This is a genomic window from Acinetobacter sp. ACNIH2 (assembly GCF_002934965.1).
Classification (GTDB): Bacteria; Pseudomonadota; Gammaproteobacteria; order Pseudomonadales; family Moraxellaceae; genus Acinetobacter; species Acinetobacter tandoii.
Map to the genome: position 1 here is coordinate 3,569,162 of NZ_CP026412.1, position 57,671 is coordinate 3,626,832.

General features: G+C 39.3%; 57 protein-coding genes and 1 riboswitch (2 of these 58 running past the window's edge). Of the genes, 30 read left to right on the plus strand and 27 right to left on the minus strand.

The window, feature by feature from the left end:
• The 4 genes from argC to rpiA all read right to left on the minus strand — a co-directional run.
• On the minus strand, positions 1-294 hold the 5' portion of the coding sequence (gene argC / locus C3F34_RS17025) for an N-acetyl-gamma-glutamyl-phosphate reductase (protein ID WP_044738476.1). Its footprint begins 756 nt before the window's first position; only the first 294 of its 1,050 coding nucleotides appear in the window; it begins with the start codon at positions 292-294; its stop codon lies off the left edge, out of view.
• A 113-nt stretch (positions 295-407) separates the two neighbouring features.
• Complete coding sequence (locus C3F34_RS17030) at positions 408-1,520, minus strand: GGDEF domain-containing protein (RefSeq protein ID WP_104442173.1); 1,113 nt, start codon at positions 1,518-1,520, stop codon at positions 408-410.
• Positions 1,521-1,683: 163 nt separating this feature from the next.
• Positions 1,684-2,364, minus strand: a complete 681-nt coding sequence (locus tag C3F34_RS17035; RefSeq protein WP_044738474.1) for a M48 family metallopeptidase — start codon at positions 2,362-2,364, stop codon at positions 1,684-1,686.
• A gap of 126 nt (positions 2,365-2,490) precedes the next feature.
• On the minus strand, positions 2,491-3,162 hold the full coding sequence (rpiA, locus tag C3F34_RS17040) for a ribose-5-phosphate isomerase RpiA (RefSeq protein WP_044738473.1): 672 nt from the start codon (positions 3,160-3,162) through the stop codon (positions 2,491-2,493).
• 105 nt (positions 3,163-3,267) lie between these two features.
• On the opposite strand from rpiA, the gene ilvA reads away from it, so the two are divergent.
• Positions 3,268-4,806 (plus strand): threonine ammonia-lyase, biosynthetic, encoded by a 1,539-nt coding sequence (gene ilvA, locus C3F34_RS17045; protein WP_016167804.1) that lies wholly within the window; start codon positions 3,268-3,270, stop codon positions 4,804-4,806.
• A 45-nt stretch (positions 4,807-4,851) separates the two neighbouring features.
• Here the strand turns inward: ilvA and C3F34_RS17050 are convergent, their stop codons facing one another.
• Positions 4,852-5,394, minus strand: coding sequence for a hypothetical protein (locus C3F34_RS17050; protein ID WP_044738472.1), 543 nt, complete (start codon positions 5,392-5,394; stop codon positions 4,852-4,854).
• Between the two features lie 153 nt (positions 5,395-5,547).
• Between C3F34_RS17050 and C3F34_RS17055 the strand changes: the two genes are divergently transcribed.
• Entirely contained in the window at positions 5,548-6,198 is a 651-nt protein-coding gene (locus C3F34_RS17055; protein WP_104442174.1) for a potassium channel family protein, read from the plus strand.
• 1 nt (position 6,199) lies between these two features.
• Positions 6,200-7,540: a TrkH family potassium uptake protein gene (locus tag C3F34_RS17060; protein WP_104442175.1), complete on the plus strand. Its 1,341-nt coding sequence runs from the start codon at positions 6,200-6,202 to the stop codon at positions 7,538-7,540.
• A 272-nt stretch (positions 7,541-7,812) separates the two neighbouring features.
• On the opposite strand, the gene C3F34_RS17065 is transcribed toward C3F34_RS17060, so the two are convergent.
• The 3 genes from C3F34_RS17065 to C3F34_RS17075 all read right to left on the minus strand — a co-directional run bounded on the left by C3F34_RS17065 (position 7,813) and on the right by C3F34_RS17075 (position 12,522).
• Complete coding sequence (locus C3F34_RS17065; RefSeq protein WP_044738469.1) at positions 7,813-8,952, minus strand: phospholipase A; 1,140 nt, start codon at positions 8,950-8,952, stop codon at positions 7,813-7,815.
• 24 nt (positions 8,953-8,976) lie between these two features.
• Positions 8,977-11,916, minus strand: coding sequence for an insulinase family protein (locus tag C3F34_RS17070; protein WP_044738468.1), 2,940 nt, complete (start codon positions 11,914-11,916; stop codon positions 8,977-8,979).
• Between the two features lie 156 nt (positions 11,917-12,072).
• Positions 12,073-12,522, minus strand: a complete 450-nt coding sequence (locus tag C3F34_RS17075; protein WP_104442176.1) for a GNAT family N-acetyltransferase — start codon at positions 12,520-12,522, stop codon at positions 12,073-12,075.
• Positions 12,523-12,669: 147 nt separating this feature from the next.
• Here C3F34_RS17075 and C3F34_RS17080 point away from each other — a divergent pair, with 147 nt between their 5' ends.
• The 3 genes from C3F34_RS17080 to C3F34_RS17090 are packed head-to-tail and all read left to right on the plus strand — an operon-like array spanning position 12,670 to position 14,633.
• On the plus strand, positions 12,670-13,677 hold the full coding sequence (locus C3F34_RS17080; protein ID WP_044738466.1) for an adenosine kinase: 1,008 nt from the start codon (positions 12,670-12,672) through the stop codon (positions 13,675-13,677).
• Positions 13,678-13,691: 14 nt separating this feature from the next.
• Positions 13,692-14,000: a Rieske (2Fe-2S) protein gene (locus tag C3F34_RS17085; RefSeq protein ID WP_165492958.1), complete on the plus strand. Its 309-nt coding sequence runs from the start codon at positions 13,692-13,694 to the stop codon at positions 13,998-14,000.
• Between the two features lie 15 nt (positions 14,001-14,015).
• The gene (locus C3F34_RS17090; RefSeq protein ID WP_016167795.1) at positions 14,016-14,633 is read left to right on the plus strand and encodes an OB-fold-containig protein; all 618 of its coding nucleotides are present in this window, start codon (positions 14,016-14,018) and stop codon (positions 14,631-14,633) included.
• Positions 14,634-14,716: 83 nt separating this feature from the next.
• Here C3F34_RS17090 and C3F34_RS17095 read toward each other — a convergent pair.
• Positions 14,717-15,807, minus strand: a protein-coding gene (locus C3F34_RS17095) for an IS4 family transposase (protein WP_104442269.1) whose coding sequence is annotated in 2 segments (ribosomal slippage) — positions 14,717-15,267 and positions 15,267-15,807 — 1,092 coding nt in all. Because the reading frame shifts where the segments join, the coding sequence is not laid out codon by codon here.
• 601 nt (positions 15,808-16,408) lie between these two features.
• Here C3F34_RS17095 and cydP point away from each other — a divergent pair.
• Genes cydP through C3F34_RS17120 form a run of 5 tightly spaced genes read left to right on the plus strand, consistent with a single transcriptional unit; the run spans position 16,409 to position 19,750 of the window.
• Positions 16,409-16,600, plus strand: coding sequence for a cytochrome oxidase putative small subunit CydP (gene cydP / locus C3F34_RS17100; RefSeq protein WP_016167794.1), 192 nt, complete (start codon positions 16,409-16,411; stop codon positions 16,598-16,600).
• A complete protein-coding gene (locus tag C3F34_RS17105; RefSeq protein WP_016167793.1) occupies positions 16,600-18,180 on the plus strand; it encodes a cytochrome ubiquinol oxidase subunit I in 1,581 nt (526 codons plus the stop codon). The genes cydP and C3F34_RS17105 overlap by 1 nt, the downstream gene beginning before the upstream one ends.
• Positions 18,177-19,322, plus strand: coding sequence for a cytochrome d ubiquinol oxidase subunit II (gene cydB / locus C3F34_RS17110; protein WP_016167792.1), 1,146 nt, complete (start codon positions 18,177-18,179; stop codon positions 19,320-19,322). The genes C3F34_RS17105 and cydB overlap by 4 nt, the downstream gene beginning before the upstream one ends.
• A 23-nt stretch (positions 19,323-19,345) precedes the next feature.
• Positions 19,346-19,447, plus strand: coding sequence for a cytochrome bd-I oxidase subunit CydX (gene cydX / locus C3F34_RS17115; RefSeq protein WP_002120988.1), 102 nt, complete (start codon positions 19,346-19,348; stop codon positions 19,445-19,447).
• Positions 19,448-19,450: 3 nt separating this feature from the next.
• Positions 19,451-19,750 (plus strand): cyd operon YbgE family protein, encoded by a 300-nt coding sequence (locus C3F34_RS17120; protein ID WP_016167791.1) that lies wholly within the window; start codon positions 19,451-19,453, stop codon positions 19,748-19,750.
• A gap of 46 nt (positions 19,751-19,796) precedes the next feature.
• Here C3F34_RS17120 and C3F34_RS17125 read toward each other — a convergent pair whose 3' ends face one another.
• The 3 genes from C3F34_RS17125 to prmB form a co-directional block, all read right to left on the minus strand.
• Positions 19,797-20,333, minus strand: a complete 537-nt coding sequence (locus C3F34_RS17125) for a GNAT family N-acetyltransferase (protein WP_044738465.1) — start codon at positions 20,331-20,333, stop codon at positions 19,797-19,799.
• Between the two features lie 151 nt (positions 20,334-20,484).
• The gene (gene aroC / locus C3F34_RS17130) at positions 20,485-21,579 is read right to left on the minus strand and encodes a chorismate synthase (RefSeq protein ID WP_044738464.1); all 1,095 of its coding nucleotides are present in this window, start codon (positions 21,577-21,579) and stop codon (positions 20,485-20,487) included.
• Positions 21,580-21,591: 12 nt separating this feature from the next.
• Entirely contained in the window at positions 21,592-22,602 is a 1,011-nt protein-coding gene (gene prmB / locus C3F34_RS17135; RefSeq protein ID WP_104442177.1) for a 50S ribosomal protein L3 N(5)-glutamine methyltransferase, read from the minus strand.
• 281 nt (positions 22,603-22,883) lie between these two features.
• Here prmB and C3F34_RS17140 point away from each other — a divergent pair, with 281 nt between their 5' ends.
• From C3F34_RS17140 to C3F34_RS17160, 5 genes are all read left to right on the plus strand, one after another.
• Complete coding sequence (locus C3F34_RS17140) at positions 22,884-23,186, plus strand: hypothetical protein (RefSeq protein WP_044738462.1); 303 nt, start codon at positions 22,884-22,886, stop codon at positions 23,184-23,186.
• 147 nt (positions 23,187-23,333) lie between these two features.
• A complete protein-coding gene (locus C3F34_RS17145; protein ID WP_044738461.1) occupies positions 23,334-24,707 on the plus strand; it encodes an ABC1 kinase family protein in 1,374 nt (457 codons plus the stop codon).
• A 233-nt stretch (positions 24,708-24,940) separates the two neighbouring features.
• Positions 24,941-26,227 (plus strand): acyl-CoA dehydrogenase family protein, encoded by a 1,287-nt coding sequence (locus C3F34_RS17150; RefSeq protein ID WP_171285015.1) that lies wholly within the window; start codon positions 24,941-24,943, stop codon positions 26,225-26,227.
• A 24-nt stretch (positions 26,228-26,251) separates the two neighbouring features.
• Complete coding sequence (locus tag C3F34_RS17155; RefSeq protein WP_104442179.1) at positions 26,252-27,451, plus strand: acyl-CoA dehydrogenase family protein; 1,200 nt, start codon at positions 26,252-26,254, stop codon at positions 27,449-27,451.
• 81 nt (positions 27,452-27,532) lie between these two features.
• Positions 27,533-28,018 (plus strand): GNAT family N-acetyltransferase, encoded by a 486-nt coding sequence (locus C3F34_RS17160; protein ID WP_104442180.1) that lies wholly within the window; start codon positions 27,533-27,535, stop codon positions 28,016-28,018.
• 74 nt (positions 28,019-28,092) lie between these two features.
• Here the strand turns inward: C3F34_RS17160 and C3F34_RS17165 are convergent, their stop codons facing one another.
• On the minus strand, positions 28,093-29,310 hold the full coding sequence (locus C3F34_RS17165; protein WP_104442181.1) for an alkane 1-monooxygenase: 1,218 nt from the start codon (positions 29,308-29,310) through the stop codon (positions 28,093-28,095).
• A 186-nt stretch (positions 29,311-29,496) separates the two neighbouring features.
• Here C3F34_RS17165 and C3F34_RS17170 point away from each other — a divergent pair, with 186 nt between their 5' ends.
• Positions 29,497-30,420, plus strand: a complete 924-nt coding sequence (locus tag C3F34_RS17170; RefSeq protein WP_104442182.1) for an AraC family transcriptional regulator — start codon at positions 29,497-29,499, stop codon at positions 30,418-30,420.
• A gap of 17 nt (positions 30,421-30,437) precedes the next feature.
• Here C3F34_RS17170 and lpxB read toward each other — a convergent pair whose 3' ends face one another.
• Positions 30,438-31,607, minus strand: a complete 1,170-nt coding sequence (gene lpxB, locus C3F34_RS17175; RefSeq protein WP_044738455.1) for a lipid-A-disaccharide synthase — start codon at positions 31,605-31,607, stop codon at positions 30,438-30,440.
• 221 nt (positions 31,608-31,828) lie between these two features.
• On the opposite strand from lpxB, the gene C3F34_RS17180 reads away from it, so the two are divergent.
• The 6 genes from C3F34_RS17180 (at position 31,829) to C3F34_RS17210 (ending at position 39,037) form a co-directional block, all read left to right on the plus strand.
• Positions 31,829-34,000, plus strand: a complete 2,172-nt coding sequence (locus tag C3F34_RS17180; protein WP_104442183.1) for a TonB-dependent siderophore receptor — start codon at positions 31,829-31,831, stop codon at positions 33,998-34,000.
• A 362-nt stretch (positions 34,001-34,362) separates the two neighbouring features.
• A complete protein-coding gene (locus tag C3F34_RS17190; protein WP_104442184.1) occupies positions 34,363-35,919 on the plus strand; it encodes a PepSY-associated TM helix domain-containing protein in 1,557 nt (518 codons plus the stop codon).
• Complete coding sequence (locus C3F34_RS17195) at positions 35,916-36,212, plus strand: DUF1634 domain-containing protein (RefSeq protein WP_322873839.1); 297 nt, start codon at positions 35,916-35,918, stop codon at positions 36,210-36,212. The genes C3F34_RS17190 and C3F34_RS17195 overlap by 4 nt, the downstream gene beginning before the upstream one ends.
• A gap of 132 nt (positions 36,213-36,344) precedes the next feature.
• Positions 36,345-37,235, plus strand: a complete 891-nt coding sequence (locus C3F34_RS17200; RefSeq protein WP_026441133.1) for a sulfite exporter TauE/SafE family protein — start codon at positions 36,345-36,347, stop codon at positions 37,233-37,235.
• A gap of 125 nt (positions 37,236-37,360) precedes the next feature.
• A complete protein-coding gene (locus C3F34_RS17205) occupies positions 37,361-38,452 on the plus strand; it encodes a 3-deoxy-7-phosphoheptulonate synthase (RefSeq protein WP_042069147.1) in 1,092 nt (363 codons plus the stop codon).
• Between the two features lie 60 nt (positions 38,453-38,512).
• Positions 38,513-39,037, plus strand: a complete 525-nt coding sequence (locus C3F34_RS17210) for a protein tyrosine phosphatase family protein (protein ID WP_104442185.1) — start codon at positions 38,513-38,515, stop codon at positions 39,035-39,037.
• Here C3F34_RS17210 and ispF read toward each other — a convergent pair.
• Positions 39,025-39,516 carry a 2-C-methyl-D-erythritol 2,4-cyclodiphosphate synthase gene (gene ispF, locus C3F34_RS17215; protein ID WP_104442186.1) on the minus strand — a complete coding sequence of 164 codons (492 nt, stop codon included), beginning with the start codon at positions 39,514-39,516 and terminating at the stop codon, positions 39,025-39,027. The two genes, C3F34_RS17210 and ispF, sit on opposite strands and share 13 nt — an antisense overlap.
• A 101-nt stretch (positions 39,517-39,617) precedes the next feature.
• Here ispF and C3F34_RS17220 point away from each other — a divergent pair, with 101 nt between their 5' ends.
• On the plus strand, positions 39,618-40,268 hold the full coding sequence (locus tag C3F34_RS17220; protein ID WP_104442187.1) for a hypothetical protein: 651 nt from the start codon (positions 39,618-39,620) through the stop codon (positions 40,266-40,268).
• A 61-nt stretch (positions 40,269-40,329) separates the two neighbouring features.
• Here the strand turns inward: C3F34_RS17220 and C3F34_RS17225 are convergent, their stop codons facing one another.
• The 7 genes from C3F34_RS17225 to C3F34_RS17255 all read right to left on the minus strand — a co-directional run bounded on the left by C3F34_RS17225 (position 40,330) and on the right by C3F34_RS17255 (position 48,243).
• A complete protein-coding gene (locus tag C3F34_RS17225) occupies positions 40,330-41,574 on the minus strand; it encodes a D-amino acid dehydrogenase (protein WP_104442188.1) in 1,245 nt (414 codons plus the stop codon).
• 142 nt (positions 41,575-41,716) lie between these two features.
• A riboswitch (glycine riboswitch) is annotated at positions 41,717-41,805 on the minus strand.
• 206 nt (positions 41,806-42,011) lie between these two features.
• Positions 42,012-43,148, minus strand: a complete 1,137-nt coding sequence (gene rodA / locus C3F34_RS17230) for a rod shape-determining protein RodA (RefSeq protein ID WP_104442189.1) — start codon at positions 43,146-43,148, stop codon at positions 42,012-42,014.
• 126 nt (positions 43,149-43,274) lie between these two features.
• Complete coding sequence (gene ispD, locus C3F34_RS17235; protein ID WP_104442190.1) at positions 43,275-43,991, minus strand: 2-C-methyl-D-erythritol 4-phosphate cytidylyltransferase; 717 nt, start codon at positions 43,989-43,991, stop codon at positions 43,275-43,277.
• Positions 43,957-44,358, minus strand: a complete 402-nt coding sequence (gene ftsB, locus C3F34_RS17240; RefSeq protein ID WP_044738446.1) for a cell division protein FtsB — start codon at positions 44,356-44,358, stop codon at positions 43,957-43,959. The genes ispD and ftsB overlap by 35 nt, the downstream gene beginning before the upstream one ends.
• 17 nt (positions 44,359-44,375) lie before the next feature.
• Entirely contained in the window at positions 44,376-45,665 is a 1,290-nt protein-coding gene (eno, locus tag C3F34_RS17245; protein ID WP_016167766.1) for a phosphopyruvate hydratase, read from the minus strand.
• Positions 45,666-45,709: 44 nt separating this feature from the next.
• Positions 45,710-46,567 carry a 3-deoxy-8-phosphooctulonate synthase gene (gene kdsA, locus C3F34_RS17250; RefSeq protein WP_016167765.1) on the minus strand — a complete coding sequence of 286 codons (858 nt, stop codon included), beginning with the start codon at positions 46,565-46,567 and terminating at the stop codon, positions 45,710-45,712.
• A 38-nt stretch (positions 46,568-46,605) separates the two neighbouring features.
• On the minus strand, positions 46,606-48,243 hold the full coding sequence (locus tag C3F34_RS17255; protein ID WP_016167764.1) for a CTP synthase: 1,638 nt from the start codon (positions 48,241-48,243) through the stop codon (positions 46,606-46,608).
• Positions 48,244-48,470: 227 nt separating this feature from the next.
• Between C3F34_RS17255 and C3F34_RS17260 the strand changes: the two genes are divergently transcribed.
• Complete coding sequence (locus C3F34_RS17260) at positions 48,471-48,878, plus strand: internalin (RefSeq protein WP_104442191.1); 408 nt, start codon at positions 48,471-48,473, stop codon at positions 48,876-48,878.
• Between the two features lie 75 nt (positions 48,879-48,953).
• On the opposite strand, the gene C3F34_RS17265 is transcribed toward C3F34_RS17260, so the two are convergent.
• From C3F34_RS17265 to C3F34_RS17280, 4 genes are read right to left on the minus strand one after another with little or no spacing between them, the layout of a single operon-like run.
• Entirely contained in the window at positions 48,954-50,048 is a 1,095-nt protein-coding gene (locus C3F34_RS17265; protein ID WP_104442192.1) for a YheT family hydrolase, read from the minus strand.
• A 12-nt stretch (positions 50,049-50,060) separates the two neighbouring features.
• Complete coding sequence (locus C3F34_RS17270; RefSeq protein WP_104442193.1) at positions 50,061-50,783, minus strand: SGNH/GDSL hydrolase family protein; 723 nt, start codon at positions 50,781-50,783, stop codon at positions 50,061-50,063.
• 36 nt (positions 50,784-50,819) lie between these two features.
• A complete protein-coding gene (locus C3F34_RS17275; RefSeq protein WP_104442194.1) occupies positions 50,820-51,227 on the minus strand; it encodes a nuclear transport factor 2 family protein in 408 nt (135 codons plus the stop codon).
• Between the two features lie 51 nt (positions 51,228-51,278).
• Positions 51,279-53,306: an NADPH-dependent 2,4-dienoyl-CoA reductase gene (locus tag C3F34_RS17280; protein WP_104442195.1), complete on the minus strand. Its 2,028-nt coding sequence runs from the start codon at positions 53,304-53,306 to the stop codon at positions 51,279-51,281.
• Positions 53,307-53,440: 134 nt separating this feature from the next.
• Here C3F34_RS17280 and C3F34_RS17285 point away from each other — a divergent pair, with 134 nt between their 5' ends.
• Both C3F34_RS17285 and C3F34_RS17290 read left to right on the plus strand, forming a co-directional pair.
• Positions 53,441-53,983 (plus strand): PadR family transcriptional regulator, encoded by a 543-nt coding sequence (locus C3F34_RS17285; protein ID WP_016167758.1) that lies wholly within the window; start codon positions 53,441-53,443, stop codon positions 53,981-53,983.
• A 17-nt stretch (positions 53,984-54,000) separates the two neighbouring features.
• Positions 54,001-54,912, plus strand: coding sequence for an alpha/beta fold hydrolase (locus C3F34_RS17290; RefSeq protein ID WP_104442196.1), 912 nt, complete (start codon positions 54,001-54,003; stop codon positions 54,910-54,912).
• A 16-nt stretch (positions 54,913-54,928) separates the two neighbouring features.
• On the opposite strand, the gene C3F34_RS17295 is transcribed toward C3F34_RS17290, so the two are convergent.
• Entirely contained in the window at positions 54,929-55,843 is a 915-nt protein-coding gene (locus tag C3F34_RS17295; protein WP_016167756.1) for a LysR family transcriptional regulator, read from the minus strand.
• Positions 55,844-55,958: 115 nt separating this feature from the next.
• Here C3F34_RS17295 and C3F34_RS17300 point away from each other — a divergent pair, with 115 nt between their 5' ends.
• The 3 genes from C3F34_RS17300 to catA form a co-directional block, all read left to right on the plus strand.
• Positions 55,959-57,068 (plus strand): muconate/chloromuconate family cycloisomerase, encoded by a 1,110-nt coding sequence (locus C3F34_RS17300; protein ID WP_104442197.1) that lies wholly within the window; start codon positions 55,959-55,961, stop codon positions 57,066-57,068.
• 15 nt (positions 57,069-57,083) lie between these two features.
• Complete coding sequence (gene catC, locus C3F34_RS17305; protein ID WP_044738437.1) at positions 57,084-57,374, plus strand: muconolactone Delta-isomerase; 291 nt, start codon at positions 57,084-57,086, stop codon at positions 57,372-57,374.
• 132 nt (positions 57,375-57,506) lie between these two features.
• Positions 57,507-57,671, plus strand: the beginning of a protein-coding gene (catA, locus tag C3F34_RS17310; RefSeq protein WP_016167753.1) for a catechol 1,2-dioxygenase. It continues 756 nt past the right edge of the window; 165 of the gene's 921 nt are visible here — the first part of the coding sequence; the start codon lies at positions 57,507-57,509; its stop codon lies off the right edge, out of view.

A 57,671-nucleotide genomic window follows, 5' to 3' on the forward strand; every position in this document is an offset into this window, starting at 1 on the left:
AGCTAAATCAATTACTTTCGTATTTGCTGCAACGAGTTCTTCCGCATGTTTCATCGCTACACCATGCGGTGTTGCAAAAAACACTACATCACACTGTTTTAATTCTTCGATATTTAAGTCTGAGTATTTAAGATCTGTATGTCCGCGTAAACTTGGGAACATATCATCGACACGGCGGCCATCTTCGGTACGTGATGTCAGTACATTTACTTGTACATTTGGATGTCGAAGCAATAGGCGCAATAATTCAACACCTGTATAACCTGTTCCACCAACAATACCTACTGAAATCACGCGCTTTACCCCTATTCAAAAGCAGCCATTTTGTAACTGCGTAGTATGACAGGAAGTTGAGGCTTTCTAAACTGTTTTGCTTGGATTTTATATGTTTTAGTGTTGTTAACACTTTAATTCAATGCAGTAGAAATCATCTGGGTACAATCCAAACCAATACAATTTCGTCCAGATTGCTTCGCAGAATACAGTAATTGATCAGCAGCACCAATCGCACGTATAAAATCTTGCTCAACGATCTGTGCTAAACCAAAACTGGCTGTGACCGATATTTTGCTCACTGACAACCGCTTAGTTTCTATAGCGATGCGAATACGTTCGGCAATTGCATAAGCCTGATATTGGTCTTTTACTTTTAGAAGTAAAATAAATTCTTCACCACCAAAACGCCCAACCAAATCTTGACCTCGAACACTTTCCCGAATAATTTCACCAACCTGTTGCAAAATGCTATCACCAATCAAATGACCATATTGATCATTGATTTGCTTAAAATGATCAATATCACACATCAGTAAAAAATGGGTGTCTTGAGATGTATATGAAAGTACTGACTTGGCTTTTTCATAAAAACCACGTCGGTTTAATAAATTGGTTAATGGGTCTTTCTGACGCTCATCATTCAACTTATGAATAATATCTCGCACCAAAGTCCCTAACAGAACAATCGCAAACCACATGCTTAAAAAAATACTTGCAGCAAGCATAATTAACCACCAAACGGAGGTGACCAGCATGTCAGCTTCAATATCACTCAAAAATAGATAAATAATTAAACTGCGTGTAAAAGTATAAATTACAATAAAAAAATAAGAAAAATCTACAATTTTATTAAATATATCAATGTTTTGATAGTTTTTAAATATCGAAAATAAAACCAATGACTCTACTGTTGCAATAGTGGAATTAAGAATCAACATCCTGATCCATAATTGATTATCTACGTATGAAAAATAGCCCAGCAACAATAGGGCTATCGCAATTAACCCCAAACACCAATAGGAATGCACATGGCCTTTTTTTCTTAATGCCATTGCATAGGCACTTGCCCAAGCGCCAAATAAATACATCCCTCCCAGTAAAGGTGCAGACAGAGCCAGCTCTGAATTAGACATAAAACTTTGTGCTGCCAATGAAAAAGAAGGCACGATATAACCTAGGCCTAGCCAAAATAAGTATTTTGGAGCCTGATAAAAATAATGGCATATTAGAAACAAGCTTCCCATTAAGATCAGGCAAGCTGGAACAATTAATATAAAATAATGGGTATCTGTAAAATTCACGCCCAAGACTAAAAGCTTGTACTAAAAGTAATCGCAGTGTAGATGATTTATTTACTCATTCAAACTCAAATCTATCAGATTAATCACATCATAAAATTTAGCTTTTTCAAGAAGAGAACCACCAAAACGGCAATGCTGTATTTTTTAATGTATGACGATGCGACTTAAAATTTGGATCGTATTCAGCTACTTTTGCCCAAAAATGTGCACCATGATCAAAGTAAACCGTATGTGCCAATTCATGCACACACACATAGCGCGTAATTTCCCTAGGAAACAATACTAAACCACTATTCAACATAATGTCATGCTTTGCACTACAACTCCCCCAACGAGTTTTTGCTTGTCGAATATTACAAGCCAAATACCCCAAACCAATCTCATCACTGACTTGTTTTAAAAAATGTGGTAAATGCTGCTTAGCATACGCAATCACAAATGCTTTGAGATATTGTTCTGGTTGTCGATCACTCACCCAAAGCTGATGATTTTGTTTATCAAAAATAAAAGATTGCTTTTGTGTTTTATAAATTACTGGTAAAGGTTGCTCTAGATTAAATAGGTTCAATTGTATCGGCAGGCTTCGGTCAAGCTGTCCTGATTTTTTTTGCTGTTTCTGCCAAGTCTCAATCATCCATTGCTCAGACTGCTGTAAAAAAGCCTGAATCTGTTTTTTTGTACAAACCTTTGGAACTGTTAAACGAATTTGTGTTGGCTCTACACGTAATCTTAAACGTGTTGCGCGTGCATGATGGGTGATCTGAATTTCTGGCAGTGTATGGGTCATTTATTTTGAAATTTTATTTAGATTATTCAGTCTTCACTTTAAGCTAAAAGTTAAAACATGACTTAAATTGTTAGCTCAAATAGAGAAACTACCCTCCTTTTTCAAAGGAGGGTCAGGGAGGATTTTTTAAACAGCAGTACGTTCTTCAATGCCGTTGTCTGTTGCAACGACAGCGATATCCGCTTTATTTAACGCAAAAATGCCGTTACACACCACACCCGGAATGTTATTGATAGTCTTTTCAAGTTCAAGCGCATTTAGAATATTCAAGTTATAAACATCTAAAATAACATTGCCGTTATCTGTCACTACACCTTCACGGTAAACTGGGTCACCGCCCAAGCTCACGATTTTACGTGCTACAGCCGAACGCGCCATTGGAATCACTTCTACAGGCAATGGGAACTCACGACCCAATTGTTCAACCCATTTCGAATCATCAACAATACACACAAATTTCTTTGCAATTGATGCCACAATCTTTTCACGAGTTAAAGCAGCACCGCCGCCTTTAATCATATGCATATGACGGTCAATTTCGTCTGCACCATCAACATAAGCATCCAAGCCACCGACATGATTCATATCAACCACTTCAATACCGAGTTTCTTTAGACGTTCTGCAGTTGCTTCTGAACTTGCTACTGCCGCTTCAAGTTGAAGCTCTGGTAAAAGTTCAATTAAAAAATTAACGGTACTGCCTGTACCCACCCCTAAGATGCCGCCTTTTGGTAAGTGTTTTAAAGCAGCTTTCGCTGCTGCTTGTTTTTTCTCATCTTGGGTTGCATATAGACTCATGACATCACTCAACTTTTTTTCACGTTTTGCGCAATTTTAAAACGCAAATGTGTAGGGGTTTGTTACAATAAGCGCCTATTTTAAACTGTTAGATGGAAAATTAACATGCTGTCTCGTTTGGTTCGACAAATTTTACAAGCAACGGTGTATGACGTTGCAATCGAAACCCCACTCGAAGCAGCGCCACGAATTAGTGAAAAGCTAAACAACAACATTCGCTTCAAACGCGAAGACTTACAACCTGTCTTTTCTTTCAAACTACGCGGTGCGTATAACCGTATTAGTCAATTACCGAAATCTCAGTTGGAACGTGGCGTTATTACTGCTTCAGCAGGTAACCATGCTCAAGGCGTGGCTTTATCTGGTCAAAAGTTAGGTATTCGCGCCATTATTGTCATGCCAAAAACGACACCTGACATTAAAGTACAAGCAGTCAAACGCTTGGGTGGTGAAGTCGTTCTACATGGTGATTCATTCGATGTTGCCAATAAATATGCGATTCAATGTGCCAAAGATGAAGGTATGACGTTTATTCCCCCTTATGACGATGAACTGGTCATGGCGGGTCAAGGCACCATTGCCAATGAAATTTTACGTCAATGGCGTGATGTTGAATATGTATTCGTTGCTGTTGGTGGTGGCGGTCTAATCGCAGGTATCGCAGCTTATTTAGGCGACGTTGCGCCACATGTCAAAATTATTCCTGTTGAATATGACGAATCGGCTTGTTTAAAAGCAGCATTTGAAGCCAATGAACGTGTGATTCTGCCTCAAGTTGGTCTATTTGCCGATGGTACAGCCGTTGCACAAATTGGTGAAAAGCCATTTGAAGTCTTACAATTGCAAAAATCAGATAACTCTGGACCTATTGTTGAACGTGAAGTTGTTCTGGTGAACACTGACGAAATTTGTGCAGCCATTAAAGATACTTATGACGAATGTCGTAGCATTGTCGAACCTTCTGGTGCGATGGCTTTAGCAGGTATTAAAAAATACGTTGAAGAGCACAATATTCACGGTAAAAACATGGTGTCAATTGTTTGCGGTGCAAACATGAACTTTGACCGCTTACGCTATATCGCAGAGCGCACCGAACTCGGTGAACACAAAGAAGCGATTTTTGCAGTAACGATTCCAGAAGAAAAAGGTTCTTTCCTCAAATTCTGCCGTGCACTACAAGGTCGTAACATCACCGAGTTTAACTATCGTGCAAGCAATGCATCTGCCGCACAAGTTTTTGTAGGCATTAGCCTAAAAAATGGTGAAAAAGAGCGTCATGACATTCATGAATTACTGAAGACTCAATATGATGTAGACGACCTTTCTGATGATGAAGTTGCAAAACTACACATTCGCTACTTGGTCGGTGGTCATGCAGACTTAGAAAACGAGCGTTTATTCCGTGTCGAGTTCCCAGAGCGTCCAGGTGCATTACTAACGTTCCTTGAGCGTTTAGGGCCAACTCATAACATTACCCTCTTCCACTATCGTAACCACGGTGCTGCCGAAGGTCGTGTTTTGGTCGGTTTAGAAGCCAGCGATGCCAAACAAAACCCAGATGGTTTAATTGAAACACTAGAAAGCATTACTTATCCATATGTGGAAATTACCAACAATCTGGGTTACCAGCGCTTCTTAAAATAATCAATCGCCCCATACAAACAGAGTCTTTATGGCTCTGTTTGTCATTCAAATAGACCAAGACATTTCTGAAGGTTGATATTTTTCTACTTTCAAACCCGCCTCATCGAATTGCCGATTAAATAACTCACAAAATACTTCAATTTTTTTGGGTTGATTCGGCACGGCCAACCAATAATGCTCTTTACCCCAAAGCAACAATAGTGCGAAATTCTGCAATTTTAGAAATTTATAAATTTCGTCCAAAATGATTTCTAAAATTTGATCTTGTACCCGATAAAAACGCCCAATCACATGCTCAAATTGCTCATAGTGTTTTAAAATTGGATCTGCACGTGATTGTATTTGTGCTTGTACCATTTCAATTTCAGTGGTCATGTGCTGAAAAAAAGGATGTTCTGCCAGTCCATTTTCCAAATATTGATGAATATTCAGTCCCATCATATATTCAACAGCTTGTTCACTCTCCTGAGAATTTAACCAAGTTAAAAAGTGCTCCGCTTTTGCACGATGCTTTTTTTTAGGCAATGGATTCTGCTTCAACTCAGGAAACCATTTTGTTAACTGCTTATAAATTTTCTTTTCATTCATGTTAAAACCCTAATTATTTTAGTCATTTTGCTTTTACTAAATGCACAGTCGATACAGCAAAACTTCATTTCAAGCATCAATTAACGCTATGATTAGACATTATGAAATTCAAATGTGTAAATAATAATACACCTAACAAGATAAGGACCTAACATGGCTCAATTTGCAGTGATTGGTTTAGGAAGTTTTGGTGCAACTGTTGCAACTGAATTGGTTGAGTTAAAGCATGATGTACTGGGTATCGACAGCAATAAAAAGTATGTAGAAAACATTTCTGATGTCCTCACTCATGCTGTAATTGCAGATGCAACCGATGAACACGTACTCAATGAATTAAACATTCAAAACTGTGATGCTGTTGTGGTAGCCATCGGTGAAGATATTGAAGCCAGTATTCTTTGTGTTTTACATCTCAAGAATCTGGGCATCGAAAAAATTTGGGTAAAAGCAAAATCAAAATCTCACCATATGATCCTGAGCCATTTAGGTATCGATAAAATTATTCATCCAGAAGAGGATATGGGCGTCCGTGTTGCACAGTCGCTCAGTTATCCAATGGTCAGTCGCTACATGTCTCTGGAAGATGATCGCTATATGGTAAAAATTGAAGTTAAAGACAATTTACATGGCACTCGTTTTCAGACAATTTGTGAATACAATCCTGAAGTTAATGTCATCTTACATAAGCGTGGCAAAGATCTTTTATATCAGGTAGACCCCAATTTGATATTACAGCGTGGCGATATTATTGTGGTTGAGGGTCATCTGGAACAATTACGAAAATTATCAAATCGTTTTAAATAATATGAAAACAATACGAAAAAAACCAAAAAATACGGTCAACTTAAGTCCTCCAAGCTTATTAGCACTTGGTTTTTTAAGTTTTATTCTGATGGGAACTTTACTACTCAAATTACCTATTGCCCATCATGGTGACTTGTCATGGATTCACGCGTTATTTACCGCAACTTCAGCAGTGACCATTACAGGTCTGTCTGCAGTGAATGTTGGTGAGGCTTATACGGTATTTGGCAAAGTCGTCATTATGCTATTACTGCAATGCGGTGGTTTAGGCTTTATGACTTTCGCTATTTTAGCCGTGATGAGCCTTTCAAATAAAATTGGATTAAAACAGCAAATTATGGCACAGGAGACTATTGGTCATACCAGCTTATCCAAAGTCTCTCATACAATTAAAGCTGTTTTGTTGTATTCATTATTTTTTGAAGCCATCGGCACATGTATTCTCACTATCGCTTGGATGCAAGAATATGATTTCTTAAAAGCTTTCTTTTATGCAGCTTTTTACAGTGTTTCCGCATTTAACAATGGTGGGTTTTCTTTATTTCCCAATAGTTTAATGGACTTTTCTAGCCAATATTTCATTACATTTACTATTAGCATGCTGTATATCATTGGTGGGATTGGTTTTTTGGTCTTAATGGACATTAAACAGCAAAGAAGCTGGAAAAAACTCAGCCCAAATAGCAAACTGATTTTATTAACAATCACTGGGCTGAATCTATTTGCCTTTATAGTATTTTGGCTATTAGAAGCCAATAATCCGCTTACACTTGCCCCTATGAGTACGATGGAACAAGCTGTTAATGCATGGTTTCATGCGACAGTCCCTCGCTCGTCTGGATTTAACAGTTTGAATGTGGGCGACATGACCGATGCATCCGCACTGGTCACTATGGTACTGATGTTTATTGGTGGAGGTTCTTTAAGTACGGCGGGCGGTATTAAAGTCGGCACCTTTATTGTCGTCACTTTAAGCGTAGTGAGCTTTTTACGCCGTGCCGATGAAATACGTATTTTTAATTTTTCGATACCGCAAAATACTTCATTTAAAGCAATGGCTGTAGTGTCTATTACTGCCATGTTGGTATTTATGGGTTTTTTGACCTTATTGCTCTTAGAGCCCAAACACCATTTTCTCGATTTACTCTTTGAGGCTGTATCAGCAGCCTGTACCGTTGGTCTATCACGTGGTATTACTTCCGACTTACAACCTGCCAGCCAAATAACCTTAATGCTCCTCATGTTTGCTGGCCGTCTTGGCCCACTTACTTTGGCGTATATGATTGCCACGCCAAAGAAAACACGTTTAAAACATCCACCTACGGATATTCAGATCGGTTGAAGGATTCAGGATGGATTGTTACTCAAAAGAGAAAATGTTTGAAAAATTAAGCGGCATTCAATTCTATTCTGTACGGATAAACCATGAGCGAAGCTCAAATAATGTCAAATTTAAAGTGAATACAAACTCTTTTTCAGTGAGTGAGTACGTGTAATTTACAACACAGAATACTGACAAATAAAGGACTCAAAACAGCAAAAAAATTAGAAATAATTCCAACTAAAAAAGCCTGAAATTAAAATTTCAGGCTTTTAAAACTTACTCAAAAAGTATCAGTACCAATTCAGTAACGATACCCCTAAACCAACATAGGTTGCTCGATGATTATAATCAATCAAACTTTCACCATAACCATCAAACAACTGGAATTGACCACGCAATTTGCCATGAATTGGAAAAGACCAATCAAATTGTACTGCACCGTGAGAATCATCTCCGCCTTTTAAAGAATGACGTAACATTAAAGAAAAATCATGATCATCTTTACGGTAGAATGCTGTGATGTCACCCCGTCCCACATAATCTTTGATATCTGGATTGTTATCATCTTTAGCATTTTCATCAAAACGGTACCAAGGACGAATCATCAAAGCAAAGTTGTCGCGCTCAAAGCCTAAATTCAAAATTGCTCTGTTCCAACTACGCGATAGAGGATCTGAACGACCATTAGACTGGTGGTTTAAGGTAATTCCCAATAACCGTGCATTTAAACCCAAAATTTCATAATTGGTGCGAAACATTAAACTCGCTTCAGGCTCATAATTGGTTTCACGAAATGGGCGCGACTCATCTTCGTTATAAACTTGCCAACGTGAAGACTGCGTGTATCCCACCCAAAGGTCACCATTATCACCAAATAAATTTTCTACAGCTTTGGTCTTGAGTGAAATTTGAAATTTCGCCTCAGTCGATTTTAAGTTTTGGTCTTCATCAACGGTATTACGCGGGTTTGGACTATCTGGAAATTCATTTTTCTTGCTTGACCAAAACACAGGCAGCAAATATACAGGCTTGTAAGCACGAATATTCCATGTACCTAATTTACTGTCCGGAGATAGTTCCCAGCGTTTATCTAGCAAAGATTGATTTGGGTCGATTTTAGGCCCTTCCAGTGCAAATAAATTGCTAAAACTGCCGCCTTGTTTTTCCGAGCTTTGTGGTTCCTGTTTCGCTGCAGCTTGCTTGACTAAAACAGGCTCCGCAACCTTTGGTTTTACTTCAGTTGCAGGCACCTTAAATACAGCATCATAACAAGCTAATCGATCTGCGTTAGACTCCAAACCTACACAAGCTTCTGGGCTCGCAGGTGAAATTTTTTCTACTGGATCTTGCGCATAGGCAGCAGTATATGCTGAGCTGAGCATAATAACACTCAGCGATAGCACACCACGTTCAAATGATTTGAACGCCATAAACACACCCCTTTTCTTATTGTATTAATTAACTTGATGAATTTGGAAGCCTAATGCTAACAATTCATCTTTTTTTGCCATCGGAGCCACAACAGCTTTATCGGCTTCTTGATTAAGCAAATATTGTTCCGCTACACGCTTCAAGTCATCTAATGTCACAGCCAATAAACGTTCACGTAATTGCTTACGGAATGCAGGTGTACGTGCATGTAATAATGAATAACACGCAGTAATAGCTTCACCCGCTGGTGAACCTGGCTTATCCATTGAAGCAATGAGACCTAAAATAGCCTCTTCCAACTGATGCGGTTGTTGCTCAGTATTCAACAACCAAGCCACACTGGCTTCAAAATCATTAAATGTTTCTGCTAAGCGTGGGTCACGGTAGCTATAGAAACGGAAGGAACAAGCGTTACCGTCATAACTTGCACCCCCACCGTAAGCTCCGCCTTTTTCACGGATTGCACTATGTAAGAAACCATTACGTAAATATGCTGCCAATACCATGAGTGGCGCTGCATCAGCGTGTGCAACATCTACCGCTGGGTATGCAGATGCACAGAACTGTACATTGGCTTGAATTAACCATGCTTCATTTGCATGGTTATTGACCTGTTCAACAGCTTTAAGCGCAACGCTATGCTGAGGAACATCTAACTTGTCCCAAACATTTTGCACTTCTTCAACCAAACGGTCTGACTGATGTTCTTCACAGACCAATAAGAACTGTTTTGGTGCTTGTAAAAGTTTCAAATGAATCGCTTTTAATTCATTGATTAAATCATCATAAGCTGCTGCATCTTTTTCAATTCGACCGACCAAATCGCCTAACCAATTTAATGCACCTAAGCCTGTATTATGATAGTCACGTTGCGCTAAAGCGCTGTGGTTACGTCCCGCAATTTGCATAGCATAACTATGCCCTGAACCCGAAAGACGCGATGCCCAACGCGTTTTACGTTGCTGTAATAACTCAATGATTCGATCTTTCTCATCAAAGCGGAGTTGTTCAAACGCCAACTTTAACAAAGCAATACTATCAAAATTACTCACCAACGATTTAGTGGTCAAAGTTAACCATGCACTAATCTTGTGTTTATCATCGACTTTAGAGCGTAAAGATGCCCCCATCCCCAAACCACCACTCACTGCAGTTTGCAGTTGTTGTAGTTGAAGATAGTCATACTGCCCCGCACCAACTTCACCCATCAAAATAGATAACAAGTTAAAGTATGGTGATTGCACTACATCTTGCGGAATTTCAATCAGCACCTGATTGTAGTAAATACCATTCGTACCCGCATGATAAAGATTTAACGGATAGTCAATACGGTTTGAGATAATCTCACGCAATTGCCCTTGTACAATTTGTAGTTCCGCAGGTACATCTTCTAAACCTACTTTTGGCAGAAGGTTAAGATCGTCTGGTGTATCTTGACGAACTTTCAATGCTTCAGTTTGCGCCTGAATTTCTGCTTTTTCAGCATCTGTCAGTTGGACGCCTATGGCTGCTAAACGTGCTTTTTCTGCCGCCGCTTCTACCGCAGATTTGTTTGCGTCAGGCACTAAAGTCATTTGCACACGATGCGGGTTATCAATCAAATGTGTTTTGATTAAATTTGATAACCACATTGGATCTTTCAATTCTTCTTTCACTGCAGCAATCGCTGAGTCTACATCCCACACTGTGATTGGATCACTGTGGTGAATAACACTACCTAAACCATTTAAAATGAGGCTTAGACCATACGGCATGCCATCACCATTGATTTCACGTTGATGTAATTCAATTTGATGTAAAATCGCATCGACCATGTTTTGATCGACAGGTTTCGAAGCCACATCTTCTAAAACTTTAAATACACCTGCTTTAAACTCTGCGGCATGCTCAGGGTTTGAACCTTGTACGCCACAGTAGAATGTCATTTCATAGTTAGAGTCATCTACACCCATAATTGGGCCTGTGGACTGTGCATAACCGCAAGTCTCTAAATAATGGCGTAGCGGAGAAGCCGAATCTTCCAACAATACACCTTCTACAAGGCGCATTCCTAAGCGCAGTTTGATCTCACTGGCTTTAGGCAATAACCACGAAATAATGTGGTAAGTCTTGTCTTTTAAATCTTCTGCGTCCACTGCATAGGTTTCAGTCACTTCAAGTGGTGCAGTCAAACGACGCTCTTCTTTAGAAAAGAGCGTTTCACCTTTTGAAAACTTCGCCAATGCCAGAGTTTCAAATTGTTCTTGTAAGTTGTAAGCAGATTCATTACCAAAGGTCATGAAAACGGCATTACTTGGATGGTAGTGTGACTTGTAGAAACTTACTAACTCATCGTAAGTTAAATCTGGAATATCTTTAGGGTCGCCACCTGAATTATAGTGATAGGTGGTTTCAGGGAATAAGTGATGTGCTAACTGATGATATAACTGATCTGAGGGTGAGCTCATAGCCCCTTTCATTTCATTAAAAACCACACCTTTATATACTGGCTCACCATTTTCAAGCTCAATACGAATACCTTCTTGCGCAAAATCTAATGGATTCAGATTGGCTGCAAATGCTGCATCTAAATACACTTCAAGCAAATTCTGGAAATCTTTTTTATTCTGTGTGGCAAATGGATATGCTGTCCAATCCGCAGCAGTAAAGGCATTCATAAAAGTATTTAATGAGCGACGAATCATTAAGAAAAATGGATCACGCACTGGGAATTTTTCTGAACCACACAATGCAGTATGCTCTAAAATATGCGCTTCACCTTTTGAATCCATGGGCTGAGTACGAAAAGCCACCAAGAACACATTTTCATCATGATTAGTCGCAAGATGATAATGTACCGCACCAGTCACTTTATGCTGGTATTCAGTCACTAAAATATCTAAGGCTTCAACATGGTGTTGACGAATCAACTGAAACGCTGGATGTACAGTTTGAGAAATAGTTTCAGTCACATCTACAGTCATGTGCGCTCCTAATAATCTTTTAAATAAAACTAATAAAATGATTATAGCTTTAGTTTGAGCCATAATTCACGTATAAACCCGAGTATTTTATTCAGGTCTAGAACCATACACAGTAACACACTACGCATCGTATCTATTCAAGTAAATAACTGAAAACTAAATTAAATATTTAAAATAATTATAGCTTGGATTATTTTCGACCCAAACATAGTTCTGTTTTTGATAGAAATCTGCTGCCAAACGTGTATCTGTTTGTAAGCAGAGCGCTGAAAAATTAGGCTTGGCTTTATTTTCTAAATACGCCAACAAGTCTTTTCCTACTCCATGACGTCTATATTTGGGATGTACGTAAAAACGTCGCACTCGTCCAATTCGACTTCTTTGTCCTTCTTCTTCGCGTTGCTGGTTTAAACCACCACAACCAATTAACTTATCACCATCGTATGCAATTAATAAAAACTCACCTTCGTCTTTAAACTGATTTTGGCCACTTGCATATTCGTCAATGAGACGCTGAACAACATTCACTCCTTCCTTATTTGCCAACTTGAGTAAAGTCTCAATTTGAGCAGGTAATTGTTCAGCTTCTTTAATGATGAGTTCCATTTTCTATCTATTACCTAACACTGGTTTTGCCTATTAAACAATAAAACACAATCAATTAGGTACAATCTTGAATTTTATTCACAAAACTTCTGCAATCCTGAGCATTGGTGTAAACTTAGTGTTTTATTTTAGATGTGATTGAACGACATGACCTCTGTTGATCTTTTTGCAATTGGTAATGCGCTGATTGACCAAGAATTTAAAGTTTCTGATGAATTTCTTACGCAACACAACCTGCAAAAAGGAACCATGCAACTCACGGATGGTGATCAACAAGCAAATTTATATACTCAACTTAAACAGTCCGAAGTATATAAAGGTCAGGCTTCAGGTGGTTCTGCTGCCAATACAACCGTAGCGTTTAGCGCACTTGGCGGTACAGCATTTTATGGTTGCCGCGTAGGTAATGATGAATTAGGTAAAATTTATTTAGACGGCCTAAATGAGGCTGGTATTCAAACAACGGCTAAATCAGTCAGTGAAGGTGTAACAGGAACTTGCATGGTCTTGGTCAGTCCTGACTCAGAACGTACTATGCAAACCTACCTAGGCATTACCGCAGAACTTTCTGCAGAACAAATTGATTTTGAGCCTTTAAAAACTGCACAGTGGCTCTATATCGAAGGTTATTTATCTACCAGCGCTACAGCACGTGCAGCAGTTAGACAAGCCCGTAAAATTGCACGTGCTCATGGAGTCAAAATTGCATTAACGCTGTCTGATCCAGCCATGGTGCAATATGCGCGTGAAGGTTTAAATGAATTGTTAGATGATGGCGTAGATTTACTCTTCTGTAATCAACAAGAAGCTATGATGTATACCGAAACCACCACAGTTGAAGATGCATTGGCTAAATTGAAGCTACATAGTAAATACGTTGTAATTACATTAAGCGCAGAAGGTGCGATTATTTCATCTGAACAAGAAACCATTCGTGTATCTGGTCGTGCTGTGACTGCGGTTGATGCCAATGGTGCTGGCGATGCATTCGCTGGTTCATTCCTATATGCGCTGAACACAGGTGATAATTTACAGACTGCGGCAGAACTTGCGATCTTGATTTCCAGTGAAGTGGTTTCACAGTTTGGTCCACGTCTAGCCAATCAAGACTATGCGCAATTGCTAACAAACTTTCAAAAGAAGGAATGTGCCTAATGCATAAACTTTGTGTGACCGAAGACATTCCAGAGCGTGAAGCACGTGCTTTTGAAACGCCAAATGGTGATACGATTTTTATTACACAGCGAGATGGCGCTTTTTTTGCCTATCAAAATGTTTGCCCGCACTTACAAGTAGAACTTGAATTTCTAGAAAATCAGTTCCTTGACCGTGACCAAGAATATATTGAATGCTCGACACATGGTGCTCTCTTTACCGTAGAAACTGGCGAATGTATATCTGGCCCTTGCTTGGGTCAGTCACTTGAAAAGGTCGAGATAACTGTGCATTCTGATGGCGGAATCTACTTACCTGAATAACCTATGGAATTTGCCATGCTTGAGTTAATACACGATATAAATTTAATGCCGTTTCATTTAAGTTTATTGGCCCTTGTATTACTCAGCTTGGTAGAAACCATTGGTTATTTTCTACATATCCGACCAAGCCAGTTTTTTAAGCGTGTTATCCCACAAAAACTCGCAGAAGCCCCCTTACTCAACGTAAAGTTTTCTAAAATCTTAATTTTAGTCTTTCTGTTAATGAATTTTAGCTTCTCAGGTTATTTCCTTCAGTTTAGTTATTTCGCACAGCAAGAGCATTTTTTACCCGCATATTATGTCATTCTCCCTGCATTAATTATTGCGATATTCTTTACTGTATTTATGATTCACTGTCTGGATCAGGTGATTAAACCTACGCAAATGCAACTCCAGTCTAATTTGTTAGGTAGACTCGCAACGATTTCAAGTGGTAATGCTCGCCCCGGTTTTTCCGCCCAAGCTCGCGTTAGAGATGAATATGGTCAATTACACTACATACAAGTAGAACCAGAATTTGGCGAGTTGGAATTTCAATCTCAAATTATTTTAATTCGCATTAAACACTCGCATTACATCGCCAAAAAAATTTCAAGATCAAATGAGCTTTTCTCAAATGAAATGCAGAAATAAATTTCGGAACTTTGATTCACTTCCAACCAATCTAAATGATATCGAGGGGTCAAATCGTCTTTATTCTCTGTACACGACAAATTTCATAGGGCCCTTGTCCTATCAGGCTTTTTCTTTCTTAAAATTGCTAGCACTTTCTTAAATTCTTCTTTTTTTCCAAAACCAATCAAACGTAGAATAGCCATCTGAACATAGTCCAAACCGTAGCGAAATAAACTTACTGAAAGTCGTCCATGCTTCTTTAGTTTTATCGCTTTTTTTCGATCATGTTGCCATTCACCTGTTAAATAGCACCAACAGAAACCGATCGCTAGCACTGCTATCAATTTCTTGACTCGTCTAGGGTCTGTTAAACGAGTATTTTCAAGATTGAATCCACGTCCTTTGAGACAACTAAATAAGGTTTCGATTTCCCAGCGTAATGCATAATCACCAATAGCAGAAGCATTAAACATAGGAGAAACAACAAGTAAAAGTTCTCCATCTTCTAATCGTAGCGCACTAATATACAGTTTCACTCGACCAACCCAAATACGTCGTTTACGACATTCTGTTTGACCAACTTGAAGATGACGAAATAAATCACTAATTTTATGATTCTTGGCTAAGTGATTGGTCACAATAAAGTTTTTTTAACACGTATACAGAAGTTAATGTCATTTTCAATTAACCATGTAAACCATTTCTCACCGATAAATTCTCTGTCTGCGAACACATTCACAATACGATCTTTACCAAAAATGGAGATAAAGCGTTGAATCAAAGCAATACGCTCTTTTGTATCTGAATTTCCACGTTTATTGAGCAATGTCCAAACAATAGGTATCGCTATTCCACGATAGACGATGGCTAACATCAAGATATTGATATCTCGTTTTCCCCATTTCCAGTTGGTTCTATCCAAAGTTAATTGGACTTTATCGAATGAAAATATATTGAAAATTAACTGAGAAATTTGACGATAATCGAAATACTGATCTGCAAAGAAGCGTTGTATACGTCGATAAAATGATTGTGGTAAGCACGTGATGGGTAAGGCTTTAGATGCAGAAGAAAGATTACATGTCTGTTTTACAATTAATGCCAGCATAATCAGTGTAAAACATTTTACACGTGACTTGTTCCACTTTAGATATTTGTTTAAGATGAGATGTAACTCATTGAAATGTGTCATCATATTCGTCGTCAGAAAACAAGTATTATGCCATTATTTCAATGAGTTGTCTTTTTTTGTCGTGTACAAAGGTCTTTATTGATAAATTCATCGCTGATTTCCTACAATGTAGTTTTGCTCACAATCCAATCCAATCCAATCCAATCCAATCCAATCCAATCCAATCCAACACTCTACGACATAGATACACCTGTATTTTCATTTTTTCAGAAAAATAAATAAACCTTCCTCATCCCACCCAATTGAGTGTATATTTATTGTTCAATTATCAATATCAATGAGAATTAGTTAATAAATCTAAAATTTAATCCAACTTATTTAGTACAGTTTAATAATTAATCCATTTTTAAATAGACCAAAATACTTTGTTTTAATATTTTTGAAATATAAGCATTTTAGTCAGATTTAATTTAATTAAATTACAACTGTTTTAGTCTGAAATAAACCATGTAAATTAGAATAAAAATAATACACTTTGATTCATAAAATATTGATTTATATTAAATTAATAATATATTTCTATTTTAATTGTATTTCCTATTTATTTTTTGTATGAAATTGTTTAATAATATTAATCATGTTTCAAAACAGGCTTATTCCCATGAGCTTAGTTCCAAAAGATTTTAATCAACGCCTAGTCCGTGAAATAACGATCATATTAATAATTAAGGTCGTTATCCTACTCACGATTAAACACATCTGGTTTGATGCACCGACTATTCCCAAAAACTTTGACAATCAAGTTGCTGAGCGTATTGCTGGCAGTCCATCCCAAATCAAGGAGACACGTTGATGATTTCTGAAAGCGTGGTCGATCTTTCGCGGTTTCAATTTGCAATGACCGCGATGTATCACTTTATTTTTGTTCCACTAACTCTTGGTTTAGCTTTTATTCTTGCCATTATGGAAACGACTTACGTCATTTCTGGTAAAGAAATCTATAAAGATATGACCAAATTCTGGGGGAAACTCTTCGGTATTAACTTTGCACTCGGGGTAACAACAGGGTTAACGATGGAATTCCAGTTTGGTACAAACTGGGCGTACTACTCACACTATGTAGGCGATATCTTTGGTGCACCACTGGCAATTGAAGGTCTCATGGCTTTCTTCTTAGAATCTACCTTTATTGGCTTATTCTTCTTTGGTTGGGATCGACTTTCCAAAGTTCAGCATTTAGGTGTGACGTGGTTGGTTGCTCTAGGTTCTAATATGTCAGCCCTGTGGATTCTTGTTGCTAACGGCTGGATGCAAAACCCTGTTGGTTCTAAGTTCAACTACGAAACCATGCGTATGGAATTGGTCGATTTTGGCGCACTCATTTTCAACCCAGTTGCACAGGTTAAGTTTGTACACACCGTTTCAGCAGGTTATGTAACTGGCGCTATCTTTGTATTGGCAATTTCAAGTTATTACCTACTTAAAAAGCGTGATATTCCATTTGCACGTCGTTCATTTGCGATTGCAGCAATTTTTGGCTTAGCATCAACACTTTCTGTAATTTTACTCGGAGATGAGTCTGGTTATGAGTTAGGTGATGTTCAAAAAACCAAACTTGCCGCAATTGAAGCAGAATGGGATACACACCCTGCACCTGCACCATTTACGCTGTTTGGTATTCCAAATAAAGAAACCATGACCACAGACTATGCAATTAAAGTTCCGTATGTCATGGGTATTATTGCAACACGCTCGACAACTAAAGAGGTAACAGGCATTAAAGACCTCTTAGTTCAACACGAGAATCGTATTCGCAATGGTATGGTTGCATATTCTCAACTTGAAAAGCTTCGTGCAGGTGACACATCTCCTGAACTTAAAGCTGCTTTTGAGCAATCTCAAAAAGATTTAGGCTACGGTCTACTTTTGAAAAAATATACACCGAATGTTGTAGATGCGTCTGAGGATCAAATCAAATCTGCCGCGTTAGATACTATTCCACATGTACCAAGTTTGTTCTGGGCATTCCGTGCAATGGTAGCATCTGGTTTCTTAATGTTATTACTATTTGTTTTAGCCACTTTTGCGGTAGCAAAACGCAATGCCGAAAACAAACCATGGTTACTCAAGTTTGCTCTTTTAGCTTTACCACTTCCGTGGGTTGCTGCACAAACAGGTTGGTACGTTGCTGAAGTTGGTCGTCAACCATGGACGATTGGTGAAGTACTACCTACACACTTGTCAGCATCTAGCTTAAGCACTGGTGATGTATGGGGTTCTATCGCTGCTTTAGCTGCGTTCTATACTGTACTTTTGATTATTGAAATGTATTTAATGATCAAATTCTCCCGTCTTGGTCCAAGTTCGCTTCACACAGGTAAATACCATTTTGAAAAACTTGAAGCAGCTCGCAATGAGGAGACTCAAGCATGATCGAATATGAATTACTCAAAATTATCTGGTGGGTTTTAGTCGGTGTCTTGCTGATTGGTTTTGCCCTCACCGATGGCTTCGATATGGGCTCTATGGCAATCATGCCATTTGTAGGTAAAACAGATGAAGAGCGACGCGCAGCAATCAATACGATTGCTCCGCACTGGGACGGCAACCAAGTTTGGTTTATTACAGCGGGCGGTGCTTTATTTGCTGCTTGGCCTATGGTGTATGCGACAGCCTTCTCTGGCATGTACTGGGCATTATTGCTGGTTCTATTTGCCTTATTTCTACGGCCAGTAGGTTTTGACTATCGATCTAAACTCGAAAATACCAAATGGCGTACATCGTGGGATTGGGGATTATGTATCGGTGGTGCCGTACCTGCTCTAGTCTTCGGTGTGGCCTTTGGCAATATGTTCTTGGGTGTACCCTTTACCCTTGATGAGACTGTACGTTCGACCTACACAGGCAGCTTCTTTGCGCTACTCAATCCATTTGCTTTGGTTTGCGGTATTGTAAGTTTATCTATGCTTTGCGCACATGGTGGTGCATGGCTTATGCTACGTACAGATGGTGATTTAAGAAAGCGCTCTGCTAAAGCGACACAATTGATGGGCATTGTTTACCTTATCTGTTTCTTGGGTGCTGGCGCTTGGTTGTATTTTGGCGGAATCGAAGGTTATACCTTAGTCACTCCATTTGACACCAATGGTGCAGCAAACCCATTAGCAAAAGAAGTTATTACCAATGCCAATCATGGTTGGATGAACAACTACTCGACTTATCCAATCACCATGATTGCCCCAATTACAGGGATCTTAGGTGGTTTGATTGTGGTACTTGCAGCAGGCAAAAACAAAGCTGGTTTTAGCTTCTTAGGTTCAAGTTTAGCGGTTGTAGGTGCAATTTTAACAGCAGGTTTTGCTTTGTTCCCATTCCTCATGCCGTCAAGTATCAATCCTATTGCAAGCTTGACCATGTGGGACGCTGTTTCAAGTCAAACTACGCTTACTGTGATGACGATTGCTGCATGTATTTTTGTACCACTTATTTTGTGCTACACCACTTGGTGCTACTACAAAATGTGGGGCGTTATTACCAAAAAACATATTCAAGAGAATTCACATAGCCTGTACTAAGGCGATGCTAAGGAGAATAAATTATGTGGTATTTTGCATGGATTCTCGGTATTTTGATGGCATGCTTTGCTGGTGTTCTCAGTGCCCTATATATCGAGCATCATCAAGATTTAGATGAGGAATAAAGCATGACTGACGTAGCAATGACAACAGAACAGCCAAAAAAACCAAATAAGTTTGTAATGGCAGTGTCCTTTTTGTTGGCATTGCCTCTCGCAGCGGTCTTGTTGATCCACCCAAGTGCAATGTTAGATGCCAATGGTGAATATAGTCACCGCGCCATGATGTTTATCATGATTGGTATTTCAGGTGGTTTCATTTACGGCGTAGGATTTATCCCTCGCTTTTGGCTCTGGAAGTGGTTATTTAGCCCTTTCATTGCTTGGCCCCTGATGTTATGGGGATATTACACTTGGTTCCTTGCCTAATAAAAAAGCCCTCATTATGATGAGGGCTTTTTTATGAACTAAAACATTAACTGACATGCTTAATTAATTGTTGTAATTCAATATTTAATAATGGCGTTCCGACGTTAGCATCAATCGGATATGGTTTCCGCACCTGAGTTAAACTATAGCCCCGACGCTGATAATAAGCGATAAGCTCAGAACGAATATCAAGTACATACATCATATACAATCTAAGATTAGGTTGTATTAGCAAAGCCTGCGTTTCAGCGAATGATAAAATCATCTTGCCCACACCCGTATTTTGAAAGACAGGATCTACACAAAAAGTCCCTATTTCCACCTCTTTCGCATTAAACGTCAAACCAATACATCCGATTAAGGATGTTGTAGAAATAACATCATCAACTTCAGCAACATATAGATGATAATTATCATCCATCAAAGCCTGTTGTAATTGCAGTTTATTAATTCTTTGCCCCGACACATAATCTGCTTCATTGGTCCAGCTCTGGATAGGATTTTCGCGATAAGCTAAATTAATTAAATGTAATAGACGGTCTAAATCGGTTAATTCCGCTTTACGAAACTTTAATGATTGCATAAATCTAGCCTTAAATATTTTCAAGATTTTGGTGTGAGAAATTGTTTTATAGCAAGTGAGCTATTGTTGGAATTTATAATTACTTTCTATGCTTAGGCTATTTAAAATTAAATAAAAACCAGTTCATGTGAACTGGTTTTTTTGATGCAAATTATTTTGGTTCAATCGGTGCAAATGGTGCGATTACATCGGCATTCTGTGCACGGTGACGCATGAAATGATCCATCAACACTATCGCAAACATGGCTTCTGCAATTGGTGTAGCACGCACACCAACACATGGATCATGGCGTCCTTTTGTAAGGACATCAGTGTTTTCGCGATCAATATTAATGGTTTTACCAGGTGTGGTAATACTTGCAGTAGGTTTAAGTGCAATCGCAACTCGAATGGTTTGACCGCTGGAAATACCACCCAGAATTCCGCCAGCATGATTTGCCAAGAAACCATCTGTGGTTAATTCGTCACGTGTTTCATGCCCAAACTGTTCTGCTACAGCAAAACCATCGCCAATTTCAACCCCTTTCACGGCGTTAATTGACATCATGGCATGGGCAATATCCGCATCTAAACGATCAAATACTGGCTCACCCCAACCCACTGGAACATTTTCAGCCAAAATTTCTAATTTTGCACCACAGCTTGTACCTTGCTCGCGTAAAGAAGTCACCAAGGCTTCAAAACGTGACACTGCATCGACATCGCCACAGAAAAATGGATTATTTGGAACTTCATTCCAATCTAACTTTTCTGCTTTTTCAGTACCAATTTGAGTCACATGACCACGGATTAAAATTCCGAATTTTTCAGCAAGGTATTTCTTCGCAATAGCTCCCGCAGCAACACGCATCGCTGTTTCACGCGCGCTAGAACGACCACCACCACGATAGTCACGAAAACCGTACTTTTGTGTATAAGTGTAGTCCGCATGCCCTGGACGGAAAGTCTGTGCAATATTGCCATAATCTTTAGATTTTTGATCTGTATTGCGGATTAATAAACCAATCGGTGTACCTGTAGTTTTACCTTCAAAAACCCCTGAAATAATTTCAACTTCATCAGGCTCTTTACGTTGCGTGGCAAACTTCGAAGTTCCCGGTTTACGACGATCTAAATCTTTTTGTAAATCTTCAGCAGAAAGCTCAAGCCCCGGTGGAACACCATCCACAATTGCCATCAAGCCTACACCATGAGATTCACCACAGGTCGTTACACGGAAGAGTTGTCCAATACTATTACCTGCCATGTTCACAACTCCTTATGCTTGAACAGATTGAATGAATAAATCACGGAATTGGCGACATTGTGCAGCTGTTAAAGCAAAGATGCCTGAACCACCCTTTTGGAATTTCAACCAATGGAAATCAATGGTATTGAAGTTTTGTTTCATCGCCCATTCAGAATTACCAACTTCGATAACAATTAAACCATCTTCTGTTAAGTAGTCTGCGGCTTGTGCCAACATTTTACGCACTAAATCAAGACCATCTTGTCCAGCAGCCAAAGCCAACTCTGGTTCATGGCGGAATTCATCTGGTAAATCTGCCATGTCTTCCGCATCCACATACGGTGGGTTCGATATAATTAAGTCATACTGATTTTCAGCAGGAATTTTAGCGAATAAATCTGACTCTAATAACGCAACTTGATATTGCTTATCGTGATGTTCAGCATTAATAGAAGCAACTTCTAATGCTTCTTTTGAAATATCTGTAGCATCCACTTCCGAATCTGGGAATGCATAAGCCAAAGCAATGGCGATACAACCTGAACCAGTACACATATCTAAAATGCGTTGCGGTGTTTTAGGCTGAGTATTGACAGGAAGATTATTGTCCGCTGCACGCATTTCACCATTTTCATCTAAACAATAAGGTGCAAAACGGTTTTCAATGAGTTCAGCAATTGGCGAACGCGGAATAAGTACACGCTCATCCACATAAAATGGCTTATTAAAGAAATACGCCAAGTTCAATAGGTATGAGGTGGGTACTTTTTCATTAATACGGCGTTCAAGCAATTGTAGAAATTCTGCTTTTTCACTTGCTAATAATTTTGCATCTAAAATTTCAGAATCTGCGTTCCAGTCTAAAGATAACGTCTGTAATACTAATGCTGAGCTTTCAGCAAAAAAGTCTTCTGTACCTTGACCTAAGTGTGCATCGTATTGACGTAATGCTGTTACCCCAAAACGGATAAAATCACGAATAGTAGTGAGGGTTTCAGCGGCTTCCTGTAAATGTTCAGGGCTAATAGTCGGTCGATCCACTTAAGGCGTCTCCAAGGTCAAAATCATAAAAAACGGCTTATGATACCTTGTTTTGCCTGATTATATAATGCTTAACTGTGTTTCTTCTCTATTTCATTCCATTTTTCAATCACCTGCAATTTCATTAAAATTCAATCTATATAAGACCACTGGATAGATTTAATATCCAAACTTGAACCTTAATAAACAGATACAAAACTTTAACCGTTCTCGCCAAAAGCAACTTGAATTAGGGACTTTAGAGACTTATAAATAGCTCATTATTTACTCCTTTTCTTGATATGAGCTATAAACACAACAATCTTATGGCGATGCGCCAAAACTATTGGAGCAATGAATCGCCCGATATTCTTTCTGAAAAATTATGTTTAATGCAACAACTCTCAGAACATCAGGTTTTTAACAGCCCTACTCTAGACGACGCTAAATATTTATTTTTCAGCCTACCCAGTATTGTGATTGTTAAAGGTTATGCGCATGGTTTTACTCACATTAGCGTGCAAAACATGATTACAACCTATATCCAAAACCATAAGGTACAACTCTCGAACAAAGAAGCACTGAAAATAAAATTTCATATGTAAACAGAATGCTCTGATTCTGCATAAATTTAGATACAGTTCTAAAAAAACCGCGTCATTCAGCAAGTTGAACTTTTTTAATACGTGAAGACACGTTAATATCCGTTACAATTAACTTTTCTGTGAATTGCTGATTAAGGATTGCATTGAATGTCAGATCAGAATGATAAGCTCAAACAACTTAAAACCTCCTCTATGGATCGTCGCTTATCTATTGCAAAAGCATCCTTACTGGCGGGAACTCGTTGGGCGGCATCCAATGCGACATCAATGTTCTCTAGTGAAGCTGAAAAAGAAAAAAAACGTAAACAAGCCATGAAAGAGCAAGCGAACTATTTAGTTGCTGAAATTGGCAAACTCAAAGGTTCGATTGTCAAAATTGGACAAATGATGGCTTTATATGGCGAACATTTTTTGCCAGAAGAAATTACTCAAGCTCTAAATACCTTAAATAACCAAACCGTTGCACTGGCTTGGCCTGCGATTAAGCAGCATTTAGAGCAACAACTGGGTGATAAAATTCATGAACTGACCATTGATCATGAGCCACTGGGTACAGCTTCATTGGCACAAGTTCATCGTGCAACACGTAAATCGGACGGATTAGAACTAGTATTGAAGATTCAATATCCAGGGGTTGCTGATGCAATTGATTCCGATATGAGCTTGTTTAAAAACATGCTCAAATTGACGCGGATGGTGCCACAAACCCGAGAATTTGATCAGTGGTTTGATGAAGTGCGCGAAATGATGCATCGTGAAGTAAGTTACGACATTGAAGCAGCCACCACTAGACGTTTTGCTGAACGATTGAAAGATGATCCGCGTTATATCGTGCCTGAAATTATTGATGAATTTTGTACTGACCAAATTCTATGCATGACATTTGAACGTGGTGTGCCGATTAACAGCCCCGTGATGCTTTCCTTGCCACAAGATCGTCGTAATCTTTTAGGTGAAGCTGCTTTAGAAATTGCAGTACGTGAGATTTTTGAATGGGGTGAAATGCAAACCGATCCTAATTTTGGCAACTATTTAGTTCGCTTAGGAGATGGAGAGCAACAACCTGACCAAATTGTTTTACTCGACTTTGGTGCCATTCGTCAATTCGATCAACATTTACTCAGTGTGGCTCGCAATCTTATTCATGCAGGTTATCAGCATGATCCACAAGCAATGGTGAATGCAATGACTGGATATGAGTTTTTTGACTCAATTCCGCAAAGTATTAAACCTGATATGGCGAAAGTTTTCTTATTGGCAACCGAAGCATTTAGCTGCCCTGCCAATAACAAAGATTTGCCTGCTGGTGTGATGGATGAGCATTACCGCTACGACTGGAAAAAAAGCTTGTTACATAGCCGAGTGATGCAACAAGCGTCTAAATCAATGGCTTCCCGTTATTTCAGTGTTCCACCAAAAGAATTTATGTTTATTAGTCGCAAATTTATCGGGGCATATACCTTTATGACCGTGATTGATGCCAAAACCAATGTCCGCAACATGATTAAATCTTTTATTTAATTTACTCAGACTAGAATGGCAACTTTGTCATTCTAGTCAATACTCACCCCATTTAGACAATTCAACTATAAATCTTCATAATATAAATCAGTATCTTAAACCAAATCCAACTACTAGATTACCGTTTATCTTTGACAATTGAGTATGTCAACAATGACATAGTTTTTTATATAACGTCATGTCAGCATAAAAATAGCAATTATGCTCATATGGAACGAAAAATAATGACAAATATGGTCAATAAGGCACAAGGATTAGGTTTATCGCTGATTACAAAAATTGCTGGAAGCGACGTTCTGGATCAACTTAAGCTTAGAAAATTCTTAGAAAAATCATTATATCAAGGCTCTAAAACCAGTTTTAAAGCCCTAAGCAAAACACAAAAGGTTTTTAATGGTGCGGAGCCTCATACTAAACAACGCCTACCTAGTCAGCAAAAATCTCTGTTCGACCTCAGCTTAACCGCAGAACAGCAGATGACCTGCGATGCCATGAGTCAGTTTGCGACAGAAGTTCTCTACCCACTTGCCCATCAAGCCGACCATCAAGAACAATTCCCTCAGCAACTCTGGGCACACGTTGATGAATTAGGCTTAAATTATTATGCATTACCTGAATCTTTTGGGGGTGTTGCCACTGAAAAAGACATCATCAGTCATATCTTAATTGCAGAACACTTGGCCAAAGGCGATTTCAGCCTAACAGCAGGAATGCTCTCAACGTTTAGTGTAATTAATGCCATAACACAATGGGGTTCCGAACAGATACAAGAACGTTATTTATCTGCATTTGCTGAAGATAGTGAAGTCAGAGCCAGCTTTGCTGTCCAAGAAAATACACCTGCATTCAATCCAATGCAGCTTAAAACCAAAGCCCTCAACAATGATGGTCAAATTTATTTAAGTGGTGAAAAAACATTGGTAATGCTGGGTGAAACCGCCGATGTATTTCTTGTAACTGCTGAATTTCAAGGTCGACCAGATGTATTTGTCGTGAAACGTGATACTTCTATTCGTGCTCAGAAAAATCCTGCAATGGGTTTAAAAGCCACGGAAACCATGACTTTACAGTTTAATCAAACTCCAGCTGAACGCTTAGGAGATGATGACTTTGATTACACAGCTTTTATAGATCTAGGAAATCTTATGTGGTGTGCCATGGCCGTAGGCACTTGTGAAGCAGTTAAACAATACTGTATTCGCTATGCCAATGAACGAACAGCTTTTGGTGAACCGATTTCTCATCGTCAAAGCGTGGCTTTTATGATTGCAGATATGACGATTGAAATTGATGCCATGCGTATGTTGGTGTTGAATGCTGCAAGTTTGGCAGAAGCAGGTAAACCTTATCATCGTGAAGCATATCTTGCTCGACTACTTTGCGCTGAAAAATCCATGAAAATTGGTACAGACGGCGTGCAAATTCTAGGTGGTCATGGTTTCACCAAAGAACATCCCGTAGAACGTTGGTACCGTGATTTACGTGCTACGGCGATCTTACATTCAGGTTTACACGCTTAAAAGAATAAAATAAAGGTATCGATTATGAACTTACAAAACCCTAAAAAATTTAAAATCTTACTCGACCAAGCCCATGAAGTCGCGTTAAATGTGTTGCGCCCAATTTCCCGCAAATACGATAAGGCCGAACATGCCTACCCGAAAGAACTGGATATGCTTGCATCCTTACTCGATGGCATGAATGATGGCGGTGAAGGCATTAACGCTGGAGCTGCGGTAGGAAAACGCGGTTCACAAGATGACAGCAATAAAAATGGCGTCAATATGTCTACAGCATTGGGTATTATCGAAATGTGTTATGGCGATACAGGACTGTTGCTGTCTATGCCACGTCAGGGACTCGGCAATTCAGCGATTGCAGCCGTTGCGAACGATGAACAATTGGAGCGCTTCAAAGGCACATGGGCTGCAATGGCAATCACCGAGCCAAATTGTGGTTCTGACTCTGCTGCTATTCGCACCACAGCCACTAAAGATGGTGACGACTACATCTTAAATGGTGAAAAAATATTTGTGACTTCTGGCGAACGTGCCGATTCTGTTGTGGTCTGGGCGACACTGGATAAAAAACTTGGTCGTGCTGCTATCAAATCTTTTGTCGTCCCAAAAGGTACAGCAGGCATGACAGTTGAACGACTGGAACACAAACTCGGAATTAAAGCATCTGATACTGCCGTGATTCGTTTTGACCAATGTCGTGTCCCTGCGGAAAATTTACTCGGTAATGCCGAAATTGACGTCGCAAAAGGCTTTGCTGGGGTGATGGAAACTTTTGATAACACGCGTCCTTTGGTCGCTGCAATGGCTATTGGATGTGCCAAAGCCTCTTTAGAACGCATCAAAGAAATTTTTCAGGATCAACTTGATTCAAACTATGCCACCCCTTATTTGCAATGTTCCAACCTAGCAGCTCAGATTTATAAAATGGAAGCAGAATGGGAAGCCGCACGTCTGCTCATGTTAAAAGCTACGTGGATGGCAGACAATAAAAAACCAAACTCTAAAGAGGCTTCTATTGCAAAAGCCAAAGCAGGGCGTGTTGGCAATGATATTACATTAAAGTGTGTGGAACTTGCCGCTTCTATTGGTTATAACGAAACAGAGCTTTTAGAGAAATGGGCACGTGATTCTAAAATCTTGGACATTTTTGAAGGTACGCAGCAAATCCAACAGCTCATTATTGCACGGCGCGAACTGGGTAAAGGCTCAAGTGAGTTAAAGTAAGCCCTATCCGCTTAAAAACACCCTTACAAATGATGGATTATTTGTTATAACAATCCATCATTTAAATACTTTACTTATCCAATGTTTCAAATTCATACACTCCAAGAACAAGATAATCCTGCAATTGCCCAAATTATTCGTGAAGTGTCCAAAGAATTTGGCCTTGCGCCTGAATCTGGCTTTGCTGTTGCAGACCCTATTTTAGACAATTTATATCAAGTCTATAGTCAGCCGAATGCACAGTATTGGGTAATTGAAAATGCACAAGGTCAAATTTTAGGTGGTGGTGGACTTTCGCCGCTTAGTGGCGATCATGCGACGCTTGAAATTCAAAAGATGTATTTTTTACCTGAAATTAGAGGCTTAGGCTTTGCCAAGCAAATCTTAGAACAATGTTTCGAATTCGCTTCAGCGCGAGGCTATCGTTCCTGTTATTTGGAAACAACCGAATCTTTATGGCAAGCGGTCAAACTTTATGAAAAGTTGGGCTTTCAACACCTATCAACACCCAAAGGTCATACGGGCCATAGCCATGCCTGTGAAATCTGGATGGAAAAACCACTTTAAAATACGCACAAAATGACATCAATCCTACTGAATTGATGTCATTTCTTACTCAATTTTAAATGATGTATAAATCATTATGAGTTCAGTAATTTGTCTATCACACCAAATTTCTTAAAAATCTTCGCTCTACGCTTAGGATGAATATTGGCTTTATTTAAGTCACCGCCATAATGTTTAAATACACGCTTATCCATCATTTTGAACCATAAAGGTGGGATCATGGCAGGTAAAAGCATACTCGCATAGCCACTTGGCAGCTCTGGTGCTTCATCAAAGTGTCGCAGCGCTTGGAATGGTCGAGTTGGATAAGCATGATGATCTGAATGGCGTTGCAATTGATATAAGAACAAATTGGTCACAATGTTATTGTTATTCCAACTATGCTCAGGCATGGTTCGCTCATATTTGCCATTTTCATCTTTCTGGCGCAACAAACCATAGTGCTCAATATAGTTAATAATTTCAAACAAGCTAATGCCATATAAAGATTGTGTGAGTAAATATGGCGTAATACCTGCACCAAATATTTTAATCATGCTGGCATGAAATGTGGCACTCATTCCCCAGCCTTGTAACAACTCATTATCCTTAGACCAAAACGTCTTGCCTTTACGCTTCAAACGATTACTTTCAATTTCAATTGCAGATTTAAACGAGCCAATCACGGTTCTAGGTAAAAACTCATAAAAAGTTTCCCCCATACGCGAGGATGCAGGGTCTTCTGGTGTTGCCGCACGCTTATGATGCCCATACGGATGCTCAATGCGAAAATGGTTATAGCCTGTCGGGACCAAGGCCAAATGTGACAGAATATGATCTAAGCGATCCGACTTATGGCTTAATTCATGGGCTGTATTGATTGCAATACCGTTAATTGCTCCCATAGAAACACCGAGTAAAATTTTATCCAATAAAGACGTCTCTTTACGTCCCACCAAATAACACGCATAAAAATTGGCTGCATACTGAAGTGGAATAAAAGTTTTTACCAACCGCGCATAATAAGGATCTTGTTCTAATAATTTCACATCTTCAGCAGAAGGGTTGTTTTGATCTTTACCAATGAATGCATCAATTGTAGGAATAATGACATGAAGCAATAAGGGCCCACCTAAAGCAAATGCCTTTTTTAATGGACGTGGTGCAAACTGATAGCCTGCTAAAATTCCCATACCAATCACAGGTAAAGCGGGACTGATTGCCCATAAATAACGTTTTTTATCTAAAGCCATCCCTGCTTTAACTGGAAGCAAAATCGAATCCTGTTCTGTTACTTTGACTGTTGCATTCATTTGCAAACCTTTCCTTCTTTTCTTGTTATGTATATATTTTCTTAATTCGTCCTCAAGCTACAGTAGTAACCGTCCATAAAAACTATGTAATCGTCTTTGGCTTAATTTGATAAACAATGACCTACAAACACATATGACAAACTGCTCATCGTTGATATTTCAGCAGATAAGAAAGAATGAAAAGACATGGATGCACTAAGTAAAATTTTTGATGATATTCATCTAAACAAATCGGAATACCTTTATTTGAAAGCGCAAGGAGACTGGTGTTTTCAATATCAAGACCAGAGTGCGATGGTGGCTTATGCTATGGTCACAGGTCATGCCATCATTCAATTAGATGCAACTACACAAGTTCAAGCACGTGCGGGCGATTTAATTTTAATCCCTTCGGGTCAAAGCCATACCGCCTTTAATACGCCAAACCCTTTGGTTGATACATTAAATATTACCCATCGTTTCGATGAAACTGGTGAAAAAAGTATTGAATTTGGCACGGGTGAAGAAAAACAGACTGTCATCTTAGCAATCCGCTGCCATATGGACAGTATCATGGCACGACCATTGTTAAATGCCTTACCCCACTCTATTCATCTGCATCAAATGAATGGACAAACGATTCCTGAATGGTTACAGATTGGCTTACAGTTTTTAGCGGTAGAAACGCTACAAGTCCAGCCAGGTCGTGACAAAATTTTAGATCATTTAGTGAGTATATTTTTTATTGAATGCGTTCGAGATTACATTTTACAACTGAGTGATAGCAAAAACTGGTTAGCGGCTCTCTCTCATCCAGAATTATCCAATGCCTTAGCAGCCATTCACGGGCAACCGCAACGCGCTTGGACGGTAGAAACCCTCGCAGAACAATGCTGTATGTCCCGTTCTAAATTTGCTCAATTATTTAGTCAAATTGTGGGTGAAACACCTCTCGCCTATTTGCAGCAACATCGGCTACGCATTGCATCACAATACCTAAGACAAGGACAATACACGATTCAACAAATTGCCCATTTGGTGGGCTATGCGTCTGAAACGGCGTTCAGTCAAACATTTAAAAAGCAATTTGATCTCACACCTACTCAATATCGCCAACAATTTATGCAATAGCATAAATACGGCGTACGCTACAGCAAACTTAAAATCGCTTGTACGGGATCTTCACTATTGCCCGAAAGTAACTGTTTATGCATGGTAATATGCTGCATAACCTGAATTTGCGCCACTTCAATATTCATCAGTTTTTCGATTTCATGTGCCAAATTCTCTGGTGTTGCATCATTCTGAATCAACTCCTGAATCACTTTTTTCCCTGCAATAATGTTAGGCAAAGAATAATAAGGAATCTTAATCAGTAATTTTGCAATGAAATAAGTTAAAGAATTGAGTTTATAAAAAGTCACCATCGGACGGTGTAACAGCATCGCTTCCAAAGTTGCGGTGCCTGAAGCCAAAGCCACAATATTAGCTGCATTCATCACCTGACGACCAATTTTAGACTCCGTGTCTGTATTTTCTAATAAATGCACTTTAGCGCGGAAAGCATCAGAATAATGTTGCAGTAAATGTTCAATTTGATGTTTACGTGCATCATTAATCGCTGGAATCAGAAATTCGTAGTCAGGGTATTTTTGGCTCAGAATTTCTCCCGCTTTGAGTACCAATGGACCTAAGCGTTCAACCTCTCCACGGCGACTGCCTGGTAATAACGCAATATGCTTATGATTCGTTGCCAAACCAAGTTCTTGCTTAGCTTCGACCAAATCATTTTTTAAAGGCAGTTGACTTGCTAATGGATGACCAACAAAAGCTGCTGGTACATCGAATTTTTTAAAAAATGCTTTCTCGAACGGAAATAAACACAGTACCAAGTCAATACTTGCCTTAATTCCATATACACGCCCTTGTCGCCATGCCCAAACCGAAGGGCTGACATATTGCACAGTTTTAATCGGTAATTGTTTTTGTTTCAAACTTTTCGATAAGCGCAAATTAAAATCAGGTGCATCTATACCGATAAAGATATCTACGGGTTGTTTTGTCCATTTTTCAACCAGACCATCACGTACTGCAAATAATTTTTTAATGTCTTTTAAGACCTCAACAATCCCCATCACCGATAAAATATCCATCGGATAGTCACTTTGAAAGCCTTCCGCAATCATTTGAGGACCACCAATTCCTTCAAACTCAGCATCAATTCCTTGCTCACGAAAACTGCGAATTAATTTGGCACCTAAAGTATCACCAGAAACTTCACCGACGACGATGCCTATTTTTAATTTTTTGTTGTTCAAGACTTTATGCTCTGTTCAAAGTTAAACGTCTCAATATTCTAGCATAGGCAATGCATTTGAAAAATTTAGGAAAATGGTTAAAGCGTAAAACTACACCACTTTCTAAATCTAATTTGACCATGAAGTCTTTTTAACTCATCTAGATTTACAATAGTTACACAATTGAACATCATTAAATTTAAAAATAAACTTAATGCGAATCATTTACACTATCAATTATCATGTCAAAGTCGCCCGCGTTATTTAAGTATTCCCTACTTGCTCTTACCATTGCTCATATCAATCTTAGTTTTGCCCAAGATGATGTTGCAACCCTGTCTACTATTCAGTTACAAGCCGATGTAACAACCAATCAAAACTCCGAGCAAACCAAGGCCTATAACGTTAAAAAAAGCAGTAGTGCAACCAAACTGAATATTGATACACAGGAAACACCACAAACCGTAAATGTGGTGACACGTCAGCAAATTGATGATTTCGGCTTAAATTCAACACGCGAAGTATTAAAAAATACACCAGGGGTGACGGTTCTTAATCAGGAAACTGAACGAACTACTTATATGGCACGTGGGTTTGAAATCTCTAATATTCTGACTGACAGTGTTGGCTTTCCTCTTTCTAACTGGAACTATAACAATACCAATCCTGATACTTTCTTCTATGATCGAGTTGAAGTGATTAAAGGCGCCGATGCCCTTTCCAATGCCTTTGGTGACCCTAGCGCGACAATTAACAATATTCGCAAACGCCCAACCAAAGAGTTTCAAGCCAATGCAGGAATGAGTTATGGTTCATGGAATACGGAACGTTATGAAGCAGATATTTCAGGGTCTCTTACTCAAGATGGACGCGTTCGTGGCCGATTAATGGGCTATGAACAAACGGGGGATTCTTATTTAGATCGATATTCTTCTGAAAAAAATGGTTTTGCAGGAGTTATTGAAGCGGATCTGACAGATACGACCTTGTTAACTGTTGGTTATAGCCAAAATCAGAATAAACCTAATGCAAACAACTGGGGAGCTTTACCTTTACTTGGAGCAAATGGTCAACAACTGTCTTATGACCAAAAATACAATCCAAACCCAGACTGGGCACATTGGGACAATACTGCTCAAAATGCCTTTGTAGAGTTAAAACAAAAACTTGGAGATAAATGGGCTGCTAAACTTACCTATAACTACAATGATTTAGAACATAATAGCCGTTTACTCTATTATTACGGCAATCCACAAGCCGATGGTTCAGGAGTTTCCCTCACAGCATGGGGTGGTAAAGAACATCTACGTCAACATCTTGCCGACCTAAATTTTGAAGGAAGTTACGACTTATTTAATCGAGAACACGAAGCTACTTTCGGATACAGCCGCATTCAATCTAAACAGAATGATCAGCAATCTAGCGGCTTTATTAATGACAGTAATATCAACAATGTAACTAGTGTTTATAATGGTGTTTCATATACAACACAATACACAACCAATTGGGCAAGCTGGACACCCAAATCAGTCACATGGTCTGCATTTTCTGATGCAGCCGACTATAAACAAGATATCAACTCTTTCTATGCAGCCACACGTCTACATTTAACCGATAATTTAAAATTCATTTTAGGTGGCAATTATGTTGAGGCCTCGAGTAAAGGCATAAGTTATGGCTCTGCCATGAACTATGATGAAAGTAAGTTCTCCCCATATGCAGGATTAACTTATAATTTCACACCAGAATATACGGGTTACATGAGCTATACATCTATTTTCAGACCACAAACAGGTATAGAAGAAACCACGGGGCAAGCACTCAAACCAGTCGAAGGTGAAAGCTATGAAGCTGGTTTTAAAAGCTCATGGTTAGACGATAAATTAACCGGCTCACTTGCTATATTTAGAACAGATCAAAATAACTACCCTCTACGCAGTTCTGATGGCAATCCATTAAACCGCAAGGTACAAACCAGTGACCTACGCTCTCAAGGTGTTGAGATTGGTCTATCTGGTCAATTAACTGATAACATAAATCTGGCGTTTGGATATACACAATTCAGCCTGAAAGATCTGAAAAATGGTGGTGCCGCCAGAACCTACAATCCAAATCAGACAATTAACCTATTAGCGACATATACAGTGCCTGCTTTACCTAAATTAAAAGTTGGTGCTGGTTTTCAATGGCAAGATAATATTAAACTCTATGACTCAAATTTAAACAGCACCATCACTCAGGATGATTATGCCCTAATCAACTTAATGGCAAGCTATGAAGTCAACAAACATGTCAGCCTACAGGTTAACGGTAATAATATTACCGATAAGAAGTATTTAAATAGCTTCCCTAATGGTCAAGCATTTTATGGCGAGCCAGCAAACTATACGATGTCTGTAAAATTTAAGTATTAATGAACCCGCCAAGCCTGAACCATCAGGCTTGGTTTTTTTGCATTTCCATAGTGATTTATTTTATGAGTAAAGCATTACCTCTTTCACTGACCTACCGTATTCAAGTGCTGTATCGTTTTATTATAGCCTTCATACTTGGTTTTATTTGTACAGCTTTACTCAGTTTAGCCTTAACACATCTGTTTCATCTGAGTTTACCCAAAGCAGAATCAATCTTTTTAGCGGCTTTCATCAGTCTTATTTTTTATGTTTTCTTTGTGATTACCAGTTTCTGTATTCAATCTCTTATAAAGCTCACATTCGTGAGCATAGCCTCATGTGTTGTTGTTCTTCTTTTATTATTTCTAGGAATGGGTTAATTCATGCATAAAAGTATTCGTCAATCGATGGCATGGTTACATTCTTGGACAGGGTTATTGCTCGGATGGGTCATATTCGCAATATTCCTAATGGGAACAGCATCGTATTATCGCCACGAAATTAACTTATGGATGCAACCCCAACTGGCAAAATATGAAATTCAACAACAAATCGCCATTCTATCGGCGACAAACTATTTGCAAAATCATGCACCCGACGCAAAATCATGGTTTATAGGTATTGCCTCAGCCGAATCACCTGTCAATAATATTTATTGGCAAAAAGCAGATGGCGGCTATGAAAGTAAAACTCTAGATGCAACTACAGGAAAAGAATTGAGCCTTTCAGCTACTGAAGGTGGCGACTTTTTCTATCACTTCCATTACCAACTTTTTGGTCTACCAGTTGATATCGGACGAGTTGCCGTTTCTATCGCTGCTTTTATTATGCTGATTGCCCTAATTTCAGGCATTATTACCCATAAAAAGATTTTCACTGATTTCTTTACTCTTCGAACCTTTAAATCACAGCGTTCTTGGCTTGATTTTCATAATGTATCCTCTGTGATTGCACTGCCTTTTTTCTTGATGATTACCTTTACGGGTTTAGCAATTTTCTTTTATTTGTATCTTCCGTGGGGTATGAAAGCGCTTTATCCTGAAAATCCATATCAGTATTTTACTGAAATCCGAACCAATGTCGTAACGCAAAACACATCAATAACACCTCAGGCTAATTTGCAAATGTCAGAATTACTGCAAAAAGTGGAACAGCATTGGGGCAAACAAGAATTGCGTTCCATTTCGGTACAAAATCCAAATACAAATCAAGCTTTATACACGTTTACACAGCTACAAGATCATAGTATTACGGGCAATCAACCCCAAATTACTTTACGTGGGCACGATGCATTGATGACAGCCGCAACACGGAATGATAGTGCTGTTGCCACCTTAAGCTTTGGTGTGTATGGCTTACATATGGCGACCTTTGCTCAACCCTTGTTACGTCTGGCCTTATTTTTTTCAGGGCTGTTAGGTTGTTGCATGATTGCATCGGGACTATTGTTATGGAGTCTAAAACGACAACTCCAAAATAAAACACAGCAGTTTCACTGGGGTCATTATCTTGTCGACCGACTGAATGTAGCGACTTTTGTGGGTTTACCCCTCGCAATGATGGGTTATTTCTATACCAATCGTTTGGTCTTTATCACCGCTGATATGCCCAATTATGAAATTTACAATTTCTTTATATTCTGGGGCTTAAGTTTGGTCGCAGCATTTTTCACGCCAAAACAATGGCTGTGGCGGTCTCAATTGATCTGCTTAATTATCTTGGCTGCATGTCTACCTGTTTTTGATTTATTTTACTTAATTCAGCACCAGTATATTGATAGTCTTAGGAACTACTGGGCTTTTTTCCGTGTAGATCTATTTTTTATTTTACTCGCTATTTTAAGCTATTTTATTTTTAAGAATATTCATCCGATTCAAACAACAGCTAAACAAAAAATCATCAAGAAACTCACTTCAACACCAGAGGTAAAAACGTCATGATGATTATGTTTAGCTTTGCTTTTATCTTTCTAGGTTTGTGGGTTTTGCACTTGCTTAGTAGCAAGCAGATTATGAAAACCAAGCAATCCTCGCTACATGTTTTGACGCAATATCCATTCATTAGTCGCTGTTTAGCTTATCTTCTATTCTTTAGTGCTGCTGCCATTTTAATTGATCATTATGGAATCTCAATTGGATTTGTCAGTTGGTGGATTTTTGCCAGCCCAGTATCCTTTCTTTTAATTATGTGTATCAATGACTTAAAAAAGAGTTCGGTAAAGAAAAGAAGCTAAAATTTACATCATTTCATATAACGCTAAAGATTGCTTTAGCGTTTTTTTGCATAAGCAAATCACTTATCAAGACAAACACTTATCTTAAAAAGTCATAACATATGCATGGTTTATCATATTTGGCTTCTATACATGTTTGGTTCTCTTGAATATATTCTTGCAGGCGTTTTGGTTGGGTTTTGTGTGGGTATTACGGGTGTAGGCGGTGGTTCTCTCATGACCCCTATTCTGATTAGCCTGTTTAAAATTGAGCCTCACATCGCAATTGGAACCGATCTATTGTATGCATCGATTTCTAAGTTTTGCGGTTCGATGGTCCATGCCAAAAAAATGAATATTGTCTGGCCCATCGTCATTTGGCTCGCAGTAGGCAGTATTCCAGCCTCTTTTGCCACACATTGGGTGCTTGATAATTATTTAAGTCAGTCCACACACTATAAAGCTGTTCTGACAATGGTCTTAGGCTTTATGCTGACCTTAACTGGTGTATCTATTATTTTCCGTGGGCATATTGAACGCTTTTTCAATAAATTCCGCAAAGATGAACAATTGGATATGACCGAAGACTTGGAAAAAGTAAACTTCCAAGCCAAAGATAAACGCGCTTATATCATTATCATGGGTGTGGTGCTTGGTGTATTTGTTACTTTATCCTCTGTAGGTGCAGGCGCGTTTGGTATCATGGCATTGGTCATCATGTTCCCTAATTTACCTATGATTCGCATCATTGGTTCTGATGTAGTACATGCTGTTCTACTCACGCTCGTGGCTGGTCTTGGTCACATGAGCTCAGGTAATGTCGATTTCCAACTTTTAGGTTGGTTATTGGTCGGCTCAATTCCTGCCATCATTATCGGGACATTGATTAGTTCTCGATTACCTGAAAAAATTATTCGTAAAATCTTGGGGATCACACTTTTTGCCCTAGGTGTGAATTTTATCATTCACCCTGTAAAAGCAAAACCTGTTCAAAAACCGACCACTGCAATGGTTTATACTGTAGAAAAATCACACAGCGTTTAAACTATCTATTCGGATAATCTATTTTTTTCACGGTTTTATTAGTCTTTTGTATAGCAAAAGGCTAATTAAATCGTGCTATATTCAATCAACTAAAAAACTCTTGTATGATCGATCTAGTGACAGCAATGAATACACAACAGCCAACCCCTATTACTCAATCAGACATTGACGACTTAAATGTGAAAAGCATTCAGCCTTTAGTAACTCCAGCAGAACTAAAAAAAGAATTGCCATTAACGGGAAATGCATATCAAACCGTACTTAAAGGTCGTGAAACGATTCGCAATATTTTAGATGGTAAAGATAAGCGTCTTTTTGTCGTAATTGGTCCTTGTTCTATTCACGATACAGTTGCTGCTCATGATTATGCAGATCGCCTAAAAGTACTCAGCGAAAAAGTTAAAGATACACTTTATATCGTAATGCGTGTGTATTTCGAAAAACCGCGTACTACAGTAGGTTGGAAAGGTTTAATTAACGACCCAGATATGAACGACTCGTTCAATATTGAAAAAGGTCTACGTATCGGTCGTCAATTGCTGTTGGAATTGAATGAAAAAGGTTTACCTTGTGCCACTGAAGCGCTTGACCCGAACTCACCACAATATTATCAAGATTTAATTTCTTGGTCTGCGATTGGCGCACGTACAACTGAAAGCCAAACTCACCGTGAAATGTCTTCAGGTTTATCGTCTCCTGTTGGTTTCAAAAATGGTACCGATGGCGGCTTAACTGTTGCAACTAATGCGATGCAATCGGTTAAACACGGGCATAGTTTCTTAGGTTTGAATGAACTTGGTCAAGTTTCTGTGATTCGTACCAGCGGCAACCCATATGCACATGTGGTTTTACGTGGTGGTAATGGTAAACCTAACTATGATGCAGGCTCAGTGGCAGAAGCTGAAAATGCATTAGCAAAAGCCAAAGTCAGTACCAAAATCATGATTGATACCAGTCATGCCAACTCAAATAAAGACCCATTCTTACAACCTCTTGTTCTAAAAAATATTACTGAACAAATTTTAGATGGAAACAAATCAATTGTCGGTATTATGGTTGAAAGCCATTTAAAAGGCGGTCGTCAAGATATTCCTGACAACCTATGTGATTTAGAATATGGTAAGTCAGTTACAGATGGCTGTATTGACTGGGATACAACAGAGAAAGTATTGCTAGAAATGCACAACGCTTTGAAAGATGTATTACCAAATCGCTAAGCATCCAAGCGCCATCCCCTAGGATGGCGTTTTGTTTAATGCCAATGAAAAGTTACCGTTATGAATCAACTTGAAAACGCCTTAAGCCACATTGACCATTTCCAGTTCGTGCATGAACATTTATTCAGTTCTGGGCAACCGACAATTGAACAGTTAAAACACATCAAAGAATATGGTGTAACAACTGTAATCAATCTGGCACTAAACGATGCTGAAAACCATCTTCAGAATGAAGACCGTATTTGCTTAGAACTAGGATTGAATTACGTTCATATTCCTATTCTTTGGGACACACCTTCAGATGAACAATGTCTCTTAGTTTTAGACATGTTGCATCATTTGGTTCAAGAGCAGATGGTTTGGGTTCATTGTGCCCATAACCTTCGTGTCAGTAGCTTAATTTATCTTTATCGCCAGTACTATATGGACATAGATATCGCCAGCGCTCAAGATTTACTACATGCCGTTTGGGAACCAAATGAGACATGGACAGGGCTAATTCATGCTGTAGCCTTACAACTTCAAGGCCGTAAAGCTACCAAAGAGTTACAACAGTCACTAATGAGTGCAAATCATTTTGCTTGATGGCTAATCAAAACTGTAGCGGTTGCCAAAATACCTTCCTGACGGCCCGTAAAACCTAGTTTTTCTGTGGTTGTTGCTTTAATACTAATTTGAGTAACATCCACATTCAGCACATCCGCAATTGATTGTCGCATCTCTAAATTATACTTTGCTAATTTTGGACGCTCACAGGCTACTGTCATATCAGCATTATTCAATACATAACCACGATCTAAAATTAATTGGTACACATGTTTTAACAGCACTCGACTGTCTGCGCCTTTAAATTCAGGATCTGTATCTGGAAAATGCTGCCCAATATCACCCTGTGCAAGTGCACCCAATAATGCATCGCATAACGCATGTAGTACCACATCACCATCGGAATGAGCTTTTAAACCGTGTGTATGCGGAATTTTAACGCCAGCCAAAGTAACAAATTCGCCTTCCTCAAAAGCGTGTACATCCATTCCCTGACCAATTCGAATATGTGCGACCATTAAGTTACGCTCCCTCAGAAATAAATGCTTGAAATCTTGTATTCAGTGTTTCGACTTCGCTATAGTTACACTAGCACAGTGTTGTGAAAGTATAAGCCATCATGTTGTTGAATACAGACATTAAATTCCTTAAAACTATAGCATTTTTCATTGGTATCGGTTGCATGTACACTAACCTGAGTTACGCTCAGGAAATTGATTGTAGTAAAACTGACACCACTGCAATTAAAACAATGTGTTCTAGCAGTTTCGAACAGCAACGGCAAAAACTCAAAAATCAATATCTGACTGCATTTTTAATCAGTGATGCACCATTACGATTATTAGATGATACCCATAGTGTATGGCTTAAACGCACACAACAATGTAAATCTGAATCTTGTTTTAAACAGCAATTTGAGCTTCGTACCGATGATTTAAATTTTTATACCTCATTGAATCAGAGCTTGACCCAACATTATTTAAAATTTGAAAATGGTAAGCTTGCGCAACAACCGATTCATCTACAAGTTCATCAGCTTGGTAAAGACAGTATTAAAATTGAAGGAATTGCCTACCGCAACCCAAACAACAAGAAAGAAACTCAAACGATTCCTTTCTTGGCTTATACGACCCCAGAGAAAAAACAAAATATTGTCGACAATGAACATGACTGTAAATATCAATTTGATTATTACAAAGCAATTTTAACTGTCAAAACCCAACAAAAAGGTTGTGAGCGATTTACTGGTGTTTATCGCCTATATGATTAATCTATACAACTTCACGGAATAAAAAAAGGCACAGAAAATTCTGTGCCTTTTTTTGCTGATATTAAGCTGGATAAGTTGAAGCAATCTCCTGACTAATCATCACTGCGGTAGCAGCAGACAAAGTCCAACCTAAATGCCCATGTCCTGTATTATAAAATACTCGCTCACGTCGACCGCGACGCACAATTGGCATCATATTCGGCATCATGGGGCGTAAACCCGCCCAAGGTACGACACTCTGCGTGGAGATATCGAAGTTTTTATTCGCCCAATCCACCAAAGGCTGAATTCGATCGGAACGAATATCACGGTTATACCCATTAAACTCTGCGGTACCTGCAATTCTTAAGCGGCTAGCTCCTAAACGTGATGTAACAATCTTAGCACTTTCATCGAGCAAGCTCACCCATGGCGCATGTTGTACGCTTTGCTCATCATTTAGGTTAATGGTTATTGAATAGCCTTTTACAGGATAAACATTCACTTTATCACCCAGTAAATGTGCCAATTGATAGCTACCTACACCACCACAAACCACCACAGCATCGGCGTCAAAATATTCTGATGTCTGTTCTACTGAATGCATATTTTCAGTACTGGCTTTACAGACCACTGTTACCCCTTTTTCATGGTGCTGTACATCTGTCACTTCTAAGCCAAAACGATATTTTACTCCATATTTTTCTGTCGCTTTGGCTAGTCCATTGGTAAATTTATGGATATCTCCCGTTGCATCACCAGGACAATAAAAACCAGCATAGTAGTCCCCCGTCAAACTTGGCTCAATCTGTTTAATTTCTTCAGGTGTGACCGCATAGCGCTCTAAACCACCTGTACAAAGTAATTCATTTACTCGCGTTGCCACTTCATAATCAGCCTGATTATGATAAAAATGTAAAATGCCTCGTTTTTCCAAATCAAACTGAATTTGTTCCTGTTCAGCAATATCAAATAAACGTTTCCGTGCGATCAGTGCTAATTTCACCGTATCACGGGTATTTTCTTTATAGTATTTAATATTGCCCAAAAATTCGACTAACCATGCATATTTATGCACATCAAAAGATGGGTTTAACAACAACGGAGCATCTTTGCGAGACATCCATTTAATGCCCTTCAATACAGTCGACTTTTGATTCCAAACTTCTGCATTGCATGCCGAAAGCTGACCACCATTGGCAAATGAAGTTTCCATTGCAGGATAAAGATGTTTATCGATGACGGTTACATCGTAGCCCAGTTGTGACAATTCGTAGGCTGAAGTTACCCCAGTAATTCCAGAGCCAATAACAATAATATGTGGCATAAAGCACTCCTTGGAAATGCATGCATTCCTTGTGTTGTGCCCCATCTGTCATTGGTACCTGAGAGCTTCGGTCATATTAAACATATAACCATCCCCTTCGGTGAGTGCCTTTGTTATGTTTATGCACTTCTCTCCAGATTTTGAAATTATTACAGTCCTTCTGCCTGAGAGTTTCCGGGGTCGTTGCTCCTTCGGCGAGCACATACTGTGCTTCTCTCCTGCAATAATTGCTTATTATAATATGAGCAATATATATACCATTTACGAGTGCAAAATACACAAATTAAATGCTTTATTATACCAAATTAGCATAGCCTAGATTATTTACCTTTAAATTCATGTGTTTATAAGATTATTATTTTTGAGAATTTTGATGTAGTAAATGAAAAAATAATGTTTCAAAGTATAAAAAAAGCCCCGATTGGGGCTAATGCTTTTTAACGGTGCGTATGCACTGACATAACTATTCCCATGCCAGCCAACAGTGCAATTACTGCTGTACCGCCATAACTCATTAAAGGTAAGGGATCCCCTGTTACAGGTAAAATACCACTGATCATGCCAGAGTTTAAAAAAACAAAGAAGAAGAAGGTTAGACCAATTGCACTCGCCAACAAACGACCATAGTTATGGAAGGAGTTTAGACCAATCATCATACAGCGGAAAATAATGGCTGCATAAAGCGCAAATAGGAACATCACACCTAAAAATCCGAACTCTTCTGAATAGGTCGATAAAATAAAGTCGGTATGATGTTCAGGCAAATAACCCAAATGAGATTGAGTGCCTTCTAAATACCCCTTACCCATTAACCCACCAGAACCAATCGCAATTTTCGACTGAATAATATTCCAGCCCGCACCTAGCGCATCAGATTCTGGATCAAATAGTGTTAATACCCGCTTTTTTTGGTAAGCCTGTAAGACATACATCCATAACACGGGTGCAGCAACAGCCAACGCGGTCAAAGCCCCTAGAATGAGTCTCCAAGACATACCACTTAAAAACAGTACAAAAATCCCTGGAATAATCAAACCAATAGATAAATCGGGCTGCAAAGCCACCAATACAAATGGCACAAACATAATGACCAGCGCCCCCAAAATATGAATCAATTTGGGTGGAAATGGCTTTCTCGCAAAATACCATGCCATCATTAACGGCATGGCAAACTTCATAAACTCACTGGGTTGCATACTGCCAATACCTGGTATAGTCAACCAACGCTTAGCACCTAAACGAGTATCACCTATCACAAGTACCAAAACCAACAACACAATTGAAATCAGATAGAAATACGGACTGGTGGCCTGATAAACCTTCGGTGGAATTTGTGCACAAAGAAATAACAGAATAAAACCCACACCAAAACTGGTGGCCTGACGCAGTACCATTCCCATATCTTCAGCAGTGGCACTATAAACCGCCATTAAACCAATAATAGAATTTACAACCAACAATCCCAACAACCAAGGATCAAGATGTAAACGGTGCCATTTGGAGGAATCGTCTTTAATACTTCGACCATCACGTAAGGATTGGCGTAAGAAACGATACTGTTGAGAAGGTATCATCTGATGAGGCAATACAGCTAAAAGTGAGCAGAGTATAAATTTAAACTGCGATAGAGTGAATGCTTAATTCCACGTTCAGGAAAATTATTTCGTAAACATTCACTGCAAGCGCAGAAGTTTTTTAAATTAGCTTTGCGACTGGATGATCAAACGCGCCAACTGCAAATCATCTGGATAGGTAATTTTGATATTATCCGAGCGCCCATGAACCACTTGTACAGGATGTCCTGCATATTCAAGCGCACTGGCTTCATCGGTAATCACTTGCTGATCTTGTAAAGCCAGTTCAATTGCTTGTTTTAATACACCCAGTTTAGCCATTTGCGGAGTTTGAGCTTGCCATAATAAATCACGACTTACTGTCTGACTGATGATCGCTTCAGTTTCAACCCGCTTTAAAGTATCGCGGACTGGAATGGCAAGAATAGCAGCTTGATCTGTTTCAATCGCTTTATGAACCAATGTATTTAACACAGGCAAAGTGACACAAGGACGCGCTGCATCATGCACCAATACCCAATCATCTTTATCCGCAATTTGCGTGAGATAAGTTAAGGCATTTAATACAGAGTCAACTCGCTCGTTACCACCAATACAAAAATGTGATTTTTCAGGAACAGCCAAAGCCAAGGTTGAAATTATATTGTCATCTTGTGCGACAGCAAGTACATAACCTGCTAGTGCTAAACCGTTTAATCTCTCCACTGTATGCTCTAATACAGTTTTGTGATCAAGCAATTGATATTGTTTTAATTCAGACTGAGAAAAACGACGTCCAGAACCTGCGGCAGGAATCACCACCCAAAGCTTATTGGTCATCAACTGGCTCTGGTGGGATGGCATTGTCATCTTCATTGGTGCGCAAATCTGCTTTAGCATTAGGATCAATATAAATAGGTTTATATTGTGTACTGATGGTACTCATTTGAACAAACGTTTCACGCGGTTTAACCAAACCTAAATCTAAACGAGCATGCTCTTCTATGGCTTCAACACCATTCTTTAAATCATAAACTTCAGCTGCAAGAACGCGATTACGCTCTTTAAGCTCATCATTAATTTCTGTTTGTTGTTGGATTTTTTGGGTCAGTTGCTGATGATCATGGTAACCACCTTCACCAAACCAAAATAAGTACTGAAACCCTGCGATCAGTACGATCGCAAGGCCCAATAGTAATTTACTCGCAACGGAGTCAAATACATTTAACATAGATAGCATTCAATCGCTTAGTTCAAACCTTTGAACTCAGCTTTACCGCGATAGATTGCATTAGTCAACTCTTCAATACGAAGCAATTGGTTATATTTTGCAACACGGTCAGAACGGCAAAGTGAACCTGTCTTGATTTGACCAGCCGCTGTACCTACTGCAAGATCCGCAATTGTAGAATCTTCAGTTTCACCAGAACGGTGAGAGATTACAGTTGAGTAGCCATTTGCTTTCGCAAGGTAAATTGCATCAAGAGTTTCAGTCAATGTACCGATTTGGTTGTACTTGATCAGAATAGAGTTACCTACTTTCTGGTCAATACCACGTTGTAAAATCTTAGGATTGGTTACGAATAAATCGTCACCAACCAATTGGATTTTATCACCAAGGATAGACGTTAAGTAAGACCAACCTTCCCAGTCAGACTCATCCAAACCATCTTCAATTGAGATAATTGGATATTGGTTTACAAGACCTGCTAAATAGTCAGAGAATTGGTTGCTTGTGAATGCTTTATTGCCTTCACCTGCAAGGATATATTGACCATTTTTGTAGAATTCTGAAGATGCACAGTCAAGTGCAAGCATAATATCAGAACCAGCTTTGTAACCAGTTTGACCAATCGCTTCAAGAATAACAGTGATTGCTTCTTCATTTGAACGCAAGTTCGGTGCAAAACCACCTTCATCACCTACAGCAGTGTTTAAACCTTTTTTGTTTAAAACTGATTTTAGAGAATGGAAGATTTCAGCGCCCGCACGTAATGCTTCAGCGAATGAAGTGAAGCCAACTGGCTCAATCATGAACTCTTGAATATCAACGTTATTGTCTGCATGTGAACCACCATTGATGATGTTCATCATTGGTACAGGCATGCTTAAAGTCGTTTGACCACGTAAGTCTGCGATGTATTGGAAAAGAGGAATTTTCTTTTCAGTCGCAGCAGCACGTGCAGCAGCTAAAGAAACAGCTAGAGTTGCGTTAGCACCTAGTTTTTCTTTGTTTTCAGTGCCATCAAGCGCAATCATCGTGTTATCGATGTCTTTTTGCTCAAATACTGATTTACCCACTAAAGCGTCACGGATTAAAGTGTTTACGTTGTTAACCGCATTTTTAACACCTTTACCCAAATAGCGTGCTTTGTCGCCATCACGAAGTTCTAAAGCTTCACGAGAACCAGTTGAAGCACCAGAAGGTGCACATGCACGACCTACAACACCAGATTCTAGGATAACGTCTGCTTCGATGGTTGGGTTACCACGAGAGTCCAAAATTTCACGTGCACGAATGTCAACGATTTGGCTCATGAATAATTCCTCAGTTGATTAATAACGAGATGCCTTAGAAAGCATCAATGAGTATCTAATTTTGCGAAACCTTTTACCAAGGTATCTAATTCTTTTAGCTGTGCTAAGAACGGCTCAAGTTGGGCCATACGTAATGCACATGGACCATCACATTTGGCTTTTTCAGGATCTGGATGTGCTTCCAAGAACAAACCAGCCAGGCCTGTTGCCATACCTGCACGAGCAAGTGTTGTGATTTGCGCACGGCGACCGCCCGCTGAATCTGCACGACCACCAGGCGTTTGCAATGCATGCGTCACATCAAAGAATACAGGTACATTCATTTCTTTCATGATGTCGAAGCCCAACATGTCTACAACAAGGTTGTTATAGCCAAATGCAGAACCGCGCTCACATAGAATAAGCTTGTCATTTCCAGCTTCTAGACACTTATGCAAAATATGACGCATTTCGTGTGGAGCAAGGAATTGTGCTTTTTTAATGTTAATGATGGCATCGGTTTTTGCCATTGCTTCAACCAAGTCAGTTTGACGACTTAAAAAAGCCGGCAACTGAATAATATCTGCAACTTCTGCCACTGGTGCGGCTTGATACGGCTCATGCACATCGGTGATGATTGGCACATTAAAGTGCTTTTTAATGTCTGCCAACCATTCAATTCCTTTTTCCAAACCAGGACCACGGAATGAATTTAAGCTCGAACGATTCGCTTTATCGAAACTTGCCTTAAACACATACGGAATGTCTAAGCGCTTGCAAATATCAACATAAGTTTCTGCAATTTCAAAAGCTAAATCTTTTGACTCTAATACGTTCATGCCGCCGAATAGTACAAATGGCAAGTGGTTTGCCATTTGTATATCGCCTAAACGTACAATTTCTTGTGGTTTTAATTGTGACATTTAAACTTTCCTAGTTTAGTCCTAGACATACTTTATTCTTAAGCTTTTTGATGTTTTGCTTTCGCTGCACCAATAAAACCTGCAAATAATGGATGACCATCACGTGGAGAACTTGTAAATTCCGGGTGGAATTGTACAGCAATAAACCAAGGATGTTGAGGAATTTCAACTGTTTCTACTAAGTGCTGTACAGGTGAATAGCCAGAAATTTTCATCCCCGCTTCTTCAAGTACTGGAATGAAACGGTTGTTCATTTCATAACGGTGACGGTGACGCTCTACAATCTCAGCTTTGCCATACACTTCACGTGTTTTTGTGCCTTCAACCAGTTCTGATTTTTGTGCACCTAAACGCATTGTGCCGCCAAGGTCAGATTCTAGGCTACGCTGTTGGACTTCACCACGCTCATCTAACCATTCAGTAATCAAACCAATCAATGGTGATTTAGTTGAACGATTGAACTCTGTAGAAGTCGCATCTGCAATACCTGCAACGTTACGAGCAAACTCAATTACAGCTAACTGCATACCTAAACAAATACCAAGGAATGGCACATTGTTTTCACGCGCATACTGAATTGCTTTCATTTTGCCTTCAGTACCACGTTCACCAAAACCACCTGGCACAAGAATCGCATCAGCATCTTTCAATGCAGTTGCTACGTCTTGACTTTCAAGGTCTTCAGCATTCACGTAATCGATTTGAACTTTAACGCGATTTTGAATACCAGCATGTAATAAAGCTTCGTTTACAGATTTATACGCATCTGGAAGTTCAACATATTTACCCACCATTGCAACACGAACTGTGTATTCAGGGTTTAACAATGCTTCTACTACATTGTCCCAATCTGAAAGATCGGCTTCTGGTAAATTATTAAAACCAAAACGTTCACAAATTAAATCATCAACGTCTTGCTCATAGAATGTGCGAGGAATTTGATAAATCGTTTTCGCATCTTTACACACCACAACCGCACGCGCTTCTACGTTGGTGAATAATGCAATTTTGCGTGTTGTATCCGCATCCACATCGTATTCAGTACGGCAGATTAAGATATCTGGTTGAATACCAATAGATAACAGCTCTTTTACAGAGTGTTGAGTCGGTTTGGTTTTTAACTCAGCCGCAGATTTGATATATGGCAACAACGTTAAATGCATCAGCATTGTGCGTTTGTGGCCTAATTCAACCATTAACTGACGTACAGATTCCATGAATGGGAGAGATTCAATGTCACCTACAGTTCCACCGATTTCTACGATGGCAACGTCATAACCTTCGCCAGCGCGAAGAACACGTTCTTTAATATTGTCTGTAATGTGTGGAATTACTTGAACAGTACCACCTAAGTAATCACCACGACGCTCTTTATTGAGTACGTCTTGATAAACACGACCAGAAGTAAAGTTATTGAGTTTGGTCATTTTCGCACGACGTAAGAAACGTTCGTAATAACCCAAATCCAAGTCAGTCTCAGCACCATCCTCTGTGACAAAAACTTCACCATGCTGGAATGGGCTCATCGTCCCTGGATCGACATTAATGTATGGATCCATTTTGACCATGGTGACTTTTAAACCACGGGCTTCTAAAAGTGCAGCAACTGAAGCAGCTGAAATACCTTTACCTAGTGATGAAACTACACCACCAGTAACGAAAATAAAATGGGTCATTAAGTTTCTCGTACAATGGAGCCTAAATCGGCCTACAATGTTGTGCGATTTTACTTTACTCTGCACCTAGAAAGCAAAGTCAATTAGCAGCAATTCATAGATCAATAAACAATTGGCTATTCTATCAGCATTTCCGATAAAAATTTAGTGGGGAATCTCAGGATTTTTCATCTGTAATTTTGCTGCTATACTACGCGCACTCTATTTATGCTTTATTTTGTGCAATTATGAATAAGAAATTTTTAATTTGTGGCGCCCTTGCAATGGGTTTATTACTTACGGCATGTGTGAAAAAAGAAGAGCCTAAGGATGAGCAAACTGAAACAGCTCAAGCTGCATCTGAACCAACTGAACAAGCGCAGTTCCAACCTTTAGAAGCATCTAAACCTGAAGCTGAAGTTGTAATCCCAACTCAAGTTGAAGTTGTGCGTGAGCAAACTCCAAATACTACGACTGAAATTCGTCGTGAAGAAGCACCTAAACCAGCTACTTCTCAAGTAACTGAAGCACCTAAAGCTGAAGAGAAACCAGCTCAAGCTGTACAACAGCCAAAACCAAATACTGCTGCTCAGTCTGAAGATGATGCTGTCGCTGCTGCAATTGCCGCTGCAACTCCTGCATTAGACAATAAATAATTTAAAGTTTATTTAAAAAAAAACCAGTTCAAATGAACTGGTTTTTTTAATGCTCGATAAAAAGCCATCAAAACTTTAATCTACATGCAATTTTAAATAATCTGCCATTAATTTTGCAGCCCATGATCGGGTTTGCGTAATCCCTTCATAAAAACCACAGTGACTGCCCTTTTTGGTCGTCACAACAATAACATTTTCCATTCTTTCAATCACTGATTTATAAGGATAAAAGTTTTTGATATGGCAAACGGGGTCATCCTCAGAATTTAAAACCATCAAAGGTATTTTAATATTTTCAAATACATGAATGGGATTAATGGCTTGGGTATAACTGGCATAGTCGGGATAACCTGCCAATTCAAAATAACTTTTCTCAAATTCGGCCAGTGTTTTTACCGCTAATACCTTCGACAATGAAGTCACAGGTTCCCAAGTTGTTAAATAAGGCTGGATAAAAGTCTTGAATAACTTTTTAGTCATGACCTTACTATAAAAAGGATGAATGTTTACAAAGCCAAGTTCAGTGTTATAGCCAGGACATAATGCGAAAGCGGCTTTAAAAGGAGTATCAAGTCCTTGTTCACCTAAATAACGAACCAATAAGCCTGTACCCGCAGATGAACCTACGGCATATAAAGGTGAATCTGGAAATTGTTGCTGAATATAGGTGACTTGCTCCCGTAAATCAGAGGTAAAACCAAACAAGCTCATTTTTGGTACAGGTAAAGGTAAATCTGAATGCCCACGGCGCAAACACAAAGCAATACGCCAGCCCGTATATTGATGCAGATCTCGAACCAACTCTCTCATACTGGCTAAATTGCCCGTAATCGTATGCAAAATGATGATCGTCGGGGTTTCTGGAGGTAAAGCTAGACCATACCACGCCACCGCAGTCACACCACCATCTTGCATGGTCAACTGATCAATTCGATCATACTCAAGTTGAATGGTTCGCTTCTTAATCACATCAAAATATAATAAATGTGCATGTGAGTTTGATAACCACGGGGTTGGACGATATTTCTGTTGAAGCTGAGGTAACTTTTCTAGCACCTTTTTACTTTGCCCTTGTGGGCTATAGTACAGTTTTGGTTGTTCAGCACCGATAACCGAATCAATCCATTCCGAACCTAGAACTTTAATTTTATTTAAAGTAGATATTCTCATATCGATTTACCATTATTGATGATGAGTAAAAGATTGCTGTACTAATGTGGCGATCTGCTGACCCCAAATGGCATAAATTTCTTTACTTGGATGAAAACCATCGCTTGCCATCGGCAAATTCATTGTTTGAAAAGCATGCATATCAAAATGTAGAAACTTAAACCGACTGTTCTGCGCTAAATATTGCTGTAATTGCTGATTCATTGCAGTTGCATATTGACCCAGTAACCATGCCAATGGATTCGGCAATGCAGGAAAATGCTGCATCGGTGGGACACCTGTAACAATAATCAATTTCGGCTGAAACCGATTCTGTATTTCCTCAAATAAATGCTGTTGTTGCTTCAACCAAGATTTGACTGAAGTCAATTTGGTGACATCATTCACACCGACCGATGTCATCACCACATCATACTGCTGGGGTGCTAAATGCTGCGTTGCCCGAATGACTTGCTCCGTCGTATCGCCAGTCTTTGCATGTAGTTTCCAGAGAATCTGATATTCATCTTGTAATGCTTGAAGAATCGCGCCAGACAAAGCCTCACTTTGTGATTCTACTCCAACTCCTGCTGCAGCCGAGTCTCCTAAAATTAATAAGGATAATTGCTGCCCTTGACCAATTATTCCCTCACGATCACCACTGGCTTCTAAAAGACGTGGTGTATTCTTGCGAACTTTTACTCCTTGGAACACCAACACAGGCAATAAAGCTAAAGTCGAAAGTTTTAACCACATCTGTTTCATCTCAGTAATTGTATGAAGAAATATAAATTAAGCAGGCTGAAACTGCTTAATACGCTGTCCCATTTCAGCAGCCAATGCCTCCAAACCACTTTTTGGTCGAATCATCACTTCAAAATCAACAATTTGACCTTGTTCATTGAATTGAATCATATCGATCCCCTTTAACTTTTTGTCCCCGACATTTGCCGAAAACTCTAAAACAACAGATTGAGCATTTTCTGTCAGGAATTCACGGTAATAGGTGAAGTTTTCGAATACCTGAATAACATTGCTCAGAATAAACTGCACCACGGCTTTACCTTCATAAGGATGGAAAGCAACAGGAGATCTAAAGACCACATTGTCTGCTAACAATTCATTTAAATAGTCCATGTCACGTGTTGCAACCATGTGGTGCCATTTATGTAATGCATCTTGGGTTTGTTTTAATTGCATTGTTGTTTTCTCTTTGATTAATGAAAAAGGGACCCATAGGTCCCCTTGGTTTTAAATGACTGCTGCAAGCTCAGCACCTTGACGAATTGCACGTTTCGCATCCAATTCACCTGCTTCTTTTGCGCCACCAATTAAGTGTACGGCTTTACCATCAGCTTTTAATTGATCAAACATTGCAGTGAAAGGTTCTTGCCCTGCACAAATCACCACATTGTCTACATCTAGAATCATTGATTTATCATTCACAATGATGTGCAGACCTTGGTCATCAACTTTTTCATAGCTTGCACCCGCAATCATCTGTACATCACGGTTTTTCAAACCAGCACGGTGAATCCAGCCTGTGGTTTTCCCTAAACCTGCACCCACAGATGTAGGTTTACGTTGCAACAAGAAAATTTCACGCTCAGAAGCTTCTACTTGTGGTTGTTTTAGACCGCCCACATCGTTGTAATGCGTATCAATCCCCCATTCATCATAAAATTTCTGTGGATTTAAACTGCCACTTTCACCTTCGTGGCTCAAGTATTCAGCCGTATCAAAACCAATACCACCCGCACCAATCACCGCGACGCGTTTACCCACGGGCTTACGCTCTCTTAATACTTCGATGTAGCTCAGTACTTTTGGATGATCGATCCCTTCAAAGCTCAACTCGCGTGGTGTTACACCTGTAGCGACCACAATGTCATCAAAGTTGGCTTGGCTGAGTTCTTCATAAGTCGCTTTATGGTTCAATTGCAGCTTAATCTTCGGTTGTAACAATTCAATTTTACGCTTGAAGTAGCGTAAGGTTTCATAAAACTCTTCTTTACCTGGTACAGTTTTCGCAATATTGAACTGACCACCAATTTGATTCGCAGCTTCAAAAATGGTGACGTTATGACCACGCTCTGCTGCATAAGTTGCAAAACTTAATCCCGCAGGACCCGCACCAATCACCGCAATATTTTTTGCTTGACCAACTTCTTTGAAGATTAGCTCTGTTTCATAACATGCACGTGGATTCACTAAACATGTTGCAATTTTCATCGAGAAAATGTGATCTAAACAGGCTTGGTTACAACCAATACAAGTATTAATTTCATCACTACGCCCTTGTTCTGCTTTAAGTACAAATTCAGGGTCAGCTAACATTGGTCGAGCCATCGATACGATGTCAGCATCACCAGATGCCAAAACATGCTCTGCCATTTCAGGTGTGTTAATACGGTTAGAAGTAACCAAAGGTATGTTTACGCTACCTTTTAATTTTTTAGTCACCCAAGTAAATGCCGCACGAGGCACTTTAGTCGCAATAGTCGGAATACGCGCTTCATGCCAACCAATGCCTGTATTGATAATGGTTGCACCTGCTTTTTCAATTTCTTTGGCTAAGTGAATAACTTCCTCTAAGCTCGAACCACCTTCAACCAAATCCAACATAGATAAACGGTAAATAATGATGAAGTTTTCACCGACTGCTTCGCGGGTACGCTTTACAATTTCAATTGGGAAACGAATACGTTTTTCATAACTACCGCCCCATTCATCATCACGATGGTTCGTTCTGGCAGCAATAAACTCATTGATTAAATAACCTTCTGAACCCATGATTTCTACACCATCATAACCAGCGTATTGCGAAAGCTTGGCACAGTTTACGAAATCATCAATCGTTTGCTGAACTTCAGCAGAACTTAATTCCTTAGGACGGCTTGGGTTTATCGGTGCTTGAATTGCAGATGGTGCAACAATATCTTTTTGATATGAATAACGACCAGTGTGCAGAATTTGCAGTGCAATTTTACCGCCCGCATCATGGACTGCCTGCGTAATGACTTTATGGTGCTCTGCTTCTTCACGGGTATCGAGCTTAGAACCCCCTTTAAAAGTCAAACCATGATCATTGGGTGAAATACCGCCCGTCACAATCAGTCCAACACCGCCTTTTGCCCGCTCTGCATAAAATGCTGCCATACGGTCATAACCACCTGGCGCTTCTTCAAGACCAACGTGCATAGAACCCATAAGTACACGGTTTTTAAGTGTAGTAAATCCTAAATCTAATGGGGCGAGTAAATGTGGATAATTGGACATGAGACCTCCATGGCTTGCAATGTACTGGCTAAATTTTGCTTTTATGCAACTTGTTGCACTAATTTATAATCCAATTTTGAAATCTATGCAACATGTTGCATAATATCTGTACCTTATTTTTTTGATGCTAACTTATGTCTTTAGCACATGTTCTGTTGACCAGTCTGATGGAAAAACCAAGTACAGGGATTGAACTGGCACGGCGTTTTGACCGTTCTATGGGTTTCTTTTGGAATGCGACACATCAACAAATTTATCGTGAACTCAGTGCCATGCAGCAAAAAGGCTGGATTTCAACCATTGAAGATGAAAGTTCCAATAGCCGAAAAAAAACCTATCAAGTGGAGCAAATGGGTCGAACTGAATTGGCTGACTGGATGGTCAAGCAAAGCCCGCCCGCTCAACTGCGTGAAGAACTGATGGTACGTTTAAGAGCAGAAGCACAAGTTGGTCAGGCAACAGTATTACCTGAGTTAGAAAGACACTTGATGTTGCATCAAGAAAAATTGAAAATTTATCAACAAATTTTTGCTAAAGACTTCTCATCTACAGAAAATGAAAATCGCACTTTATATATTCATAAAATGATTTTACAGTTAGGCATTAACTTAGAAGTGGGCTGGATTGAATGGCTTGAAACCATGATTACAGGCCTGAAAAAATTTGAGCAATCTTAAGAAATAGAGAAATTACCATGCCTTACTATCAAATGCCCGATCAAGAACAATTGTACGTTCGTGAATTTGGTCAGGGCAAACCTGTTTTAGTCCTCTCAGGTTTAGGCATGCAAAGTTGGCAATGGCTACCTTTTTTAATTCAAAACAGTAACCAATTTAAATTCATTATTCCAGATTGGCGCGGGTTTGGTCGTTCAAAACACTGCCGTATACCTGAAATAGATGCTATTTCTAGTCATTGGCGTGATTTAGAGGCATTAATCCAACAATTAAAGTATCCAGACTTCACCGTTATTGCGTTCTCAATGGGTGCAACAATAGCTATGCATGGCATGAAATATGGAAAGTTTAAACAATCGATCAATTGTTATTTACATATTGATCAAGCACCCAAAATTACAGTAGATAGCCATTGGCCGTATGGTTTGCTCAGTCAGCAACACTCAAATTTTAAAAAACTCTTAGCTGAAATTTCACTGTTTTTCTCGGCCTTACCTCCTATTAAAAGTCTAGAAGATCTTGACCCAGCTTCACGTCAAGAATTTATTAAAATATGGAGCAAATTCATATCATTACAAAACGGTCATCGTTTAAGCCCCATCTTATGGAACACCGCCTTAAAATACGATAAATTACAAAAACATCTCTTGCCCTTACACCGTCTCGACTATTTAGCGTGGTATATCAATAACTATCTATATCACAATGAAGATTATCGAGAATCTTTAACAGAATTGAGCTGTCCCACAACTTTTTTCATTGGGGAAAATTCGATACTTTATCCATCTCAAGGGCAAAAAATTATCGCGAATAGTGTTAAAAATGCCAAGCAAGTTATTTTTGAACGCTCAGGCCACGCTATTTTGATTAATGAACCTTTCAAATTTCAGCGAGAAATTTCCCGCTTTCTTTTGAATCAGTCCGAATAACAAAACTTTAGTTTAATTAAAGCACCGCTCGATCATATTTAATTGCTTCAAGATCATAAACTTGATAAATGCAATCAAATAGCGAGCGGATATCTTCACTTTCATCCATACTACGAATAGCGAGGAAGATTGGACTAACGGCGGCATCATCCAGCAAAGGGATGTAGTTCAAGTGAGGAAACTGAATACTACAAGCACTTTCAGGCACAATGCAAATTCCTTCCCCTGCTGCCACTAAGCCCAGTGCCAATTGAATTTCACGGACTTCTCGCAAACTACGTGGCTCTAAACCGTACTCTGAAAATAGGCTACGGACTTGGGTCGAGAAATTAGGTTTAGGATGACTTGGATATAAGAACAAACTTTCTTCAACTAAATCTGCAAGATATACCCCTTGTTTTTGCGATGCTAAAGGATGACTGCTGTGAGCCGCAACCATCAAAGGTTCTTCACGCAATAACACACGACGAATTGCAGGATCAGAAATTCTTAACCGCCCAAAACCAACATCAATTCGCCCTTCTTTAAGCGCCTGAATTTGGTCTTTAGTGCTCATTTCGATCAGTTCAATTTTAAGCTGTGGCTGCTGCTGACGGAATAAATACACAATTCTTGGCAACAAACCATAGAGCAATGACCCAACAAATCCCATGGTTACGGTACGTTCGACCATACCTACACGCTTAGTCATCGACTTTACTTCTTCAGCATTAGACAAAAGTTTAACCGCATGCTGATAGAAGAATTGACCTGCTGGCGTGGTCTGTAAAGGCCGACTACCACGCTCAAATAACTGAATTCCCAACTCAGCTTCAAGGTTTTGAATCTGCCGACTCAGCGGAGGCTGGGCTATAAACAGTTTTTCTGCTGCTTTGGTAAAACTTTGTTCCTCTACAACCGCTACAAAATAGCGTAGGTGTCTAAGTTCCATAAGACTTCATACCTTTTAAATATAAAAAAATGCAAAAATGATCTTCGACAGGTTTGGTTCATTCTTTTAAGGTATATCACATGAATTAGACAAATCAAGATAGCGAAGCCGAAAGATGTATAAATCGATTGAAACGTTGCTTGTAGAAATACCGACGATCCGCCCACATAAAATGGCGGTTGCAACAATGCAAACTCAGACCTTGGTTCTGGTTAAAGTCACCACAGAAGATGGCTTTATTGGCTGGGGCGAAGCAACCACAATTGGTGGCTTAGGCTATGGCGAAGAAAGTCCAGAAAGCGTCAAAACCAATATCGAAACTTATTTTGCGCCATTACTCAAGTCATTATCTGGTTTGAATGTGGCACAAACCATACAAACAATCAAACGCAATATCAATGGCAACCGTTTTGCTAAAAATGCCATTCAAACCGCTCTATTTGACATTCAAGCACAACGCTTAGGTCTACCCATCAGTGAAGTACTTGGTGGTCGTTTAAGACATAGTGTCCCAGTACTTTGGGTATTGGCTTCTGGCAATACAGATAAAGATATTGCTGAAGCACAGCAGATGATTGCCAGCAAACGCCACAATACCTTCAAGTTAAAAATTGGTTCGCGTCGTGTGGAAGAAGATGTAGAGCATGTTTTAGCCATCAAGCAAGCTCTAGGCTCGGATGTTTCTATTCGCGTAGATGTAAATCGTGCTTGGTCAGAACTTGAAGCAGTTAAAGGCATTCAACAGTTACAAGATGGTGGTGTTGATTTAATTGAACAACCCTGTGCTATCGACAACATTGATGCTATGCAACGTCTTACCCGTCGCTTTGATATTGCCATCATGGCTGATGAATCGCTAATGGGTCCAGACAGTGCCTATCGCTTAGCAAAACGTAATGGAGCTTCAGTCTTTGCAGTCAAAATCGCGCAATCAGGCGGTTTGGTTGAGGCCAGTGAAGTTGGAAAAATTGCCAAACTGGCAGGAATTGATCTTTATGGTGGCACAATGCTTGAAGGTCCAATTGGCACCATGGCATCGGCACAAGTCTTTTCCACCTTTCATAATTTAGCATACGGTACTGAACTGTTTGGTCCACTGTTACTGACCGAAGAAATTTTAAAAACTCCGCTGCAATATCAAAACTTCGAGCTGATGTTACCGACCACAGCTGGACTGGGTATTGAAATTGATGAAGACAAAATTGACCGTATGCGTCGTCAGTAATTAAAGGAATTCTACATGCTTTACCACGTAAGAATGGATGTAAACCTACCGCAGGATATGCCAGCAGAACAGGCAAATGAAATTAAAGCGGTTGAAAAGGCATATTCACAAGAACTGCAACAGCAAGGCAAATGGCGCCACATTTGGCGTATTACAGGTCAATACTCCAACATCAGTATTTTTGATGTCGAGAGCAATGAAGAGTTGCATAACCTGTTGCAGGGTTTACCGCTTTATCCCTACATGAATATTGAAGTGATGCCACTGAATCGACATCCCTCTTCTATTCGTGAAGATGATCGTTAAGCAAAGGAATAATGGGAAGACAGCTTCCCAACGTGTAAAAAAAATCTGTATTCACAAGGAATGTGGCCCGCTAAGTGTTTTGATGAGATCAAACATGCGCCAGCCACTCAAACATACTTAAGGAGCGACAGTATGAACCGCCAACAAATTGATGCCCTCGTAAAAGAAATGAACGTCGACACTGCAACTGGTCCTGTCGATGCACGTGTACAACAAATTGTTGTACGTTTAGTAGGCGATCTATTCCAAGCCATTGAAGACCTCGACATCAGTCAAACTGAACTTTGGAAAGGTCTG

Coding starts and splice junctions, on each gene's coding strand:
- C3F34_RS17030 (WP_104442173.1), bottom strand. CDS start 1,520: ATGGGAAGCTTGTTTCTAATATGCCATTATTTTTATCAGGCTCCAAAA.
- C3F34_RS17035 (WP_044738474.1), bottom strand. CDS start 2,364: ATGACCCATACACTGCCAGAAATTCAGATCACCCATCATGCACGCGCA.
- rpiA (WP_044738473.1), bottom strand. CDS start 3,162: ATGAGTCTATATGCAACCCAAGATGAGAAAAAACAAGCAGCAGCGAAA.
- ilvA (WP_016167804.1), top strand. CDS start 3,268: ATGCTGTCTCGTTTGGTTCGACAAATTTTACAAGCAACGGTGTATGAC.
- C3F34_RS17050 (WP_044738472.1), bottom strand. CDS start 5,394: ATGAATGAAAAGAAAATTTATAAGCAGTTAACAAAATGGTTTCCTGAG.
- C3F34_RS17055 (WP_104442174.1), top strand. CDS start 5,548: ATGGCTCAATTTGCAGTGATTGGTTTAGGAAGTTTTGGTGCAACTGTT.
- C3F34_RS17060 (WP_104442175.1), top strand. CDS start 6,200: ATGAAAACAATACGAAAAAAACCAAAAAATACGGTCAACTTAAGTCCT.
- C3F34_RS17065 (WP_044738469.1), bottom strand. CDS start 8,952: ATGGCGTTCAAATCATTTGAACGTGGTGTGCTATCGCTGAGTGTTATT.
- C3F34_RS17070 (WP_044738468.1), bottom strand. CDS start 11,916: ATGACTGTAGATGTGACTGAAACTATTTCTCAAACTGTACATCCAGCG.
- C3F34_RS17075 (WP_104442176.1), bottom strand. CDS start 12,522: ATGGAACTCATCATTAAAGAAGCTGAACAATTACCTGCTCAAATTGAG.
- C3F34_RS17080 (WP_044738466.1), top strand. CDS start 12,670: ATGACCTCTGTTGATCTTTTTGCAATTGGTAATGCGCTGATTGACCAA.
- C3F34_RS17090 (WP_016167795.1), top strand. CDS start 14,016: ATGCTTGAGTTAATACACGATATAAATTTAATGCCGTTTCATTTAAGT.
- cydP (WP_016167794.1), top strand. CDS start 16,409: ATGAGCTTAGTTCCAAAAGATTTTAATCAACGCCTAGTCCGTGAAATA.
- C3F34_RS17105 (WP_016167793.1), top strand. CDS start 16,600: ATGATTTCTGAAAGCGTGGTCGATCTTTCGCGGTTTCAATTTGCAATG.
- cydB (WP_016167792.1), top strand. CDS start 18,177: ATGATCGAATATGAATTACTCAAAATTATCTGGTGGGTTTTAGTCGGT.
- cydX (WP_002120988.1), top strand. CDS start 19,346: ATGTGGTATTTTGCATGGATTCTCGGTATTTTGATGGCATGCTTTGCT.
- C3F34_RS17120 (WP_016167791.1), top strand. CDS start 19,451: ATGACTGACGTAGCAATGACAACAGAACAGCCAAAAAAACCAAATAAG.
- C3F34_RS17125 (WP_044738465.1), bottom strand. CDS start 20,333: ATGCAATCATTAAAGTTTCGTAAAGCGGAATTAACCGATTTAGACCGT.
- aroC (WP_044738464.1), bottom strand. CDS start 21,579: ATGGCAGGTAATAGTATTGGACAACTCTTCCGTGTAACGACCTGTGGT.
- C3F34_RS17140 (WP_044738462.1), top strand. CDS start 22,884: ATGAGCTATAAACACAACAATCTTATGGCGATGCGCCAAAACTATTGG.
- C3F34_RS17145 (WP_044738461.1), top strand. CDS start 23,334: ATGTCAGATCAGAATGATAAGCTCAAACAACTTAAAACCTCCTCTATG.
- C3F34_RS17150 (WP_171285015.1), top strand. CDS start 24,941: ATGGTCAATAAGGCACAAGGATTAGGTTTATCGCTGATTACAAAAATT.
- C3F34_RS17155 (WP_104442179.1), top strand. CDS start 26,252: ATGAACTTACAAAACCCTAAAAAATTTAAAATCTTACTCGACCAAGCC.
- C3F34_RS17160 (WP_104442180.1), top strand. CDS start 27,533: ATGTTTCAAATTCATACACTCCAAGAACAAGATAATCCTGCAATTGCC.
- C3F34_RS17165 (WP_104442181.1), bottom strand. CDS start 29,310: ATGAATGCAACAGTCAAAGTAACAGAACAGGATTCGATTTTGCTTCCA.
- C3F34_RS17170 (WP_104442182.1), top strand. CDS start 29,497: ATGGATGCACTAAGTAAAATTTTTGATGATATTCATCTAAACAAATCG.
- C3F34_RS17180 (WP_104442183.1), top strand. CDS start 31,829: ATGTCAAAGTCGCCCGCGTTATTTAAGTATTCCCTACTTGCTCTTACC.
- C3F34_RS17190 (WP_104442184.1), top strand. CDS start 34,363: ATGCATAAAAGTATTCGTCAATCGATGGCATGGTTACATTCTTGGACA.
- C3F34_RS17195 (WP_322873839.1), top strand. CDS start 35,916: ATGATGATTATGTTTAGCTTTGCTTTTATCTTTCTAGGTTTGTGGGTT.
- C3F34_RS17200 (WP_026441133.1), top strand. CDS start 36,345: ATGTTTGGTTCTCTTGAATATATTCTTGCAGGCGTTTTGGTTGGGTTT.
- C3F34_RS17205 (WP_042069147.1), top strand. CDS start 37,361: ATGAATACACAACAGCCAACCCCTATTACTCAATCAGACATTGACGAC.
- C3F34_RS17210 (WP_104442185.1), top strand. CDS start 38,513: ATGAATCAACTTGAAAACGCCTTAAGCCACATTGACCATTTCCAGTTC.
- ispF (WP_104442186.1), bottom strand. CDS start 39,516: ATGGTCGCACATATTCGAATTGGTCAGGGAATGGATGTACACGCTTTT.
- C3F34_RS17220 (WP_104442187.1), top strand. CDS start 39,618: ATGTTGTTGAATACAGACATTAAATTCCTTAAAACTATAGCATTTTTC.
- C3F34_RS17225 (WP_104442188.1), bottom strand. CDS start 41,574: ATGCCACATATTATTGTTATTGGCTCTGGAATTACTGGGGTAACTTCA.
- rodA (WP_104442189.1), bottom strand. CDS start 43,148: ATGATACCTTCTCAACAGTATCGTTTCTTACGCCAATCCTTACGTGAT.
- ispD (WP_104442190.1), bottom strand. CDS start 43,991: ATGCCATCCCACCAGAGCCAGTTGATGACCAATAAGCTTTGGGTGGTG.
- ftsB (WP_044738446.1), bottom strand. CDS start 44,358: ATGTTAAATGTATTTGACTCCGTTGCGAGTAAATTACTATTGGGCCTT.
- eno (WP_016167766.1), bottom strand. CDS start 45,665: ATGAGCCAAATCGTTGACATTCGTGCACGTGAAATTTTGGACTCTCGT.
- kdsA (WP_016167765.1), bottom strand. CDS start 46,567: ATGTCACAATTAAAACCACAAGAAATTGTACGTTTAGGCGATATACAA.
- C3F34_RS17255 (WP_016167764.1), bottom strand. CDS start 48,243: ATGACCCATTTTATTTTCGTTACTGGTGGTGTAGTTTCATCACTAGGT.
- C3F34_RS17260 (WP_104442191.1), top strand. CDS start 48,471: ATGAATAAGAAATTTTTAATTTGTGGCGCCCTTGCAATGGGTTTATTA.
- C3F34_RS17265 (WP_104442192.1), bottom strand. CDS start 50,048: ATGAGAATATCTACTTTAAATAAAATTAAAGTTCTAGGTTCGGAATGG.
- C3F34_RS17270 (WP_104442193.1), bottom strand. CDS start 50,783: ATGTGGTTAAAACTTTCGACTTTAGCTTTATTGCCTGTGTTGGTGTTC.
- C3F34_RS17275 (WP_104442194.1), bottom strand. CDS start 51,227: ATGCAATTAAAACAAACCCAAGATGCATTACATAAATGGCACCACATG.
- C3F34_RS17280 (WP_104442195.1), bottom strand. CDS start 53,306: ATGTCCAATTATCCACATTTACTCGCCCCATTAGATTTAGGATTTACT.
- C3F34_RS17285 (WP_016167758.1), top strand. CDS start 53,441: ATGTCTTTAGCACATGTTCTGTTGACCAGTCTGATGGAAAAACCAAGT.
- C3F34_RS17290 (WP_104442196.1), top strand. CDS start 54,001: ATGCCTTACTATCAAATGCCCGATCAAGAACAATTGTACGTTCGTGAA.
- C3F34_RS17295 (WP_016167756.1), bottom strand. CDS start 55,843: ATGGAACTTAGACACCTACGCTATTTTGTAGCGGTTGTAGAGGAACAA.
- C3F34_RS17300 (WP_104442197.1), top strand. CDS start 55,959: ATGTATAAATCGATTGAAACGTTGCTTGTAGAAATACCGACGATCCGC.
- catC (WP_044738437.1), top strand. CDS start 57,084: ATGCTTTACCACGTAAGAATGGATGTAAACCTACCGCAGGATATGCCA.